The organism is Streptomyces sp. NPDC107654 (genome assembly GCF_055639035.1).
Map to the genome: position 1 here is coordinate 1 of NZ_JBVKBI010000008.1, position 57,671 is coordinate 57,671.

The window sequence follows — 57,671 nt, forward strand, 5'->3', positions numbered from 1 at the left end:
CTGGACTGGTACAACTACCACCGACCCCACACCGGCATCAGCGGCCAACCACCAGCCAGCCGCGTCACCAACCTCTCCGGACAGCACACCTAGGCCGTCCCGCTGATCCGAGGCAGCGACGTGACCGCCGAGGACACGGCCGCCGGCTGCTCCCCGGAGGGTTTGGCGTGGGTGGCCGTGGGGCGGGTGGACCGCAGCCGGTAGCTCACCGCCTCGTCGAGCGTCACGGGCCGCTGCATCTGCGAGGCCAGCCGCCCCGCCTCTTGGCCGAGCCGCGCGACGTCCTCCCAGGGAAGCCGTACCACCAGGGACAGCTCGGCCTCGCCGTCGGGCAGGGCGTGCATCGCCGGGAGCTGCGGAGCGTTCGTCATCGCCTGATCCTCACGTCGGTTGAGGAGGGATACGCACACCCGCCCGGTGGCGTTCACCGATTCGCACGGCCGATCGCGGGCACTACTCCTGTGTGGTCATCCCCGTGCATGACGTGAACCCGGTGCGCCGCACGCCCTGGGTGACGTACGCGCTCATCGCCGCCAACGTGCTGGTGTTCGTCACCACGCCCGGCATAGCCGGTTCCGTGGCCGGCAGCGGTGACCTGGTGCAGCTGTGCCACCTCCAGGCCTTCATGGACCAGTACGCGGCCGTCCCCCGTGAACTGATCCACCATCAGATGCCGCGGATGGTGCCGACCGGAGGCATCGGCGTGGGCCCGCACGGCGCGGGCTGTGTCGTGGCTCCACCCGACTACGACAAGTCCCCGGCGCTGTCGGTGTTCACGGCGATGTTCCTGCACGGCGGCTGGCTGCACCTGCTGGGCAACATGCTCTTCCTGCTGATCTTCGGCAACAACGTCGAGGACCGGATGGGCCACATCCGCTACTTCCTCTTCTACGTCGTCTGCGGCTACGCGGCCGGCTACGGCTTCGCCCTGCTCAACGACACCTCCGGCGACCCCCTGATCGGCGCGTCGGGCGCGATCGCCGGGGTCCTCGGCGCCTACCTGGTGCTGTACCCGAAGGCCAGGGTGTGGGTCCTGGTGCCGTTCCTGGTGTTCCTGCCGCTGCGCCTGCCCGCGTGGCTGGTGCTGGGCTTCTGGTTCGGGCTCCAGGCGGTGTACTCGTCCGGGCACGGGGTGTCCGGCGCGGGCACGGTGGCGTACGCGGCGCACGTGGTCGGCTTCGTGGCGGGCATGCTGCTCGCCTGGCCGCTCAAGCCCGGTACGCCGCCCCCGCCGGAGCCGCCCGGCCTGCTGTTCGGCAGGCGCGCGCGACCCCACTACTCGTGGTGAGCCGGCCCGCGGCTCAGCGCGCGGTGGCGGTGTGGACGTACTCCACGAGCCGGGTCAGCGCGTCCGGGTCGGTGCTCGGCATGACGCCGTGGCCGAGGTTGAAGACGTGGCCCTCCAGGCCGGCGGCGGCGTCGAGCACCTCGCGGGCCTTGGCGGCGACGGTGTCCTTGTCGGTGAACAGGACGGTCGGGTCCAGGTTGCCCTGGAGCGCCTTGCCTGGGCCGACACGGCGGGCGGCCTCGTCCAGCGGGACGCGCCAGTCGACGCCGACGACGTCCGCGCCGGCCTCGCCCATGAGTTTCAGCAGCTCGCCGGTGCCCACGCCGAAGTGGATGCGCGGGACGCCGTACCCGGCGACCGCGTCGAAGACCTTCGCGGAGGCGGGCATGACCGAGTTCCGGTAGTCCGCCGGGGCCAGGGCGCCGGCCCAGGAGTCGAAGAGCTGGACGGCGCTCGCGCCGGCCTCGATCTGGACCTTCAGGAAGGCGGCCGTGATGTCGGCGAGCCGGTCCAGCAGGTCGGCCCACAGCTCGGGGTCGCCGTACATCATCGCCTTGGCGTTCTCGTACGTGCGCGAGGGACCGCCCTCGACCAGGTAGCTCGCGAGGGTGAACGGCGCGCCCGCGAACCCGATCAGCGGGGTGGCGCCCAGCTCGCGGGTGAGCATGCCGATGGCCTCGGTGACGTACGGGACGTCCTCGGGGGTGAGGTCGCGCAGCCGGGCCAGGTCGGCGCGGGTGCGGACGGGCTGCTCGACGACCGGGCCGACGCCGGGCTTGATGTCGAGGTCGAGACCGATGGCCTTCAGCGGGACCACGATGTCGCTGAAGAAGATCGCCGCGTCCACGTCGTGCCGGCGCACCGGCTGGAGCGTGATCTCGGTGACCAGCTCGGGCCGCATGCAGGACTCCAGCATCGGCACGCCCTCGCGCACCTTGCGGTACTCGGGCAGGGAGCGGCCGGCCTGGCGCATGAACCACACGGGGGTGTGCGGCACGGGCTCGCGCCTGCACGCCCTGAGGAAGGCGCTGTCGTACGTCGCTGTCGGCTGCGGGGTCTCGTTGGCGGTCACGAGGCAAGTTTCGCATGCCGCCGAAAGCGGTCCCCGCCCGGCGTGCGGGCGGCCCGCGGAGCGCGACTGCCCGGGGCCGCCGACTGTGTCTTGCCCTGCACCGGGCCCCGCTTCCCCTTACTCTTCCCCGCATGGCTGCGGCTCACGGACGAATGTCGGACAGCGCTGACGGAACGGACGACGTGAAGGACACCGAGGAGGCGGACGGGCACCCCGGTGCCTCGGGTCCGCCGGCTTTCCGCACCGCGGTCGAGGCCCTGCGCGGCTGTCGGCTGAGGCCGCAGGTGGAGGTGGAGCCGACGCCCGCCCCGCAGCGGCTCGCGCCGTACGCGTACGCGCTGGAGGCGGTGGTGGTCGACGGCGAGCAGGAGCTGGCCGACGGGCGGCTGGTGCTGCTGCACGACCCGGCCGGGCACGAGGCCTGGCGGGGCACGTTCCGGCTGGTGACACTGGTGCGCGCGGAGCTGGAGCCGGAGATGGCGGCGGATCCGCTGCTGCCGGAGGTGTGCTGGTCGTGGCTGACCGGGGCGCTGGGGGCGCGCGGGCTGGGCTACGGCGAGCCGAGCGGCACGATCACGCGTGCCAGTTCGCACTACTTCGGGGGGCTCGCCGAGCGGCCGGCCGCCTCGCAGATCGAGATCCGGGCGTCCTGGACGCCGCGGGAGGGGCTGGGCGGGGTACCGGACACGGCGGCGCACCTGGCCGCCTGGTGCGATCTGCTGGCGCAGGTGGCGGGCCTGCCGCCGGCCGGTCCGGGGGACGCGTCGGTGGTGACCCTGCCGCAGCGCCGCGGTCCACAGTCGCGCTGACCGGTCACCCGCGAAACGCCCTGTTGACCATCTCTTTGTCGATACGGCCACTTTCCGCACTCGAATCGCACCCGCTCGAACCGACTTGATCTTCGGATGATCGATCGCGTGTCCGAATTGCACAGATTGTTACTCACTAGATCGTGATCATTCTCTAAAGGCGGACGAGTTTGCTGCCGAAGACGACTGTGACCTTGAAAGCACGGTTCGTCCCGGCTTCCTCCCCACAAGCCGGCCCCGTCCCCCACCCAGGAGGCCTGGTGTCCGTTCTCCTTGAGCAACCCGCAAGCCTGGTCGCCTACCGCCCGAACAAGCCGACCGCCATGGTGGTCGTGGCCGACCCCCGCGTCCGCTCCACCGTCACCCGCCACCTGTGGGCGCTCGGCGTGCGCGACGTCATCGAGGCCTCGTCCATCGCGGAGGCTCGTCCCCGCATCGGCAACCCGCGCGACATCTGCGTCGCCGACGTCCACCTCCCCGACGGCTCCGGCCTCACCCTCCTGTCCGAGACCCGCGCCGCGGGCTGGCCCAACGGACTCGCCCTGTCCGCCGCCGACGACATCGGCGCGGTCCGCAACGCCCTGGCCGGGGGCGTCAAGGGCTACGTCGTCACCGGCACCCGCACCAACATCGGGCTCCCCTCCCGACCCGGTGCCGCGCCCCTCGGCGCCGCCGCCCGCATGCACCGCCGCCCCCCGGGTGCCCCGAGCCACCCGGGCGGCTACCGCGAGCTGTCCGGACGCGAGGTCGAGGTGCTGCGGCTGGTCGCGGAGGGCCAGTCGAACAAGGCGATCGGCGTGTCCATGGGCCTGTCCGCGCTCACCGTGAAGAGCCACCTCGCCCGCATCGCCCGCAAGCTCGGCACGGGCGACCGCGCCGGCATGGTCGCCGTGGCCCTGCGCACCGGGATCATCCACTGAGCCCACCCCATACCCCGTTCGACGGAATCCCGGGTTCACTCACGTGAACCGGCCCGTGCCCCGATCTGACTGGTTTACGACCCTCCAGCGCCCGTCGACGGAACGTTCCGTCGACGGGCGCCGTCCATACACGGATACCCTTGACAGGTGACCGACGCCCAAGACACCGCAGCAGACAGTTCCCTGCGTATCACCGGAGGCACCCCTCCGGACGACGCCGGATCTTCTGTGACGGGGGCGCCGACACCGTTGCTCGAACCCCGCGAGGGCATCCCGCCCGTGGTCGCCGACGAGGCCGGCCTCGCGCGGGTGACCGCCGCGTTCGCCGCCGGCTCCGGCCCCGTCGCCGTGGACGCCGAGCGTGCCTCCGGCTACCGCTACGGCCAGCGCGCCTACCTGGTGCAGCTGCGCCGCGAGGGCGCCGGGACCGCGCTGATCGACCCGGTCGCCTGTCCCGACCTGTCCGGACTCGGCGAGGCCCTGTCCGGCGTCGAGTGGGTGCTGCACGCGGCCACCCAGGACCTGCCGTGCCTGCGCGAGATAGGCATGGTCCCGACCCGCCTGTTCGACACCGAGCTGGCCGGCCGGCTCGCCGGGTTTCCCCGGGTCGGCCTCGGCGCGATGGTGGAGGGCGTGCTCGGCTTCGTCCTGGAGAAGGGCCATTCCGCCGTCGACTGGTCGACCCGGCCGCTGCCCGAGCCCTGGCTGCGGTACGCCGCCCTCGACGTCGAGCTCCTCGTCGACCTGCGGGACGCCCTGGAGAAGGAGCTGGACCGGCAGGGCAAGCTGGAGTGGGCGCTCCAGGAGTTCGACGCGATCGCGAGCGCGCCGCCCGCCGAGCCGAGGAAGGACCCCTGGCGCCGGACGTCCGGGATGCACAAGGTGCGCCGCCGCCGGCAGCTCGCCGTCGTCCGGGAGCTGTGGCTGACGCGGGACCGGATCGCCCAGCGCCGGGACGTGTCGCCGGGCAAGGTGCTCAGCGACGCGGCCATCGTGGAGGCCGCGCTGGCCCTGCCGGGCAATGTGCACGTCCTCGCCGGGCTGAACGGGTTCGGGCACCGGATGGGTCGGCGCCAGCTGGAGCAGTGGCAGGCCGCGGTGGACCGGGCCAAGGCCCTGCCCGACAGCTCCCTGCCGCAGCCGGGTCAGCCGGTGACCGGTCCGCCGCCGCCGCGGGCCTGGGCCGACAAGGACCCCGCCGCCGCGGCCCGGCTGTCCGCCGCGCGGGCGGGGGTGACCGCTCTCGCCGAGCGGCTCAACATGCCCCAGGAGAACGTGATCTCCCCGGACACGGTCCGCAGGATCTGCTGGGAGCCGCCGAAGGTGGCCGACGCCGGCTCCGTGGAGGCGGCGCTGGCCGGCTACGGCGCGCGGGCGTGGCAGGTGGAGCTGGTGACGCCGGTGCTGGTGGACGCGCTGATGGCCAAGGACGCCTAGGTGTGCTGTCCGGAGAGGTTGGTGACGCGGCTGGCTGGTGGTTGGCCGCTGATGCCGGTGTGGGGTCGGTGGTAGTTGTACCAGTCCAGCCAGTCGGGAAACGCTGCCTGCCGTTCGGCGTCTGAGGTGTAGGGCCGGTGGTAGGCCCATTCCTCGAGCAGGGTGCGGTGGAAGCGTTCGACCTTGCCGTTGGTCTGCGGGCGCCAGGGCCGGGTCCAGCGGGGGCTGATGCCCAGGTCGTGGCAGGTGTCGCGCCAGGTGTTCTTGGTGTAGGCCCAGGCGTTGTCGGTCAGAACGCGTTCGACGGTCACGCCGCATTCGGCGAACCAGGCGACCGCTCGCCGCAGGAAGCCGGCGCAGGTGGCGGCCTTCTCGTCGGGCAGGTCTTCGGTGTAGGCGAGGCGGGTGTGGTCGTCCAGGGCGGTGTGCAGGTAGGCGTATCCGGCTCCGTTGCGGCGGTCCTTGTTCGGGCTGCCGGCCGCCCGGCCCAGGACTTTGTGGCCGCCGCCGTCGGGGATGCGGCCGAGTTTCTTGACGTCGATGTGGACCAGTTCGCCGGGCCGAGCGCGTTCGTAGCGGCGGACGGGCTCGCCGGTGGCCCGGTCCGTGGCGGCCAGGGCGGGCAGGCCGTGCCGGACCAGGATGCGGTGGGCGGTGGAAGCGGCGACACCGGCTCGGGCAGCCAGCCGCACCGGCCCGATACGGTGCTGGCGCCGAAGCCGCACGACCTGCAGCTCGACCGCGGCAGGAGTCTGGCGCGGGCTGTGGTGCGGGCGGCTGGAGCGGTCGTGCATTCCGGCCTCGCCCAGCTGCCGGTAGCGGCTCGCCCAGCGGGCGGCGGTGGTGTGGCTGACCTGGAAGCGCTCCGCAGCCCGCCGCAACGGCCAGCCGTCGTCCACGACACACCGGGCCAGACGCAGCCTGCCGGTCGGAGTCAGCGGGGCATTACGGTGGGACACGAGGGCCTCCTGGCGGTCGGCGGTAGATGTCGCAATCCACACCGAACCCAGAAGGCCCTCACCTGTTCAAGCACCCAGCACGCGTGTCACCAACGTCCCGGGACAGCACACCTAGGCGGCGCGAGGAACGCCTCACCGCGTCGCTCCCCGCATGAAGCCGTTGTAGACGAACCGCTGGAGCGCGAGGAAGACGATCAGCGTCGGCAGGATCACCAGGACCGTTCCCGCCGAGATGACCTCCCAGTGGGCGCCGTAGGGGCCGCGGAAGCGGAACAGGGACGTCGAGATCACGCCAAGATCCTGGGAGGGCATGTAGAGGAAGGGGATGTAGAAGTCGTTGTAGACGGCGATCCCCTTCACGATCACCACCGTCGCGATCGCCGGTTTCAGCAGCGGCAGGATGATCCGGCGGTAGACGGTGAACGCGTTGGCGCCGTCCAGCCGGGCCGCCTCGTCCAGGGAGACCGGGATCGAGCGGATGAACTGCAGGAAGATGTAGATCGAGACGATGTCCGTGCCCAGGTAGAGCGCGATCGGCGCCCAGCGGGTGTCGAAGAGGCCGAAGCCGGTCACGATCTGGAAGGTCGCCACCTGGGTGGTCACCCCGGGGACCAGCGCGGCCAGCAGGAACAGCGCCACCACGGCCTTCTTGAAACGGAAGGTGAACCGGTCGATGGCGTAGGCCGTCATCGAGCCGATCAGGACCGTGCCGCCGATGGCGAACACCACGATGAAGAGCGTGTTGCCGAACGCCCGGAGCATCCGGCCGTCCCGGAAGGCGGTCACGTAGTTGTGGAGGTTCAGGAGGTCGTCGGGCGGGGTGAGAGCCCCGCTGCCGTCGGCCATCTCCCGGGAGGACTTCAGGGAGGTGAGCAGGACGACGGCGAGCGGGAGCAGCACGACGAGCGTGGCTGCCACCAGGCTCGTGTAGACCAGGGCACGGGCGACGAGACGGCGCGTCGGGCGGGTCATACGAGGTCCACCCGGTCGTCGGGGACGAGCCGCCGTTGCAGCCAGGTCACCGCCAGGACGATCAGCAGCAGGACGACGGCGGCCGCCGAGGCGAGCCCGGTCTTGTTGTACTGGAAGGCCAGCTTCACCGTCTGGGTCACGAACGTCTCGGTGCCGGTGGCGCCCCCGGTCATGATGTAGGGCACCTCGAAGACCGACAGGGAGCCCGAGACGGAGAGGACGACCGTGAGGGTGACGACCGGCCGGATGCCGGGGGCGATGATGTGGCGGAACTGCTGCCAGCGGTTGGCGCCGTCCAGTTCGGCCGCCTCGTACAGCTCGCCGGGGATGGACTGGATCGCGCCGAGGAAGAGCACGAAGTTCATGCCCAGGTAGCGCCACACCGAGACACCGGCCAGTGAGGTGTTCGCGGACAGCGGGCTGCCCAGCCAGGCGTGGTCGGTGTGCACGCCGAACAGGCCGAGCACGGTGTCGAGGGTGCCGCCGTCCTGGAAGAAGTACAGGAAGACGAAGCCGATCGCCACGCCGTTGATCAGGGACGGGAAGAACAGCACGCCCTTGAAGAAGTTCCGGAAGCGGACGCGGAAGCTGAGGACCGTCGCGAAGTAGAGCGCGGCGACGATCTGCACGGCGGAGGCGGCCAGGTAGTAGCCGCTGACGAAGAAGACCTCGAAGAGGTCCGGCCGGGTGAAGATCTCCGTGTAGTTGTGGGCGCCGGTGTAGTGGAGTTCGGGGCTGACGCCGTCCCAGTCGGTGAAGCTGTACGCGGCCATGTTGACGATCGGCGCGTAGGTGAAGGTGACCAGCAGGGCGAGCGGGGCGATCAGGAACAGCCAGGGGGTGAGCGCGCGCCGCCGCATCAGGACCCCACCCGCTTCGCCGCCCCGGTCCACTTCCTCCCGAGGTCGTCCAGGAAGCCGTCGAGGCTGCCGCCTCGGGCGCCGCGGGCGAGGTCGACGAGCTTCCGGCGGTAGTCGGGGGCGTTGATGCCGACCTCGGACTCGGAGTCGATCCGCTTGACCCGCGCGCCGGCGGTGTCGTCCAGCTCGATGAGCTTCACGCCCGCGTCCTCGTACGGCTTGAGGACGCTCGGCAGGGGCGCGTCCTTGAGCGGGGAGACCGCCAGGTTGTCCCTGTCGTAGCCGGACGTGTCGGTGAACCAGTCGATCCAGGCGCGGGCCGCCTCCTTGTGCGGGGAGTGGATGTTGACGGCCTGGTGGTAGTCGGGGCCGGCCACCGCGCAGAACTCTCCGCCCACCTGGGCGGGGAAGGGCATGAAGCCGATGTCGTCGGGGTTGCGGCCGGCCTTCTTCGCCGCGTCCCGGAACTGGATGACCGCCCAGGTGCCGAGCCACTCCGTGGCGATCTCGCCCTTCGCCAGCCGCCCCTTGGAGGCCTCCCAGTTGGTGGTCGTCGGGTCCTTCTCGGCCAGCCCCTGGTGGACGATGTCGTAGAGGAGGGTGTCGCCGACGCGCAGGTCGGCGCCGTCGGCCCACGGGTCGCCCCCGGCGAGCTTCGTGGTGGCCCCGGTGTCGCAGTGCACGGAGCCGTTGACGAAGGTCCAGGAGGCCAGGGTCCAGCCGGCGGCGAAGTTGGTGTAGTACGGGATCGCGCCGGTCTTCCGCTTGACGGCCTTCAGGTCGGCGAGGAACTCGGCGGGGGTGGTGGGCCACCGGGTGACCCCGGCCCGCTTCCAGACGCGCTTGTTGTAGACGAAGCCGGGGACGACGCCGATGGGGCTCTGGCCGTACACCTTGCCGTCGACGGTGGTGAAGTCGGTGAACCGGTACTTCTCCGCACGCTCGGCCCGGGTGCCGAGGGAGGCGAAGAACCGCGGGTAGTCGCTCTTCTTGACGACTCCGGGGATCATCAGGACGTCACCGTATTTCTCGGTGTTCATCCGGATCTTGACCTCGGACTCGTAGTCGGTGAGGGCCTGGAACTTCACCTTCACCCTGGGGTACGTCCGGTTGAACGCGGCCGCGTACCGGTCCATCGTGCCGTCCTGCACGAGGTCGGTGCGCTGGGTGAGGACCGTGATGGTCCCGCTCACCCGGGCCGGGTCGGTGGGCGCCTCGGCGTCCTCGCCCTTCGTGGCGCCTCCGGTTCCGGTGCAGCCCGCGAGCAGCAGCGCGGCGGCCCCCACGGCCGTGGCAAGGGTCGTACGGCGGTTCATGTGCATCAGCTCCGTTCGGGAAGTGACGGACGAGCACGTGCGCGGTTGGCTGGTTCGGCACTCTGACAGCGCTTTCTCAACCGGTAAAGTCCCAATCCCGCCAAGGATGGGAAAAGCACGTCCAGGACAGGCATCGACCGGTTTAGGGAGTGCGCATGCTGGAGGTCACACCGCTCACCGACGGCTGGACCCTGCGGTACGACGGGGCGGACCTGCCGGCCCGGGTGCCGGGGTGCGTGCACACCGATCTGCTCGCGGCCGGGGTGATCCCGGACCCGTACCTCGGCGCGCACGAGCACGAGGTGGCGTGGGTGGGCCGGCGGGCGTGGACATACGCGACGCGGCTGCGGACCGGCTCCGGGCACGAGCGGACCGACCTGGTCTTCGACGGGCTCGACACCGCCGCCGAGATCACCGTGGACGGCCGGCGGCTCGGCCGGACGCGGAACATGCACCGCTCCCACCGCTTCCCCGTGACCGGCCTGGACGGCCCGCTGGCCGTGCGGTTCGCCTCCGCCTACACCGAGGCCGAGGCGGTGCGGGACCGGCTGGGCGAGCGGCCCGCCGCCTACGCCGAGCCCTACCCGTACCTGCGCAAGATGGCCTGCTCCTTCGGCTGGGACTGGGGTCCGACGCTGGTGACGGCCGGAATCTGGCGTCCGGTGCGGCTGGAGCACTGGTCCACGGCGCGGATCAGCCGGGTGCGCCCGCTCGTCACCGTCGAGGAGGGGGACGGCGTCGTGGAGCTGCGCGTCGAGGTCGAGCGGACCCGGGGGGAGGCGCGGCTCGCCGTCGAGGCCCGGGCGGACGGCCGGGTGGCCCGGGCCGGCCTCGCGGGCTCCGCCGGGACGGTACGGCTGCGAGTGCCGGACGCCCGCCTGTGGTGGCCGCGCGGCTACGGCGAACAGCCGCTGTACGACGTCGAGTTGACCCTGCTGCACGAGGACGTGCCGCTGGACGTGTGGCGGCGCCGGGTCGGCTTCAGGACCGTGGAGCTGGACCGCCGGCCGGACGCGCACGGCACCGGGTTCGCCCTGGCCGTCAACGGGGAGCGGCTGTTCGCCCGGGGCGTCAACTGGATCCCGGACGACGTCTTCCCCTCCCGGATCACCCGCGAGCGCTACCGGCACCGGCTCACGCAGGCCGCCGAGGCGGGCGTGGACCTCGTCCGCGTCTGGGGCGGCGGGATCTACGAGAGCGAGGACTTCTACGACGCCTGCGACGAACTGGGCCTGCTGGTCTGGCAGGACTTCCCGTTCGCGTGCGCGGCCTACCCGGAGGAGCAGCCGCTGCGCTCCGAGGTGGAGGCCGAGGCCCGGGAGAACGTCGTACGGCTGATGCCGCACCCCTCACTGGTGCTGTGGAACGGCAACAACGAGAACCTGTGGGGGTTCCGGGACTGGGACTGGGAGCGACGGCTGGCCGGGGCCTCCTGGGGCGAGGGGTACTACCTGGGCCTGCTGCCACGGGTGGTGGCCGAGCTGGACCCCACGCGGCCGTACACGGCGGGCAGCCCGTGGTCCGGTTCCTGGGACCACCACCCCAACGACCCGGCGCACGGCACCCATCACTCGTGGGAGGTGTGGAACCGCGAGGACTACACGGCCTACCGCGACAGCGTGCCGCGGTTCGTGGCCGAGTTCGGCTGGCAGGCACCGCCCGCGTACGCCACCCTGCGGCGGGCACTGCCCGGGGAGGACCTGGCCCCGGACTCCCCCGGCATGCTGCACCACCAGAAGGCGGACGACGGCAACGGCAAGCTGGAGCGCGGCCTCGCCCGCCGTTTCGCCGCCCCGGTGCGGGACTTCGACCGCTGGCACTACCTCACCCAGGTCAACCAGGCGCGTGCGGTGGCCGCCGGGATCGAGCACTGGCGCTCGCACTGGCCGGTGTGCGCGGGCACCGTCGTCTGGCAGCTCAACGACTGCTGGCCGGTGACCTCGTGGGCGGCGATCGACGGGGACGGGCGGGAGAAGCCGCTGTACCACGAGCTGAAACGACTGTACGCGGACCGGCTGCTGACGGTTCGGGCGCGGCAGTCGGGGCTGGTGCTGGCGGCCGTCAACCAGGCGACGGAGGCGTGGGCGGGCACGGTGGTGCTGCGGCGGATGTCCGTCGGGGGAGCCGTGACCGGGGAGGCGCGGGTGCGGTTCGAGGCGGAGCGGCGTGCCGTGGGCGAGGTGCCGGTTCCCCCCGGGCTGGAGCCGGCGGGCGCCGAGGAGTTCCTGGTCGCGGACGCGGACGGGCTGCGCGCCCTGTACTTCCCGGAACCGGACCGGGAAATCCCCTACCCGCGACCCGAGTTCGCCGTGGAGGTGGCTCCGGGGTCGGTGACCGTGACGGCCCGTACGCTGGTGCGGGACCTGCTGCTCCAGGCCGACCGGCTGGACCCGGCCGCGCGGACCGACCGGGGGCTGGTCACCCTGCTGCCCGGCGAACGCGTCACGTTCCGCGTGCGCGGCTGGCAGACTCCCGATCCGTCCGCCGCGCGGTCCGCGCTGTCCTGCATGGAGCCCTTCTGATGTCCTCGACCCCGACTCCCCGCGTCACCATCAAGGACGTCGCCGCCCGCGCCGGTGTGTCCAAGGGAGCCGTGTCCCTGGCCTTCAACCACAAGCCGGGACTGTCGCAGGCCACCCGCGACCGGATCTTCGCGGCGGCCCGGGACCTGGGCTGGGCCCCGAGCCACACCGCGCGGTCGCTGGCCGGGGCGCGGGTGGACGTGGTGGGCCTGGCGGTCTGCCGGCCGGCCCGGATGCTGGGCCTCGAGCCGTTCTACATGGAGTTCGTCTCGGGCGTGGAGAGCGTGCTGAGCGAGCACTCCTGCTCGCTGCTGCTCCGGCTGGTGCGCAGCCCGGAGGAGGAGGCCGGGCTGCTGGACGCGTGGTGGCGGGGCCGGCACGTCGGCGGCTCGATCCTGGTCGACCTGCGCGCCGACGACCCCCGGGTGCCGGCCGCCCGGCAGCTCGGGCTGCCGGTGGTCGCCGTCGGCCACCCCTCGCTGACCGGGGGGCTCACCTCGGTGTGGACGGACGACGCCACGGCCGTCACCGAGGCGGTGCGGTACCTCGCGGCGCTGGGGCACCGGCGCATCGCGCGGGTCGGCGGGGCGGCGGCCCTGGGGCACACCGGTATCCGCAGTGCCGCGTTCGACGAGGCCGCGGGGGCGCTGGCGCTGACCCGGGCGTGGCAGGTCTCGACCGACTTCTCGGGGGACGCGGGTGCGCGGGCGACGCGGTCCCTGCTCACGGCCGCGCCGTCCGACCGGCCGACGGCGATCGTGTACGACAACGACATCATGGCGGTGGCCGGGCTGTCGGTGGCGGCGGAGATGGGGCTGCGGGTGCCGGCGGACGTGTCGCTGCTGGCCTGGGACGACTCACAGCTGTGCCGGCTGACCCATCCGACGCTGTCGGCGATGAGCCATGACGTGCACGGGTTCGGGGCCCAGGTGGCTCGTACCCTGTTCGGTGTGATCACCGGGGAGGGGCCGGGCTCGCATCCCGTGCCCACTCCGGTCCTGACGCCGAGGGGTTCGACGGCTCCCCCGGCGGTGTGACCTTCACCGCTCCCCCCGGCAGGACTGTGCAGCTACGTTACTCATAAGTAGCATGGGTTCTGAGCGCGCGCTCAGCGCAACGCAGCAGTGCCATCCCGCATCTGGAGGAGAGCCATCGTGCCTCGTACCGTCAGGGACGTCGTCTTCGTCGACGGCGTCCGCACCCCGTTCGGCAAGGCGGGCCCGAAGGGCATCTACCACGAGACCCGCGCCGACGACCTTGTCGTGAAGGCGATCCGGGAGCTGCTGCGCCGCAACCCCGGTCTGGACCCCAAGAAGATCGACGAGGTCGCCATCGCCGCGACCACGCAGATCGGTGACCAGGGCCTGACCCTCGGCCGCACGGCCGGCATCCTCGCCGGTCTGCCGCAGTCCGTGCCCGGCTACTCGATCGACCGCATGTGCGCCGGCGCCCTGACCGCCGTGACGACCACCGCCGGTTCGATCGCCTTCGGTGCCTACGACGCCGTCATCGCCGGTGGTGTCGAGCACATGGGCCGCCACCCGATGGGCGAGGGCGTCGACCCGAACCCGCGGTTCGTGAGCGAGAAGCTGGTGGACGAGTCGGCCCTGTTCATGGGCATGACCGCGGAGAACCTGCACGACCGCTACCCGCAGATCACCAAGCTGCGCGCGGACGAGTACGCGGTGCGCTCGCAGGAGAAGGCCGCCAAGGCGTACGCCAACGGCAAGATCCAGCAGGACCTGGTGCCGATCTCGGTGCGCCGCACCAACGCGGAGGCCGGCGAGACGGGCTGGGGCCTGGTCACCGCCGACGAGCCGATGCGCCCGGGCACGACCCTGGAGAACCTCCAGAGCCTGAAGACGCCGTTCCGCGTCCACGGCCGGGTCACCGCCGGCAACGCGGCCGGTCTGAACGACGGTGCGACCGCCTCGATCATCGCCTCCGAGGACTTCGCCCGCGAGAACGACCTGCCGGTCAGGATGCGCCTCGTCTCCTACGCCTTCGCGGGCGTCGAGCCGGAGGTCATGGGCTACGGCCCGATCCCGGCCACGGAGAAGGCCCTCGCCAAGGCGGGCCTGTCCATCTCCGACATCGGCCTGTTCGAGATCAACGAGGCCTTCGCCGTCCAGGTGCTGGCCTTCCTCGACCACTACGGCATCGCGGACGACGACGAGCGCGTCAACCAGTACGGCGGCGCCATCGCCTTCGGCCACCCGCTGGCCTCCTCCGGCGTCCGTCTGATGACGCAGCTGGCCCGCCAGTTCGAGGAACAGCCGCACGTCCGCTACGGCCTGACCACCATGTGCGTCGGCTTCGGCATGGGCGCGACGGTCATCTGGGAGAACCCGCACTTCGAGGGGGACAAGTGAGCACCACCGCCGAGCTTCTGAAGCAGGCCTCGGACCTGTTCCCCGACGAGGTCGTGACGTCCGCGCACGTACGCCACCTCGACCTCCCGTCCGGCGCCGGCCGCTTCGCGCTGATCACGCTGGACAACGGCCTGGACCACACCAAGCCGACCACCTTCGGCCCGGCGTCGCTGGCGAACCTGAACACCGCCATCGACCAGGTCGAGAAGGAGGCCGCGGACGGCGACATCGTCGGCGTCGGCATCACCGGCAAGCCGTTCATCTTCGCCGTCGGCGCCGACCTCAAGGGCGTCGAGCTGCTGAAGGAGCACGAGCACGCGCTCGCCATCGGCAAGGGCGGCCACGAGGTCTTCAAGCGCCTGGCGAAGCTGGCCGTGCCGACCTTCGCGTACTACAACGGCGCGGCGATGGGCGGCGGTGTCGAGGTCGGCCTGCACTGCACCTACCGGACCGTCTCCAAGGCGATCCCGGCGTTCTCGCTGCCCGAGGTCTTCCTCGGTCTGGTCCCCGGCTGGGGCGGCTGCACCCTGCTGCCGAACCTGATCGGCGCCGACAAGGCCGTCTCGGTCATCATCGAGAACAGCCTGAACCAGAACAAGCAGCTCAAGGGCCGGCAGGTCTTCGAGCTCGGGATCGCGGACGCGCTCTTCGAGGGCGCCGACTTCCTGGAGCAGTCGCTGCTGTGGACCGCCCAGGTGCTCAAGGGCGACGTCACGGTCGAGCGTCCCGTGATCGACCGCGGCGAGGCCTGGGACCAGGCCGTCGCCAGGGGCCGCTTCATCGCGGACGGCAAGGTGCACGGCGCCGCTCCGGCCGCCTACCGCGCCCTGGACATCATCGACGCCGCCCGGAACGAGGACCTCCAGCAGGGCTTCGACGCCGAGGACCAGGCCCTCGCCGACCTGATCATGGGCGGCGAGCTGCGTGCCGGCATCTACGCCTTCAACCTCGTCCAGAAGCGCGGCAAGCGTCCCGCCGGCGCCCCGGACAAGAACCTGGCCCGCCCGGTCACCAAGGTCGGTGTCGTCGGCGCCGGCCTGATGGCCTCCCAGCTGGCACTGCTCTTCCTGCGCCGCCTCGAGGTGCCGGTCGTGCTGACCGACATCGACCAGGAGCGCGTCGACAAGGGTGTGGGCTACGTCCACGCCGAGATCGACAAGCTGCTCGGCAAGGGCCGGATCAACCAGGACAAGGCCAACCGCCTGAAGGCGCTGGTGACCGGTGTCCTGGACAAGGCCGAGGGCTTCGCGGACGCCGACTTCGTCATCGAGGCGGTGTTCGAGGAGATCGGCGTCAAGCAGCAGGTGTTCGCGGAGGTCGAGGCGGTCGCCCCGGCGCACGCGATCCTCGCCACCAACACCTCCTCGCTGTCGGTGTCGGAGATGGCGTCGAAGCTGAAGCACCCCGAGCGGGTCGTCGGCTTCCACTTCTTCAACCCGGTGGCCGTCCTCCCGCTGCTGGAGATCGTCCGCGGCGAGAAGACCGACGACGCGTCCCTCGCGACCGCGTTCGCCGTCGCCAGGAAGCTGAAGAAGACCGCGGTCCTCACCAAGGACGCCCCGGCGTTCGTCGTGAACCGCATCCTGACCCGCTTCATGGGCGAGATCCAGAACGTCATCGACGAGGGCACCCCGGTCGAGGTCGCCGAGAAGGCGATCGAGCCGCTCGGTCTGCCGATGTCCCCGCTGGTGCTGCTGGAGCTGGTCGGCCCGGCGATCGGCCTGCACGTCTCCGAGACGCTGCACGGCGCGTTCCCGGACCGCTTCAAGGTCTCCCCGAACCTCAAGGCGGTCGTGGAGGCGGGCAAGCGCGGCTTCTACGTCTACGACAGCGGCAAGCCGGAGCTGGACCCGGAGGTCGCCGCGCTGCTCAAGCAGGGCGATGCCGTGCTGACCGAGGAGCAGGTCCGCGACCGTGTCCTCGACGCGGTGGCGCAGGAGATCGGGCTCATGCTCGACGAGGGCGTCGTCGCCGAGGCCCAGGACATCGACCTGTGCCTGATCACGGGCGCCGGCTGGCCCTTCCACCTGGGCGGCATCACCCCGTACCTGGACCGTGAGGGCGTCTCGGAGCGTGTGAACGGCAAGAAGTTCCTGGCTCCGGGCGTGGCGAGCGTGCCCGCGTAACACCCGGTGACACCGAGAAGGGCCCCCGCCACCGGCGGGGGCCCTTCCGCGTGCGGGGTCAGGCCTCGCGCCACGCCTCCAGCGCCAGCCCCGGCTCGTCCTTGCGCCGGGCCAGCAGGAGCCGTCCGGTCGACGGGGACAACGTTGCCGCCACCACCCGGCCGTCCGCGTCCGTCGTCAGCGACACCAGCGCGTCCAGGGGGAGTTCGGGGCCCGACTCGGTCCACCAGGCGCCCGCCGACTCCCGTTCGGTCGGGTACGCGGCGAAGGCGACCCGGCGGCTCGCCGACCGCTGGACCAGCAGGGTGCAGTCGTGGCCGTCCAGTTCGCAGCGGACGGCCGACACCGGGCCCGAACCGGCCGCGGGCAGCAGGGTGACCGGCTTGCCGCCCGGGCGCCAGGCGCACAGGCCGCCGGAGGTGTCGGTGTAGAAGACGGTCGTACGGTCCGGGGAGGTGGCCAGCGCGCGCAGGGTGCCCGGGCGGACCGGGGCCTGGAGCGTCTCCTGGAGGACGGGCTGGGCGCCGGGCTGCTCCTGACGCCAGTACAGCAGGCCCTGCGGGACGGCCGCGTACAGCTCGACCCGGCCGGACTCCCCGGTCACGGCGGTGAGTTGGTCCTGGACCTCCTTGCCCTCGAGGTCCCGCCAGGGGTCCCAGCCGCCCTTCTCCTTCTGGGCGAGCATGCTCACCCCGCCGCCCTTGTTGCGGACGAAGACGTGGGCGCGGCCCTGCGCGTCCACCGCGACGGCGGGCGTGCCGGTCCGGTCGCCCCTCTTGTCCGGGTGGCCGACCGGGTTCCAGTCCAGGGCCGCCAGGTGCGGGCGGAAGTGCGTGGAGTGCACCAGTCCGGACTCGCCCTTGACGGTGGGCCGCCAGGAGACCAGATGGGCGTAGCCGTCGGCGCCCTGGCCGACGGCCAGGACGGAGTGGAGCCGCTGCTCGCCGCCCACCCTGCGGGGGGCGGACCAGGGGCCGCCGGGGCCGCGCTCCGCCCGGCACAGGACGGCGTCGCCCGACAGCTGGTAGACACTGAGCCGGCCGTCTCGGCCGCGAAGGAGCCAGTCGCCGTTCACCGGTTCACTTTAAGCCGCCCGGCGGTGGCCCCTGGGCCCGGGCCCCGCCCCCGGGCCGTGGGAACCTTGCCGTATGACGGACCCCCTGGACGCCCCGCTCTCCCCCGCCCCGCTGCTCGTCGTCGTGGACGGCGCGAACGTCGTCGGGTCCCGGCCCGACGGCTGGTGGCGGGACCGCCGGGGCGCGGCCGAGCGGCTGCGGGACCGGCTGGCGAGCGAGGGTCTGCCCGGGCACGCCGGACCGGTGGAGATCGTGCTGGTGGTCGAGGGCGCGGCCCGGGGCGTGGCGTCCGTGCCCGGCGTCCGGGTGGAGTCGGCGCCGGGCAGCGGGGACGACCGGATCGTGGAGCTGGCCGCCCGCAGCCCCGGCCGGGCCCGCCTGGTGGTCACCGCCGACCGGGAGCTGCGCCGCCGGGTGACGGAGCTGGGGGCCGAGGTGGCGGGGCCGCGTACGGTCCTGGGCTGAGCCGGGCCCGCTGTCCGGCCGGCACCCGGGCGTACAGCACCGCGCCGTCGACCCGGCCCACCTCCTCGTAGCCGGCGGCCAGCAGCCGGCGCAGCGTGGGCAGGCGGCCGGGGGTGTACGGCTTGCCCCGGGAGTCGTCGACGATCAGGGCGGGGGCGTGCGCGGCCATCTCCCCGCGGAAGACCGGCCAGGCGCCGGCGACGGCGTACTCCTCGCCGACCCGGGGGCCGTCCCGGCCGCCGCTGTAGTTGGTGAGCAGGCCCGCGGTGAGGTAGCGGGTGGCGGGGGTGCGGCCGGCCAGCCAGTACGTCTCCGGGTGTATGCCCCAGACGAGGACCCGGTCGGCGGGTGCCGTGCGCTGCGCGAGGGCCGCCGCCAGCCGTTCGGCGTGCGCGAGTTCGGGGCGCGGGGCGAGAAGACCCCAGCCGAGGAAGAGGGCGCAGGCGCCGGCCGAGGTGAGGACGGCGGCCGGGTGCCGCTCCCCGGGCAGGACGTGCAGCGCGGCGGTGGCGAGCAGGGCGAGCGGCGGGGTGAGCTGCAGGTAGTAGTGGCCGAAGAAGTGGCAGCCGGCGGCCACCGCGAGCGCAGAGGCGGCCAGCCACAGCCACAGCTCGGCCGCCGCGGTGCGGGTGGTGCGCAGGGCGCCTACGACCGGCGGGAGCAGCCCCGCCGACGCGACCGCCAGGATCACGGTGTTGGTCAGCGCACGGGCCAGGACGTGGAGTTCGGAGCCGGTGACGGAGGCGTAGGCGGCGGAACCGGTCACCGTCCAGAACAGGAAGCCGGCCGGATCCGTCGCCAGGGCCGCGCCGAGCACCGGGACGGCGCATCCGGCCGCGAGCCGCGGCAGGCCCGCGCGGGTGCCGCCCCGCTGGTGCAGCAGCCAGGCCACCGGCAGCAGGACCGCGCCGCCGGTCTGCTTGGTCAGGAACGCGGCGGCGACGGCGGCCCCGGCCGCGCCCCAGCGCCCCCGGTCGGCGCACCACAGGGCGGCGGCCGTCCAGGGCAGCATGAACACCTCGAAGGTGGCGGCCTGCGCGTCCTCCGGGTTGAGCCCGACCGAGACCAGCAGGTACAGCACCCCGGCGGTGCGGCCGGCGCGGTCGCCCCAGCGGCGGCGGGCCAGGGAGGCCAGCAGGACGGCGGTGAGCAGCTGGGCGAGGACGGCGAGGACCCTGAGCGGGGTCAGGGAGCCGGAGCCGCAGAGCGCGAACGCGGCCTGGTACAGCCAGGGCAGCAGCGGCGGCTTGCGGTCCACGACCGTCTCGTACAGCTGTCCGCCCTGGGCGAGCAGCCGGGCCTGGACGGCGAGGAAGCCCTCGTCGGGGTTCCACAGCGGCCGGGCGAAGGAGGGGATCCGGGTGAGGCAGGCCAGGGCGGCCAGGAGGGGCAGCACCCGCACCCAGTACGCCGTCCGGGTGGCCGTGGTCCGTGCGGGGGCGAGCGGGGCGGCGAGCATGGTCCGCACGCTATCCGGCCCCGCGGGCCCGGCCGAAGCGGGACATACGGGGCGGGAGCGGAAGTCCGGGGGCTGCTCGCCGTCCTCGCACGGCTCGGCTACCGCACCCGTTCTCACAGGGCTCGGCCACTGCCCCTGACGGCTCGGACACTCCCCCTTTCCGCGCGGCGCGCTACACCCCCTTCTCGCGCGGCTCGTGCGGGACCCCGCCGGCCGTGGTCTCCTGGCGCCGGGCGAGGCGGCTGTGCGAGCGGCCGTAGAAGAAGTAGACGAAGAAGCCGATGACCATCCAGACGGCGAACCGGATCCAGGTCTCGGCGGGCAGGTTGAGCATCAGCCACAGCGTGGCGCACACGGAGACGATCGGGACGACCGGGACCCAGGGGGTACGGAAGGAGCGGGGCAGGTCGGGGCGGGTCCTGCGCAGGATGATCACGCTGATCGCGACGACGACGAACGCGAAGAGCGTGCCGATGTTCACCAGCTCGGCCAGTTCGCTCAGGCTGGTGAAGCCGGCCACGATCGCGATGACCACACCGAGCAGGATGGTCGACCGGTAGGGGGTGCGGAACTTCGGGTGGGTGTGCGAGAAGAACCGGGGCAGCAGCCCGTCGCGGCTCATGGCGAAGAAGACCCGGGACTGGCCGAGCAGCAGGATCATGCAGACGGTGGTCAGGCCGACGGCCGCGCCGAAGCTGATCAGGCCCGCGAACCAGGGGTGCCCCGTGGTCTTGAACGCGTCGGCGAGCGGCGCGTCCACGGACAGCGCGGTGTACTTCTGCATGCCGGTCACGACGATCGCCACGGCGACGTACAGGGCGGTGCAGATGATCAGGGAGCCCAGGATGCCGCGCGGCACGTCACGCTGCGGGTGCCGGGTCTCCTCGGCGGCGGTGGCGACGACGTCGAAGCCGATGAACGCGAAGAACACCACGGACGCCGCGGTGAAGATGCCCATGACGCCGAAGTTCGAGGGCGCCCAGCCGAACATCAGCTGGATCAGGGGCGCCTTGAGGTTGCCGCCGGCCTCCGCCGACTGCGCCTTCGGGATGAACGGGTCGTAGTTGCCGCCGTGGATGAAGAAGGCACCGGCGATGATCACGACGAGGACCACGGCCACCTTGATCGCGACGACCACGGAGGTGACCCGCGCGGAGAGCTTCATGCCCACGACGAGGATCGCGGTGAGCAGCAGCACGAGGGCCGCGGCGAGGATGTCGAACCCGAAGCCGTGGGCGCCGTCCCGGCCGGAGAGCGCCTCGGGCAGGTGCCAGCCCGCGTTGTCGAGCAGCGAGTGGATGTAGCCGGACCAGCCGACCGCGACCACCGCCGTGCCCAGCGCCAGTTCCAGGACCAGGTCCCAGCCGATGATCCAGGCGGGGAGTTCGCCGAGCGAGGCGTAGGAGAAGGTGTAGGCGGAGCCCGCCACGGGGAGCGTGGAGGCGAATTCGGCGTAGCAGAGGGCGGCGAGCGCGCAGACGACACCGGCCACGACGAAGGACAGGGCGACGGCGGGACCCGCGGTGTTCTTGGCGGCCGTGCCGGTGAGGACGAAGATGCCGGTACCGATGATCACGCCGACGCCGAAGACGGTGAGGTCCAGGGCGGTCAGCGACTTCTTGAGCGAATGCTCGGGTTCCTCGGTGTCCAGGATGGACTGCTCGACGTTCTTCGTGCGGAACAGCGCGTTGCTCACGTTCCTGCCTCCCACGCCTTGTGAGGCCTCGATATGGCTCAACATGATCGAGAGGGTCGGGGAGCGTATTCCCCGGCACAGGCAGGTTCACGCAAACGGGCCGGTTCCGCCACCGGGAGGAGCGGCGTAACCGGCCCGTGGGGGCGTTTTCCGGTCGCGTTCTAGTCGCGCGCGGGCTCCACGGAGTCCACCGCGCCGGCGGCCCGGTCGAACCGGCCGTCGATCCGTGCGACCAGCCCGGTGACCTGGCGGGCGATGTCCGGCGCGGTCAGCCCGATCTCGGCGAGCACCTCGGCGCGGGAGGCGTGGTCGAGGAAGCGCGGCGGGATGCCGAAGTCGCGCAGCGGCACGTCCACCCCCGCGTCCCTGAGGGCCTGGGCGATCGCGGAGCCGACACCGCCGACGCGGCTGTTGTCCTCGACGGTGACGACGACCCGGTGCCGCTCGGCGAGCGGGGCCATGGCCTCGTCGACGGGCTTGACCCAGCGGGGGTCGACGACGGTGGTGGAGATGCCCTGCCGGTCCAGCAGCTCGGCGATCTCCAGGCACATCGGGGCGAGCGCGCCCACGGAGACCAGCAGCACGTCCGGCCGGTCGGTGCCCGGCTCCCGGAGCACGTCCATGCCCCCGACCCGGCCCACGGCGGGTACGGCGGGGCCGACGGCGCCCTTGGAGAAGCGGACCACGGTCGGCGCGTCCTCGACGGCGACGGCCTCGCGCAGCTGGGCCCGCACCTGGTCGGCGTCGCGCGGCGCGGCGAGCCGCAGCCCCGGCACCACCTGGAGGATCGACATGTCCCACATGCCGTTGTGGGAGGCGCCGTCGGTGCCGGTGACGCCGGCCCGGTCCAGGACGAAGGTCACCCCGCACCTGTGCAGGGCCACGTCCATGAGGACCTGGTCGAAGGCGCGGTTGAGGAAGGTGGCGTACACGGCGAAGACGGGGTGCAGCCCGCCGTGGGCGAGGCCCGCCGCGGAGACGGCGCCGTGCTGCTCGGCGATCCCGACGTCGTACACCCGCTCGGGGAACCGCTTGGCGAACTTGTCGAGGCCCACGGGCTGGAGCATGGCCGCGGTGATCGCGACGATGTCCTCGCGCTCCTCGCCGAGCCTGACCATCTCCTCGCCGAAGACGGAGGTCCAGTCGGCGCCGGAGGAGGCGATCGGCAGCCCGGTGTCCGGGTGGATCTTGCCGACGGCGTGGAAGCGGTCGGCCTCGTCCTGGAGGGCGGGCTGGTAGCCGCGGCCCTTCTCGGTCAGGCAGTGCACGATGACGGGCCCGCCGAACCGCTTGGCCCGGGCCAGCGCCGACTCCAGCGCCTCGATGTCGTGCCCGTCGATCGGGCCGACGTACTTCAGCCCCAGGTCCTCGAACATGCCCTGCGGGGCGATGAAGTCCTTCAGCCCCTTCTTGGCGCCGTGCAGCGTCTCGTACAGCGGCTTTCCGACGACCGGGGTGCGGTCGAGGATGTCCTTCGTCCGGGCGAGGAAGCGCTCGTAGCCGTCCGTGGTGCGCAGCGTCGCCAGGTGGTTGGCGAGCCCGCCGATGGTCGGGGCGTAGGAGCGCTCGTTGTCGTTGACGACGATGACCAGCGGCCGGTCCTTGGCCTCGGCGATGTTGTTGAGCGCCTCCCAGGCCATCCCGCCGGTCAGGGCGCCGTCACCGATGACCGCGACCACGTGGCTGTCCTGTTTGCGCAGCTGGTTGGCCTTGGCGATGCCGTCGGCCCAGCCGAGCACGGTGGAGGCGTGGCTGTTCTCGATGACGTCGTGCTCGGACTCGGACTGCGAGGGGTAGCCCGACAGGCCGCCCTTCATCTTCAGCCGCGAGAAGTCCTGCCGGCCGGTGAGCAGCTTGTGCACGTAGGACTGGTGGCCGGTGTCCCACAGCACCTTGTCCTTCGGGGACTCGAAGACCCGGTGCAGGGCGATGGTCAGCTCCACCACACCGAGGTTGGGGCCCAGGTGCCCGCCGGTCTTGGAGACCTCCTGGACGAGGAAGGTCCGGATCTCCTCCGCCAGCTGGTTCAGCTCGTCCAGGCTGAGCCGGTCCAGATCGCGCGGTCCCGTGATGCGGGTCAGCAGCGGCACCCGTGCCTCCTTGCAATAGAGCTGATCGAGCTTTCGCCGGGCTTGGACGAGTCTAATCTTCCGGCGTGGCGCGCAGTGCTCCAGGTCGACGAGCGGGCCGCACCCGATCGGGCGATGCGGGCCCCCCACTCGACAACCAGGAGAATCCCATGACTGGTGGACTCCTCACGCCCGGTCAGCCGTGTGACTGGCCGCACTCACCACGGAAAGCCGCCTGTCGGCCGCGGAGCCGGTGAGGTCCGGCCCCGCGGCGGCCCTCCTATTCCAGGTGCATGCCCAGGATGTGGGCGAAGGCCCGCCACTTATTGGTGGCGAACTCCCTGTTGATCGCATCCGGGATAGTGGGGTGGGTGACGGTCGCGTATACCTTCAGACGCAGGAATCCTTGCTTGTCATTGTAGAAGCGGAACCGGACCATCGAGTCCTTGCCGTCGAAGTGCCCCTTCTGCGCGAGGAAGAACCAGGTGTACTTGTAGCTGTTGCTCTTGTGGTAACGGACCGGGGCGTTCTTGCACCCGAGGTGGCCGATGCCACAGGCCTTGAGCTTGATGTACTGGTTCTCCTTGGGGAACTTCTTCGGTGCGCCGTCCACCGGGAAGCTGCAGTTGAAGCAGCGGTGCAGCTCGTCCCATGCCTTCTTGGGCTTGAGCTTCAACTTCCGTACGTCTTTCGCGCCCACCCGCTCGCCGACGAAAAAGTCGACATCGTACAGGACACGGTCAGTGGCTTGCGGCGTGACCGGCGCCTGCCAGGCGGCCACGGCGGGAGGACCGGCCTCGGAGTCCGCCAGCGCGGGCGCCGTCAAGAACGTGGTCACCATGAGCACGGCAGACCCTGCGGCTGCCAGAATTTGCCTTCATACATTCCTCCCTGTTCATTGCGGGCCGACAGACGTCCCGCACCCGATCACGAAGCAGGTGGATTACCACACCGGACCTGACTCACTGACAGTTCCGTTCGCCGTCACGGGAGATGGGGCCGTACCAGACGGGAGGGTGCGGCACAGTCGCCCGAACCGGCGCCCGCCGATACGGAACGGGACTGCCCCAGCGCCTGGAAGGCACCGGGGCAGTCCCGCTTTCGCTCTGGTTGTCCCACTCAGGCGCGACCAGCGGTCTTCTGCGTCTTGCGGGTGATCGAGTCGATCACGACCGTGGTGAGCAGAACCGCCGCGGTGATCATGTACTTCACCGGCTCCGCGATGGACTGCAGCTGCAGCCCGTACTGGATGGACACGATCACCAGCACACCCAGCAGCGCGTTCCACGTGCGGCCGCGCCCGCCGAACAGCGACGTACCGCCGATGACCGCCGCGGCGATCGCGTTCATCAGCAGGTCACCCGTGCCGGCGCTCTGGTTCGCCGAGGCGATCTTCGAGGCCAGGAAGAGACCGCCGACCGCCGCGAAACCGCCGGAGATCGCGAAGACGGAGATCCGCACCGCCGTGACGTTGATACCCGCACGCCGGGACGCCTCGACGCTGCCGCCGAGCGCGAAGATCTTGCGGCCGTAGGCGGTGCGCCGCAGCAGGAAGTCGGTCGCGACCAAGAAGGCCAGGAAGATCACCGTGGCCAGCGGCAGGCCCTTGTACTGGTTGTACATGTAGGCCGCGGCGAAGGCGATCACGGCCAGCAGCACCGTCCGCAGCACGGTGTCGCTGAGCGGCCGGGACGGCACGCCCGCGGCCTCCCGGCGCTTGTTGCCGAGGAAGGAGGCGAGGAAGAACACGGCGACCACGACCACGGCGAGTCCGTACGCGGCGGCGATGTCCGAGAAGTAGTACGTGGTCAGCTTGGCGACCAGGCCGTCGCCGTCGAGGTTGATCGTGCCGTCCTCGCCCAGCACCTTCAGCATGAAGCCGAGCCAGAACAGCAGGCCGGCCAGCGTGACGGCGAAGGCGGGGGCGCCGAGCACCGCGAAGAAGAAGCCGTGCAGCGCGCCGATGGCGACACCGGCACCGATGGCGAGGAGGACGGCCGCCCACTCCGGCCAGCCCTGGTTGACCGCGAGGACGGCCATGAGGGCGCTGGCGGCACCGCTGACCGAGCCGACCGACAGGTCGATCTCGCCGAGCAGCAGCACGAAGACGATGCCGACCGAGATCATGCCCGTGCCGACCATCGTGACGGTGACGTCGTTGATGTTCTGCGCGGACAGGAAGTTCGAGTTCAGCACCTGGAAGATCACGCAGATGAGCGCGAGGCCCACGACGACCGGCAGGGAGCCCAGCTCGCCGGACTTCATCTTGCGCTTGAACTCGTGCCAATAGCCGAGCAGACCCTCTTGCTGCACCAGCAGGCGGGGGTCGACGGCGGTGACCGCGGAGGCCGCGGCCTCCGGGTTGACGACCGGAGCGTCCTGCGGCTCGTCGGACGTCTTGCCGACGTTCGCGGAGGTCTTGTCGATGCTCACTTGGAAACCTCCCCGGTCGTGCGCGCCGCACGGCGGGTCACGGCGTTGTCGGTGGCGCCGGTGATGGCGGAGATGATCTCCTCCTGCGAGGTCGTCTTGACCTCGAAGACGCCGTTGTTGCGGCCGAGGCGCAGGACGGCGACCTTGTCCGCCACGGCCTTCACGTCCGCCATGTTGTGGCTGATGAGGATGACGGCGTGGCCACGCTCGCGCAGCCGCTCCACGAGGTCGAGGACTTGGGCGGTCTGCTCGACGCCGAGGGCGGCGGTCGGCTCGTCCAGGATGACCAGCTTGGGCTCGCCGAGCATGGAGCGGGCGATGGCCACGGTCTGGCGCTGACCGCCGGAGAGCGAGGCGATCGGGATGCGGACGCTCGGGATGCGGATCGACAGCGTGGTGAGCAGTTCGCGGGAGCGGCGCTCCATCTCGACCTCGTCCAGCACGCCCCACTTCCTCAGCTCACGACCGAGGAACAGGTTGCCGACGACGTCGATGTTGTCGCACAGCGCGAGGTCCTGGTAGACCGTCGCGATGCCCAGCGCCTGGGCGTCGTGCGGGCGGCTGATCGAGACGGGCTTGCCGTCCCACTCGATGACGCCCTCGTCGATGGGGTGGACGCCGGCGATCGTCTTGACCAGCGTGGACTTTCCGGCGCCGTTGTCGCCGACCAGGGCGACCACCTCACCGGCGTGGACCTCAAGCTCTACGTCGGTGAGCGCCTGAACGGCACCGAACCGCTTGGAGACCCCGCGCAACGCCAGCACGGGCGTAGCGGACACGTGAACCATCTCCTTCGCCGCCCGAGCCTGACCCCGGCGGGAGGTTGTGCAGAAGTTTAGGGGGGAGTTTCCGTCCGGCGCCCCGCGCCGAGCTTGCGGGGCTGTCGATTGCGTGGGGCGCCGGAGGAGCCTGGGGCAGCCGGTCACCTCCGCCGCGGGCGTTCAGGCAATGAGCGCCGGCGGGCCGGAGGGGACTGCGGACTGCTTACTTGAGGCCGAGCTTGTCGCAGGCGGCCTTGTACTTGCCGGTGCAGATGTCGGCGACGGTGTAGACGCCGTCCTTGATGACGGTGTCCTTGATGTTGTCCTTGGTCAGCGAGGTGACCGGGACCAGGACCGAGGGCACGTCCTTCTGGGAGCCGCTGGAGACCTTGTCCTTGGCGACGGAGTCCAGCGACTTGCCCTGGGCGAGCGCGACGGCCATCTCGGCGGCGGCGTCGGCCTCCGGGGCGTACGGCTTGTAGACGCTCATGTACTGGTCACCGGCGACGATGCGCTGCACACCGGCCAGCTCGGCATCCTGGCCGGTGACCGGGACGTTCAGACCGGCGGCCTTGAGGGCGGTGATGATACCGCCGGCCATGCCGTCGTTGGCGGAGTAGACGCCCACGATGTTCTTCTTGCCGACTGCGGAGATCGCCGCCTCCATCTCGGAGTTGGCGTTGTCCGGCGACCACTCCTTGGTGTCGAACTCCTTGGCGATGGTGACCTTGCCATCGAGGACGGAGTGCGCGCCCTTCTTGAACTGGGCGGCGTTCGGGTCGGTTACCGAGCCGTTGATCATGACGATTTTGGAGGACTTGGTGGCCTTGCCGCCCAGCGCCTTCAGCAGGGCGTTGCCCTGGGTCCGGCCGACCTCCTCGTTGTCGAACGAGGTGTAGGCGCTGATCGGGCCCTCGGCGAGGCGGTCGTAGGCGACGACCTTGATGCCCTGGTCCACGGCCTTCTGGACGGAGTTCTGGATGGCCTTGGCGTCCACCGCGTCCACGATCAGGACGTCCACCTTGTTGGTGATCATGGTGTCCACCTGCTGGGCCTGGAGGTTCGCGTCCTGGCGGGCGTTGTTGTACTCGACCTTGGCCTTGCCGTTCGTCAGCTCACTGATCTTCTTCTCGATCAGCGGCTTGTCGAACTTCTCGTACCGCGCGGTCTTGTTCTCCGGAAGGAGCAGGCCGACCTTGATGTCGTCGCCCTTCTTGGCCGACGCAGAGGAAGAGTCGTCGTTGCCCTTCGACTCCTTGGCGCTGCCACAGGCGGCCAGCGAGACGGCCATCGCTCCGGCGGCAACGGCAACGGCGGCACGACGCATACGTGCGTTCACTTCGAAAACCTCCCTGACGAGGCCGCGTCGTTGCGGCCGAGGTGGCTGGAAGTCAACTCGGCCACACGTGCGACGTCAAGAAGTAAATCCTTAACGAGATGGCAACGGTGCCATCCGTTCTCTAAGTGAAGGCAGGAGCCGCCACGGAGAGCGCACCCTCCAAAAGGGTCGAATCGCCCATCTCGCTGAGTGCGAGGGCGAGCGCTCCGAGCACCTCCGCGCGGCCGCCGAGCGCCCCGGGAAGAACGGACAGTTGGCGCGCCGCACTGGGGATGGCGTAGCGGCCGACGGACTCCCTGATGGGCCCGAGCACCAGCTCACCGGCCTCGGCGAGATCACCGCCGAGGACCACCCGGCTCGGGTTCAGCAGATTGCAGAGATTGGCCACTCCACTGCCGATGTGGCGGCCGACGTCGGCGATCACCCGACGGCAGCCCGGATCCCCGTCCCTGGCCAGCCGTACGACGCCTTCCATCGTCAGGTCGGCACCGTGGCTGGGCTGGAGCAGCGGGAGCACGTAGCGTGCCGCCGCGAACGTCTCCAGGCAGCCGCGGTTCCCGCAGCGGCAGACCGGGCCGGATTCATCGAGTGTAATATGTCCGATTTCTCCGGCGGTGCCGCCCGGGCCGCGGTAGATCTTCCCGTCGATCACCAGACCGGCACCGACACCGCTCGCGACCTTGATGTACGCCAGGTCCCGCACGCCCTTGCCGCTGCCCCAGACCAGCTCGCCGAGGGCGCCGAGGTTGGCGTCGTTGTCCACGTGCACGGGCACGCCGAGCCGTTCGCGCAGCTCTTCGGCGGGCTTGGTGCCGCCCCAGCCGGGCAGGATCGCGGTGGATCCGAGCGTGCCCGACTCCACGTCGATCGGACCCGGCACGCCGAGCCCCACGCCGGCCACCTTGGACCGGTCCACCCCCGTTGCCGCGATCAGCCGGTTGACCAGCTGTTCGGCCCGGTCGAAGCCCTGGTCGGCGGAGGCGTCCACGTCCAGCGGCTCGGCCTCCTCGGCCAGCACCTGGTGGGCGAGGTTCCCGACCGCGACCCGCAGGTGGGTGTGCCCGAAATCGACACCGATCACGATGCCCGCGTCCCCGCTGAGGCTGACGCTGCGGGCGCGCCGCCCGCCCGCCGAGGTGGGCGTGACCTCGACGGTTCCACCGTCCTTCAGTTCCCGCACGATGTTGGAGACCGTCGCTGCGGACAGCCCGGTCGTCCGCGCGATCTCCGCCTGCGTGAGAGAACCGGCCAGGCGTACGGCCCGGACGACCCGCTCCAGGTTGGCTCGGTGCAGTGATGACTGCGACCCTGGAGTCTCCACGACGACCTCCTGAGCGCGGGGCCGCTTCGGCGAGGCCCCGTGTATGTCCAACTAGTGAACTCTAAGCTGAGCCGTTCGGGGCGACTTACGTCAAGAGGTTGAACCGTTTCGGGGTACCCGGTACACGCGCGCGCACGCCGCCCCCGGGGCCGGGGACGGCGTGCGTACGGACGGTCGGCGGGTGCGGTTACTTCAGGGTGGCCGAGGTCAGGCCCGCCTGCACCTGACGCTGGAAGGACAGGTAGACCACCAGCATCGGGATCATCGCGATCGTCACACCCGCGAAGAGAACAGGCAGGTCGGAGGCGTATCCCTGCTGCTGTTGCAGCTGGATCAGCCCCTGGGTGAGGACGTATCGCTCGGGGTCGTCACCGCTCTGCGGCTGCATCAGCACCGTGGGCAGGATGAACTGGTTCCACTGCCCGAGAGTGTTGAAGATCCCCACGCTGATCAGCCCGGGTTTCGCCATCGGCAGCATCACCTGGAAGAAGGTGCGGGTGTGCGAGGCTCCGTCCAGGACCGCCGCCTCGAAGACCGCCGTGGGCAGGGTCCGGAAGAAGGCGTGCATGAAGAACACCGTGAACGGCATCGAGTAGGCGATGTAGACCAGGATCAGCCCCTGGTAGGTGTTCAGCATGTCCAGCCGTTTGACCATGAAGAACAGCGGGACCAGGGCCAGGAAGACCGGGAACATCGCGCCGGCCACGAAGAAGTAGTAGAGCAGCCGGTTGCCCCAGAACCGGTACCGGGCCAGCACGTACGCGGCCATCGACCCGAACAGCATGGTCAGCGGCACGGAGAAGACCAGGACGATCACGGTGTTGAGGAAGTAGTCCCCGATGCCCTTGTCCCAGGCCCGGCGGAAGACGTCGAGGGTCCAGTTCTCCGGCCAGCCGAAGGCGGAGCCGCCGATCTGGGCGTCGGTCTTGAAGGAGCTGAGCACCAGCCACAGCAGCGGCAGCACGATCAGCAGGGCCCACAGGGCGAGGAACCCGTGGGAGAAGACGTTCAGGACCACGCCCTCGCTGCGGCGGTCGCCCGGCCGGGCGGGGGCCTTGGCCATCGTCCGCCCGGCCGGTGCGGGGGCGGTCTCCTTGATGGGTGCGCTCATCGTCGTCGCTCCGCTCAGAACTCGATGCGCTCGCGGCGGGTGGCGCGCAGCGTGACCACGGACAGGACCAGCGTGAGCAGCAGCATGACCACGCCCATGGCACAGGCGTAGCCGCTCCTGCCGTAGTAGAGGAAGTTCCGCATCATCACCGTCGACATCACGTCGCTGTGGTGGTCCGGGCCGCCGCCGTAGGCGCCCATGTTCTGGGTCATCGAGGAGACCAGTACGAACATGTCCATGGCGACGATGCCGAGGTAGACCCAGGCGGTCTGCACCGAGTCCCACAGCAGTGGCAGGGTGATGCGGAAGAAGGACTGGTTGCGGCTCGCCCCGTCGATCAGGGCGGCCTCGTAGATGTCCCTCGGGATGGACTGCATGGCGGCCGAGAACAGCACCAGGTAGAAGCCGACGCCGTGCCACACCACGACCAGCAGCAGCGCCCACAGGACCATGTTCGGCTCGTTGAGCCACTCCACGGGGTTGTCGGCGTCGACCAGGCCGAGCTTGATCAGGAAGCCGTTGAGCAGACCGCCGCCGTCACTGCGGTACACCGCGTTGAACAGCACGGCGAGGATGGCCAGCGACAGCACCTGCGGAAAGAAGTAGAGGACCTTGTAGAACTTCGCCCCGGCGACCCCCTGCACCCCGCCGGCCCGTCCGCGCCCGCCCGCGTTCAGCATGAAGGCGAAGAACAGGGCGAGCAGGATCGTGATCACCGGGATGAAGATCAGGAAGAGGATGTTGTGCCAGATGGCCTCCAGGAAGACGTCGTCCTGGAACAGCTTCCTGTAATTGTCCAGACCAATGAAGCGGAACGTCTGTGACTGCCCCTTCCAGTCGGTCAGCGAATAGCCGAACGTCTGGATGTACGGCCAGATCACGAAGATCACGTAAAGCGCCACGGGAACGAGGAGAAACCCCGCGACGAACCGGTACTGCCCTTTGCGCATGGCCTTTTCCCTGCCCTGTATCGGAGCGCCCCAAGGGGCGCGGGGCTGTACCCGCGCCCCCGCGACGACCAGGCGAACCTAATCCCGGTGGTTCTTCTTGGACGCGGGGTCCTTGGCCTGCTTGTCCACCGCCGCCTGACACCTCTTCAGCCACTCCTTCGGCTGAATCCGCTTGGCCATCAGCTCGTTGGACGCGGCCTCGATGGCCGTCCCCATCTCGCTGTACCACTCCGTGTACAGGTACCGGAAGGTGTTGTCACCGGCCGCCTTGGACGCCTCCACCGTGGACTGCGTACCCGGCCGCAGGCGGACGCCCGGATCGACGCCGTCCTTCAGGATCGTCAGCGAGTTCGCCTGCTTGGCGAAGAGCGTCGACCACTCCTTGGACAGCATGCGGCGCATGAACTCCTGGGCGGCCGGCAGGTTCTTCGCCTTGGCCGGGATGACGAACGGCTCGCCCGAGCCCGCCCGGATCGCCTCGAACGGCAGCTTGCTGCCGGGCAGCAGCGGCATCGGCAGGAACTTCATGTCGAAGTCGGCCGGCGTCTGCTTGAGCTGCTCGTTCTCCAGCCAGGAACCGGAGGTGATGAACACCGCCTTGTACTGGTTCCAGCGGGTCTGGGACTCGGTGTGGGTCAGACCGTTCGTACCGGGCATCAGATAACCCTTCTCGACCACCTCGTAGACGGCCTCGATGGCCTCCTGCGCGGCGTCGGAGCCGACGAACGCCCTGGGGTCGAGGTTGTCGATCGCCTTCATGGCGTCCAGGCCGCCCTTCTTGGCGATCAGGTCCATGATGGCGACGTTGATGTAGTACGGGTACTTGCCCTGGTGGGCGAGGCCGCCGATGCCCTGGGACTTGGCGTCCTTGCAGATGGCGAGGAGGTCGGCCCAGGTCTTGGGCTCCTGCCAGCCCTTGTCCTTGAAGAGCTTGCCGGAGTACCACAGCCCCCAGACCGTGTAGATGTAGTTCAGCGCGACGACCTTGCCCTCCTGCATGCCCGGGTCGAGCGTGCCGGGGATCAGGGTGTCGCGGACCTTCTTCGCGGGGTCGTCCACCGAGGGCGCGTCCAGCACCTCGGCGAGGTCCAGCAGCTGCCCGTTCTTGTACAGGACGTCGACGTTGATCTTCTGCGCGCCGGAGTCGTCCACGAGGTCCGGCGGATTGCCCGCGTTGAAGCGCGGCTGGAGCTTGCCGGTGATCTCCTGGGTGCCGGTGTGGGTGGAGGTGATGCCGAGCTTCCTGCCGAAGTCGGCCTCCCACGCCTTGGCGTAGTCGTCGCCGTATCCGCCCTTGAAGACGACGACGTCGAGCTTGCTGCCCTTCTTGGCGCCGAACGGGTTGTCCTTGGACGTCTTTCCCTTGGTGTTGCCCTCGTCCGAGTCATCGCTGCCGCCGCCGCTGGCACAGGCGGACAGCAGGCCCATTCCGGGAACCGCGACCAGACCGAGTGCCGTGGACCGCTTGATCAGATCACGACGGCCCACACCTTCAACACCGTGGTGCTCAGTGGATCCCATGCTCAAGTCCTCGCCTTCTCCAGGACTCAGGCGGTGAACCGGATCCTCCCCGGCACCGCTGTCGGGTAGTGCTGGGTCGTGCTGGAAACGCCGACAGGTATAGTCCACTTCCCGTCGGCGGAGCAAGATCGAAAGCAGGGTTCGCTCCGGGTCTTTTCCGAGTTGAGACCTCGCGGAAATATGGCGGCCCCAAGGACGGCCCGACGGAAAAAGTCGCGACATAACTCCCTGAATGCCACGGCCAACGCCCTTGACATCACGGGCCACTTGACCACCTACTGGTTCCTGCGCCCGTAGCTGACAACGTTGTCCGAAGGGGGCGCAGGAGGGGAAATCCTTGAGATGCAGCGGAGAACGCGGCACAGATGGACCCCGGCGGCCGTCCTCACGGCCGCCTTTGTCATGGCCGTCGGCGGGCAGGGCGCCGCGGTGGCCCTGCCCACCGGGGCTCCGGCACCCGACCGGGAGTTCGCATCCTCGTTCGAGGCGGGCGATCCGGCGCCGGACTGGCTGAACACCGTCGACACCGGAGCGGACGGCACCCCGCGCTCCTCCGGCGTCGACGGCGGCTACAGCACCGGTATCCCGGGCAACGTCACCGACCATGTCACCGAGGTCCGGGCGAGCGCCGAGAACACGGGCGCCGGCGAGGTCAAGGAGAACCTCGTGGACGGCGAACCCGGCACCAAGTGGCTGACCTTCGCCCCCACCGGCTGGGTCGAGTTCGATCTGGACAAGCCCATCAAGATAGCGACGTACGCGCTCACCTCGGCCAACGACAACGCCGAGCGCGACCCCAGGGACTGGACCCTGAAGGGCTCCACCGACGGCAAGGACTGGAAGACGGTCGACACCCGCTCGGGCGAGACCTTCTCCGAGCGGTTCCGGACGCAGTCGTACGACCTCGCCGAACCGGCGGAGTACCAGTACTTCCGGCTGGAGGTGACGAGGAACGCCGGCGCCCCGGACATCCTGCAGCTGGCCGATGTGCAGCTGTCCACGGGAGGTGCCGGCGGACCGGTGCCGCAGGACATGCTGACCCTGGTCGACAAGGGCCCGAGCGGTTCTCCGACGGCGAAGGCACGGGCCGGGTTCACCGGAAAGCGTGCCCTGCGCTACGCCGGCCGGCACACGGCGTCCGGCCGGGCCTACTCGTACAACAGGGTCTTCGACGTGAACGTGGAGGTCGGCGGCGACACCCGGCTGTCGTACCGGATCTTCCCGTCGATGGCCGACGGCGACCGCGACTACGACGCCACGAACGTCTCCGTCGACCTGGCGTTCACCGACGGCACCTACCTGAGCGACCTCGGCGCCCTGGACCAGCACGGCTTCCCGCTCTCCCCGCGCGGGCAGGGCGCGTCGAAGGCCCTGTACGTCAACCAGTGGAACAACGTGAGCGCGCGGATCGGCTCGGTCGCGGCCGGCCGGACCGTCGACCGGATCCTGGTGGCGTACGACTCCCCCGACGGCCCGGCGAAGTTCCGCGGCTGGCTGGACGACGTGGCCCTGGGGCCGGTGGCGCCCGAGAAGCCGAAGGCGCACCTGTCGGACTACGCGCTGACCACCCGTGGCACCAACTCCAGCGGCAGCTTCTCGCGCGGCAACAACTTCCCGGCGACCGCCCTGCCGCACGGCTTCAACTTCTGGACGCCGGTGACCAACGCGTCCTCGCTGAGCTGGCTGTACGAGTACGCACGTGCGAACAACGCCGACAACCTGCCGACGATCCAGGCCTTCAGCGCGAGCCATGAGCCGAGCCCCTGGATGGGCGACCGGCAGACCTTCCAGCTGATGCCGTCGGCCGCGTCCGGCACCCCGGACACCGGCCGCGAGGCGCGGGAACTGCCGTTCCGGCACGAGAACGAGACCGCGCGGCCGTACTACTACGGGGTGCGGTTCGAGAACGGTGTCAAGGCGGAGATGACCCCGACCGACCACGCGGCCGTCCTCCGCTTCACCTATCCCGGGGACGACGCGAGCGTGCTGTTCGACAACGTCACCGAACAGGCCGGGCTGACGCTCGACAAGGAGCACGGGGTCGTCACCGGCTACTCGGACGTGAAGTCGGGCCTGTCGACGGGCGCGACCCGGCTGTTCGTGTACGGCGAGTTCGACAGGCCGGTCACCGACGGCGGCTCCAGCGGGGTGAAGGGCTTCCTCCGCTTCGACGCGGGCGCCGACCGCACCGTGACCCTGCGCCTGGCGACCTCGCTGATCGGCCTCGACCAGGCGAAGGAGAACCTGCGCCAGGAGGTCCCGGACGGCACCTCCTTCGACACGGTCAGGGAGCACGCCCAGCGCGCCTGGGACGGCCTGCTCGGCAAGGTCGAGGTGGAGGGCGCGACCCCGGACCAGCTGACCACGCTGTACTCCGGGATGTACCGGCTGTACCTGTACCCCAACTCCGGCTTCGAGCGGGTCGACGGCAAGGACCGCTACGCCTCGCCGTTCTCCCCCATGCCGGGCCCGGACACCCCGACCCGCACCGGCGCGAAGATCGTGGACGGCAGGGTGTACGTCAACAACGGGTTCTGGGACACCTACCGCACCACCTGGCCGGCGTACTCCTTCCTGACGCCGTCCCAGGCGGGCGACATGGTCGACGGGTTCGTGCAGCAGTACAAGGACGGTGGCTGGACCTCCCGCTGGTCCTCCCCCGGCTACGCCGACCTGATGACCGGCACCTCCTCGGACGTGGCGTTCGCCGACGCCTACGTCAAGGGCGTCAGGTTCGACGCGAAGGCGGCGTACGACGCGGCCGTGAAGAACGCGACCGTCGTGCCGCCGGCGTCCGGCGTGGGCCGCAAGGGCATGGCCACCTCCCCCTTCCTCGGCTACACCTCGACCGACACGCACGAGGGCCTGTCGTGGGCGATGGAGGGCTATGTCAACGACTACGGCATCGCGCGGATGGGCGAGGCGCTGTACAAGAAGACGGGCGACAAGCGCTACCAGGAGGAGTCGCAGTACTTCCTCAACCGGGCACGGGACTACGTGAAGCTGTTCGACACCGGGGCCGGCTTCTTCCAGGGCCGGGACGCCAAGGGCGACTGGCGCGTGCCGTCCGCGGCGTACGACCCGCGCGAGTGGGGCTACGACTACACGGAGACCAACGGCTGGGGCTACGCCTTCACCGCCCCGCAGGACAGCCGGGGCCTGGCCAACCTGTACGGCGGCCGGCGGGGCCTCGGAGACAAGCTGGACGAGTACTTCGCCACCCCGGAGACGGCCTCCCCCGACCACGTGGGCTCCTACGGCGGTGTCATCCACGAGATGACCGAGGCGCGGGACGTCCGGATGGGCATGTACGGCCACTCCAACCAGGTCGCGCACCACGTCATCTACATGTACGACGCGGCCGGCGAGCCCTGGAAGGCGCAGGCGTACGTCCGTGAGGCGCTCTCCCGGCTGTACACCGGCAGCGAGATCGGGCAGGGCTACCACGGCGACGAGGACAACGGCGAGCAGTCGGCCTGGTACCTCTTCTCCGCGCTCGGCTTCTACCCGCTGGTCATGGGCAGCGGCGAGTACGCCATCGGCTCCCCGCTGTTCAGGAAGGTCACCGTGCACCTGGAGAACGGCCGGGACCTGGTGATCCGGGCACCGAAGAACAGCGCGAGGAACGTCTACGTCCAGGGCGTGAGGTTCAACGGCCTCCCGTGGACGTCGACCTCCCTGCCCCACTCCCTGCTGTCCAAGGGCGGGGTGCTGGACTTCTCGATGGGCTCCAAGCCGTCGGCGTGGGGCACGGGCGGGAACGCGGCGCCGGTCTCGATCACCCGGGACGACAAGGTGCCGACGCCCCGTGCGGACGTCCTGAAGGGCGCCGGCGCCCTCTTCGACGACACCTCGGCGACGAGCGCCACGGTCACCTCGGCGGACCTCCCGGCCGCGGGTGCCGTCAAGCCGGTCCAGTACACGCTGACCTCGGGCGCCGACCGCACGAAGGCACCGACCGGCTGGACCCTCCAGGGCTCCGCCGACGGCGCGAAGTGGCACACCCTGGACCGACGCTCCGGCGAGACCTTCACCTGGGACCGCCAGACCCGCGCCTTCACCATCGCCGCCCCGGGCACGTACCCGCGGTACCGCCTGCTCCTGGACGGCGAGTCGGTCCTGGCGGAGGTGGAGCTGCTGGCCTGACCCGGGGAGACCGGCAGGAAGGAAGGGGGCGGGCCCCAGCGGGCCCGCCCCCGTGCCGTGCCCGGGCTCAGCCCGTCGCGAGGGTGAAGACGTGCAGGTCCGTGGCGTGCGGGAGGGTGACGCTGCGGATCCGCCGGCCGGGCGGCGCCTGGTACGGCCGGGTGGCGAAGACGTACGTCGCCACCGGGTCCTGGTCCGCGCCGGCGACGTTGCGGTACGCGGTCCTGGCGACGATCTCGTTGCCGTACTGGACGGTGCCCCCTCCGCCGCCCATGGTCCAGTCGGTGAGGGAGAGGTCGACGGTGTCGGTGGTGCCGTCGGTGTAGGTGACGGTTGCCCTGCTCTGCTGGTTGCCGTTGACCGCGCTGCCGACGAAGGACAACCGCTGTGCGGGAGCCGTGAGTCGGATGGTCTGGCCGGACGCGGAGGCGTTGTCGGGGCGGCCGGTGGGCGAGGCGGGCCAGGTGAGGGCCAGGCCGTCGACGGTGGACTGTCCGCCGGGGGTGAGGCCGGCCGCGGCGAGGGCCTGCCGGGAGTAGCTCCAGCCGCCGCCGTCGTAGTCGGCCTCGTCGTGGTCGCCGTCGTCGTCGGAGATGCCCGTGGTGTCGTAGGCGGCGAGCAGGGTGCCCGGGGCGGCGACGGTGAGCGTCACCGGCTGCGCGTACGAGGAGTCGCCCGAGGTGACCTCCACCCGGACGTCGGCGAACCCCTGCTCGGCGTCCCGTGCCGCCGTGAGGGTGATGTCCTGGGCGCCGTCGGTGACCGTGCCCTCGGCGGGCGCGGCCGTCACCCCGGCCGGGGTCCGGACCCGGAAGCGCACCTCGGGGCCGGTGCCGCCGGTGAGTGACAGCGCGCGGACGCCGATCGTCGTGCTGTCGCCGGGGGCGAGGGTGGCCGTGGTGGGCCCGACGCCGATCTGGTACGGCTGCTCGCCCTCCCGGAAGGACGGCGGCGGGCTGCTCGCGCCCCAGTCGCGGTCCGGGACGGCGGACAGGGTGTAGTCGAGCCGGCCGCCGTCCCGGACGAAGGAGGCGGGCAGCCAAGGACGGTCGCTGGAGCGGCCGTCGACCTTCAGGGCGTGGACGTACGGTGCGTCGGCCGCCGCTCCCGTGGCGCGGACGGAGATGTCGTTGCCGTGCGGCCGGTCGATCTCGATCCGCTCGAACAGCGGCGAGGCGAGGACGAGTTCGGCGCGGGAGGGCACCTGCGGGTACATGCCGAGGGCGGAGAAGACGTACCACGCGGACATCGCGCCGAGGTCGTCGTTGCCCGGGATGCCGCCGGGCTCGGCGGACCACAGCCGCCGCATCGCCGCGCGGACGGTCTCCTGTGTCCTGGAGGGGGCGCCCGCGTAGGCGTACAGGTAGGGGACGTTGATCGACGGCTCGTTGTCCAGCTCGGACTTGGTGCCGCCGTGGCCGGTGAAGGCCCAGCCTCCGTCGGCGTCGTGGAAGAAGTCGTCCAGCCGGGCGAGCGCCTTCTCCCGGCCGCCCAGCGCGGCGAAGAGACCCGCCGGGTCGTGCGGGACCATCCAGGTGTACTGGGCGGCCGTGCCCTCCACGAACCCGTTGCCGGTGTCCGGGGCGAAGCCGGTGACCCAGCTGCCGTCGGCCTTGCGGTTCGCGACGTAGCCGCCGGAGGGGTGGGCCGCGATGTCGAAGGTGTTCTGCCACCACTGGGCGCGCCGCGCGAAGGTGTCCGCGGTGCCCTTCTCCCCCGCCGCGCGGGCGAGCTGGGCGATCGAGAAGTCCGCGGTGGACATCTCCAGCGTCTCGGCGGCGCCGCCCCAGGCGTTGGAGACGGACGGCATGTAGTGCAGCGTGAGGTACTTGTCGAGGGACGGCCGCTGGCCCACCGACAGGACGGGTTTCCCGGCGGCGGACAGGTCCTGCGCGGTGGGGACGGTCGCCGCCCGCACCAGGGACCTCAGGGCGCCCCTGAGGTCGAAGTCGGTGCCGCCGAAGGCGTGGATGCCGGCCAGCGCGGTCGGCGCGGGGTCGCCGTTCATGACGTGGGTGCCGCTCGCGCCGTGCAGCCAGCGGTCCCAGACGCCGTCGTTCTGCCGGGCCAGTTCGTACAGGGACTGCGCGATGTCCGAGCCGGTGCGCGGGTCGAGGAGCGTCAGCAGCTGGACCTGGTCGCGGTAGACGTCCCAGCCCGAGAAGGTGCCGTACTGGGCGTGCCGGCGGCGGACCGTGTGGACACGGCCGTCGGCGCCCCGGTACCTGCCGTCGGCGTCGCTGATGACGTTGGGGTGCAGCAGCGCGTGGTAGAGGGCGGTGTAGAAGGTGATGCGCTCGGCCTCCGTGCCGCCGCCGACCCGGACCGCCCCCAGCCGCTCCCGCCAGGCCCGCCGGGCGGCCTCCCGGACCGCGTCGAAGGAGCGTCCCGGCGGGTTCTCGGCGTCCAGGTTGGCCTCGGCGGCCTCCCTGCCGACGTAGGAGATCCCGACCTTGACGTGGACCGGGCCGTCGCCGGGGGCGAACTCGACGTATCCGCCGGCGCCCTTCCCCGCGACCGGCCGCCCGTCGTGCGCGAAGCCGCCGGTGCCACCGGAGGCCTTCCGGGAGCCGGGGTCCAGCCGGTCGTCGTGCCAGGTGCCGGTGGCCTGGAAGGCGCGGTCGAAGCGGGCGGTGAAGTACAGGGTGTAGTAGGAGCGTCGGCCCTCGGGGTCGAGGTAGCCGCAGAAGTTGCCGGAGGTGACCGAGCCGGAGACGGTCCGGGTGTCCGGGTCGATGGTGACCGTCGAATCCTCCGAGCCCACCTCGGAGTTGGCGGTGCGCACGAGCAGCGAGGCGGGCTTTCCGGCCGGGTAGGTGAAGCGGGCCGAGCCGGTGCGCGCGGTGGCGGTGAGGTCGGCGGTGACACCGGAGGCCAGGACGGCCTGGTAGTGGCCGGGCTCGGCGGTCTCGTCGGCGTGGCGGAAGTCGGAGGCGTAGACGGCGTCCTCGGTGTCGCTCGCCGGGGAGGAGGTGACCTCGCCGGCGTACGGGAAGAACGGGATGTCCCCGCTGCCGCCCGCGCAGCCGGTGCCGGACATGTGGGTGAGGCTGAAACCCCGGATGCGGGTGGCGTCGTACTGGTATCCACCGGGCGCGGCGGTTCTCGTGGCGTCGCCGCGGGTGTTCTCCGGGCTCCAGGAGAGCATGCCGAACGGCACGACGGCGCCCGGGAAGACGTCACCGCCGTTCCTGGTGCCGATCAGCGGGTCGACGTACGGGGTGGGGTCCTTGACGAGGCCGGGGGGAGCGGCGGTCGCCGCGAGGGCGGGGACCGCCCAGGTGCCGCCGGTCGCGAGGAGCGCGGCGAGCAGCAGGGACGTGGGTCTCAAACGCATGACGCGGCCCTTCCTCCTAACGGACGGGTCGCGCACCACAGGTCGCACAAGCCGCAGGGACAGTAACGTGTGCCACCGGTACCACGGAAGACCGCGTACGCTCCGGGAGGCGCACGCCGGCATCACCCGGTCGAGGGAGCCAAGTGGCTTGACATCGTTGTCGGTTGAGGCGGTAGAGTCATGTACAGACCATTGACAACGATGTCGCGCGGCCGGAGTGCCGCACAAGCCACGCAATCGCAGGCCATCCCCTCCGGGCAGGGATTCCACCACCCCCCTCCCCTGCCCGGCTCGCGGACCCGGTGCGCACGGCCACCGGGTCCGCCCAGAGCGGGTCGACCGACCCGGCAGGCCAGGGCGGTGGCGCTGCCGCCACCGCCGCCCGGACGACGCAGCCTGCCGGGCCGACGATGTGCCGTCCCGACCCGCCCGCCGGGAGCGTGCCGGCCCAAGAGCGGCTCTCCTCGACCGCACCCGGCGAGGCGCCGGCGACGGTTGCCGCCGCTGCCGTAAACGGCCGGGCACCGGAAACCCGGGGCCGCTCGGAGGCCGGGTCGACCGGAGGCGCCGAAAATCCCGTGCCCCCGTAGCGGGCGGGGGCGCCATGCTGGGAACCCGGAGGGCGGGACATGCGGTGACGGGAGGGGTGGAGACATGGAGGGCGCAGGACGATGGCGCGTCCGGTGGGTGGCGACCCGGCGGTGACGGCCTCGCCGCCGGCGGCAGCGGCCGAGGCCGGAGGAGACCGCGGCGATCCGGCAGGCGGCGGACCGTGCCGCGCGGGCCGTACGGAGGACCGGTACGGCGATGCGGGAACGGTCACGGACCGGGCGGCCCCGGCAGACCCGCCGAACCGGGCAGGACGGCGACGAGGCGGCGGGATCCGGCAGGGACTCCGGCGTGGTGGACGCCGAGATCGTCGACGGCGGCAAGCCGGAGACGGACCGACAATGGACGAGGCGCGGACGCGGAACACCCGGCGCCCGGCGGCAGCCCCCGTGTCCATCTCGTGGACGGACCATAGCCACATGGAAAACACCGGTGCTACAAATACCGCATGTCGGACGCATCTGTTCGATTCAGGCGTCTCGCGTGGCGCACTGTGATCGGAAAGAGCCCCCGCAGCGTCGCCGGGCAGGTGTTCCTGCTCCAGGTCGCGCTGGTCGTGCTGCTCGTGCTCGGCGCCGTCCTCGCACTCTTCCTGCAGTCGAAGCGGGACACCACCACCGAGGCCAAGCGCCGGTCCATAGCCGTCGCGGAGACCTTCGCCCACGCTCCGGGGGTGGTGCAGGCTCTGCGGAGCCCTGATCCGTCCAAGATCCTCCAGCCGCTGACCGAGAGTGCCCGCACATCCTCGGGCGTCGACTTCATCGTCGTCATGGACACCCACGGCATCCGCTACACCCACCCGATTCCCAGCCGGATCGGCAAGCGGTTCGTGGGCACCATCGAGCCCTCGCTGCACGGCAAGGTCTACACCGAGAGCGTGCACGGTCCGCTGGGCCACGAGGTGCAGGCCATCGTGCCGGTCGACGACAGCAGCGGCCGGGTGGTCGGGCTGGTCTCCGCCGGGCTGAAGGTCAAGCACGTCACCAGCGAGCTGAACCGGCAGCTGCCGATCATCCTGGGCGCCGGGTGCGGCGCGCTCCTGCTGTCGACCGGTGGTACGGCCCTGGTGGGGCGCAGGCTGCGGCGGCAGACCCACAGCCTGGCGCCGGACGAGATGACCCGCATGTACGAGCACCACGACACGGTGTTGCACTCGGTGCGGGAGGGCGTCCTCATCGTCGGTGCCGACGGCCGGCTGCTCCTCGTCAACGACGAGGCCCGGCGCCTGCTGGAGCTGCCCGCCGACGCCGAGGGACGCAACGTACGCACGCTGCCGGACCTGGACCCCGCGACGGCGGAACTGCTCGTCTCCGGGCGCCCGGCCAGCGACGAGGTGCACTTCGCCAAGGGCCGGCTGCTGGCGGTCAACCAGCGGCCCACGGACCGCGCGGGCGGCCCCGGCGGAACCGTCGTGACGCTGCGCGACTCCACCGAGCTGCAGGCGGTGTCCGGCCGGGCCGAGGCCGCCCGGGAGCGGCTGGAACTGCTGTACGACGCCGGCCTGGCCGTCGGGACCACCCTGGACGTGGTCCGCACGGCCGACGAGCTGGCCCGGGTCGCCGTACCGCGGTTCGCCGACTTCATCACCGTCGACCTGGCCGACGCCGTGCTGCACGGCGAGGAGCCGGCTCCGACGGCCACGGACATGCGGCGGGTCGCCGTGAGCGGCATCGGGGACGACCACCCGCTCTACGAGCAGGGCCGGCTGATCGACTTCCTGCCGTCCACCCCGCAGGCCCGCGGTTACGGCGCCGGCCGCTCCGAACTGGTGACCGACCTGGCGGGCGCCGAGGGCTGGCGGGCCCAGGACCCCGAGCGGACCCGGCAGATCCTGGAGTACGGCATCCACTCGCTCATCGCGGCGCCCATCCGGGCCCGGGGTGTGGTCCTGGGCATGGCCAACTTCTGGCGCTCCAAACGGGAGCCCTTCGACGACGAGGAGCTGTCCCTGGCGGAGGAGCTGGTGGCCCGGGCCGCGGTCAGCATCGACAACGCCCGCCGCTACACCCGCGAGCACGCCCTCGCGGTCACCCTGCAGCGCAGTCTGCTGCCGCGGGCACTGCCCGAGCAGAGCGCCCTGGACGTCGGCTACCGCTACCTGCCGGCGCAGTCGGGGGTGAGCGGGGACTGGTTCGACGTGATCCCGCTGCCGGGCGGCCGGGTGGCCCTGGCCGTCGGTGACGTGGTGGGGCACGGGCTGCACGCCGCCGCGACGATGGGGCGGCTGCGGACCGCGGTGCACAACTTCTCCACCCTGGACCTGCCGCCCGACGAACTGCTCCAGCACCTGGACGACCTGGTCGGCCGCATCGACCAGGACGAGGCCTGCCCGGAGACGGCCGGGGAGATCGTCGGCGCGACCTGTCTGTACGCGATCTACGATCCGGTGACGCGCCGCTGTGTCATGGCGCGGGCCGGTCATCTGGCGCCCGCGCTGGTCCATCCCGACGGCAGCGCCGCCTTCCCCGACCTGCCGGCCGGCCCTCCGCTGGGGCTGGGCGGCCTGCCGTTCCGGACGGCCGAGCTGGAGCTGGCCGAGGGCAGCCAGCTGGTCCTGTACACCGACGGTCTGATCGAGGACCGCAGACGGGACCTCGACGAGGGCATGGAGCTGCTGCGCCGGGCCCTGGCGGGCCATCCCGGCCGGTCCCCGGAGGAGACCTGCGGGGCGGTGCTGGAGCAGCTGCTGCCCGAGCGTCCCGGGGACGATGTCGCGCTGCTCGTGGCGCGCACCCGGGTGCTGCCCGCCGACCGGGTCGCCGACTGGGACGTGCCGCGCGACCCGGCCGCGGTGTCGGGGATGCGCGGCGCCGTTTCCGCCAAGCTGGACGAGTGGGGGCTGTCCGAGCTGGGCTTCGGCATGGAACTCGTGCTGAGCGAGCTGATCACCAACGCGATCCGCTACGGCTCCGACCCGGTCCATGTGCGGCTCATCCACGACCGCACGCTGATCTGCGAGGTCGCCGACGGCAGCAGCACCTCCCCGCACCTGCGGTACGCCGGGACGACCGACGAGGGCGGGCGCGGCCTGTTCCTCGTCTCCCAGCTGTCCGAACGCTGGGGCACCCGGTACACCCCGCACGGCAAGGTGATCTGGGCCGAGCTGGCGGTGCCGGACCTCGGCGCGCTGCTGGGCGAGTGAGCGGGGCCGCCGCGACGGCCACGCGCCGCCGCCGGGAGCGGCTGGGCGAGAGCCTCGACAGAGGGCGCTCGGAAGACCACTCACCGCTACCGGCGCCATGGCCAGGAGGCACCGGCCCGCTTCTTCCATACCGCGGTGCCACGGCGAGGGCCGCGCCCCCCCGGGTGCCGGGGGACGCGGCCCTGAAGCGCTGTGCGCCGCCGCTTACTTGCGGATCAGGTTGCGCAGCACGTACTGCATGATGCCGCCGTTGCGGTAGTAGTCGGCCTCACCGGGGGTGTCGATGCGGACGACCGCGTCGAACTCGACACCGGTGTCGGTGGTGACCTTGACCGTGCGCGGCGTGGTGCCGTCGTTCAGCTCGGTGACGCCGGAGATGGAGAAGGTCTCCTCGCCGGTCAGGCCGAGGGACTCGGCGGACTGGCCCTCCGGGAACTGCAGCGGCAGGACGCCCATGCCGATGAGGTTCGAGCGGTGGATGCGCTCGTACGACTCGGCGATGACGGCCTTGACGCCGAGGAGCGCGGTGCCCTTGGCCGCCCAGTCGCGGGACGAGCCGGAGCCGTACTCCTTGCCGGCCAGGACGACCAGCGGGATGCCGGCGGCCTGGTAGTTCTGCGAGGCGTCGTAGATGAAGGAGACGGGGGCTTCCCCGTCACCTTCCGCGGCCCGCGTGAAGTCACGCGTGTAGCCACCCTCCGTGCCCGGCGCGATCTGGTTGCGCAGGCGGATGTTGGCGAACGTACCGCGGATCATGACCTCGTGGTTGCCGCGGCGCGAGCCGTAGCTGTTGAAGTCGCGGCGCTCGACGCCGTGCTCCGTGAGGTACTTGCCGGCCGGGGTGTCGGCCTTGATGGCGCCGGCCGGGGAGATGTGGTCGGTGGTGACCGAGTCGCCCAGCTTGGCGAGGACGCGGGCGCCGGCGATGTCCTCGACCGGGGCCGGCTCCATGCCCATGCCCTCGAAGTACGGGGGCTTGCGGACGTAGGTGGACTCGGCGTCCCACTCGAAGGTGTTGCCGGTCGGCACCGGCAGCGACTGCCACTGGGCGTCGCCGGCGAAGACGTCCTGGTAGGACTTGGAGAACATGTCCTCGCCGATGGCGCTGGCGACGACCTCGTTGACCTCGGCCTCGGACGGCCAGATGTCCTTCAGGAAGACCTCGTTGCCGTCCTGGTCGGTGCCCAGGGCGTCCCGGGTGATGTCCACCTTCATGGAACCCGCGAGGGCGTACGCGACGACCAGCGGCGGGGACGCCAGGTAGTTCATCTTGACGTCGGGGTTGATACGGCCCTCGAAGTTCCGGTTGCCGGACAGGACCGAGGTGACGGCGAGGTCGTGGTCGTTGACGGCCTTGGAGACCTCCTCCGGCAGCGGGCCGGAGTTGCCGATGCAGGTGGTGCAGCCGTAGCCGACGAGGTTGAAGCCGACCTTGTCGAGGTACGGGGTGAGGCCCGCCTTCTCGAAGTAGTCGGTGACGACCTTCGAACCCGGGGCGAGGGTGGTCTTGACCCACGGCTTGCGGGTCAGGCCCTTCTCGACCGCCTTCTTGGCCACCAGCGCGGCGGCGACCATGACGTACGGGTTGGAGGTGTTGGTGCAGGAGGTGATGGCGGCGACCGTCACCGCACCGTGGTCCAGCTCGTAGGTGGTGCCGTCGGGGGCCGTCACCTGGACCGGGTTGGACGGTACGGAACCGGTGCCCTGGCCGTGCTGCGGGGCGCCGGCGCCGTTCTCCTGGTGGCCGTAGGCCGGGGCGTCGGAGGCCGGGAAGGACTCGTCGCTCGCCTCGTCCACCGGGGAGGCGGCGGCGTCCGGGGTCTGGGCGGCGGGCGCCTCGACGTAGTTGAGGACGTCCTTGGCGAACTGCTGGGCGGCCTCGGCGAGGACGATGCGGTCCTGCGGGCGCTTCGGGCCGGCGATGGACGGGACGACCGTGGAGAGGTCCAGCTCCAGCTTCTCGGAGAAGTCGGGCTCGGCGGCCGGGTCCAGCCAGAGGCCCTGCTCCTTGGCGTAGGCCTCGACCAGGGCGACCTGCTGCTCGGAGCGGCCGGTCAGGCGCAGGTAGTTCAGGGTCTCGTCGTCGATCGGGAAGATCGCGGCGGTGGAGCCGAACTCCGGGGACATGTTGCCGATGGTGGCGCGGTTGGCCAGGGAGGTGGCGGCGACGCCCTCGCCGTAGAACTCCACGAACTTGCCGACCACACCGTGCTTGCGCAGCATCTCGGTGATGGTGAGCACCAGGTCGGTGGCGGTGGTGCCGGGCTGCAGCTCACCGGTGAGCTTGAAGCCGACGACGCGCGGGATGAGCATGGAGACCGGCTGGCCGAGCATGGCGGCCTCGGCCTCGATGCCGCCGACGCCCCAGCCGAGGACGCCGAGGCCGTTGACCATCGTGGTGTGCGAGTCGGTGCCGACCAGGGTGTCCGGGTAGGCCTTGCCGTCGCGGACCATCACGACACGGGCCAGGTGCTCGATGTTCACCTGGTGGACGATGCCGGTGCCCGGGGGGACGACCTTGAACTCGTCGAAGGCGGTCTGGCCCCAGCGCAGGAACTGGTAGCGCTCCTTGTTGCGGCCGTACTCCAGCTCGACGTTCTGCTTGAAGGCGTCGTTCGTGCCGAACTTGTCGGCGATGACGGAGTGGTCGATGACCAGCTCGGCCGGCGCCAGCGGGTTGATCTTGGCCGGGTCGCCGCCCAGCTCCTTCACGGCCTCACGCATCGTGGCGAGGTCCACGACACAGGGCACGCCGGTGAAGTCCTGCATGATCACGCGGGCCGGCGTGAACTGGATCTCCTGGGAGGGCTGGGCCTGCGAGTCCCAGGTGCCGAGGGCGCGGATGTGGTCGGCGGTGATGTTCGCGCCGTCCTCCGTGCGGAGCAGGTTCTCCAGCAGGACCTTGAGGCTGTACGGCAGGCGAGCGGAGCCCTCCACCTTGTCCAGCCGGAAGATCTCGTACGACTCGTCGCCCACCTGCAGCGTGCTGCGGGCGTCGAAGCTGTTCGCCGACACGACAGTCTCCTTCATTGATGTGCGCGTACCACCGTCAATCGTGCCGCCACGCCGGCTTGGCCGAACCACTAAGGCCAGGCTAAGTTAGGCATGCCTTACCGGGTGTGGCGACCACGGTGCGCCTCGGCAGATATCTCGATGTCGAGATAACACTAGTACATGGGCGCCGACTGGTCATGCCCACCCGGCCCGCCGCGCACTTTGGGCCGGTCGGACGGCGGCCACCAGCCTCGCCCGGACGGCGGCTACCAGCTGCGCTCGGCGGTCATCTTGGCGGGAGCCATGACCGTCACGCTGCCGTGGTCGCCGTAGACGGACCTCCGCCAGCGGGCGAAGACCCGGGCGGTGCGCTCCAGCTCGCCGTCGTCCCACACGCCGTAGTCGACCCACACGTCGGAGACCGTACGGCCGTCGCCGTCGGCGGCGCGGACGCAGACCCCCTCGACATGGGCGGCGACGGCGACGTCCGCCTTCGAGGCGCTCGCCTTCAGATAGGCGCGGAACTCCCGGGCCATCGCGTACCACGGATGCCCGTCCGACGGAACCCGCCCGCCGTCCACGGTCGCACCCTCGGTGTCCTCGGTGCCCTCCGTACCCTCCGTGCCGGCCGCGGGCGGGGCTCCGGCCTCGCTGGTGAGGTCGGGCCCCACCCGGCCGCCCCGGCCGTCGTCGGACGTCGGACCGGACAGCTCCCGACCGTCGCCCGCGGTGTCCTCCGTGGCGCCCGAGGGGCCCTGGCCGACCGACGGGGCGTCCGAGATGTCGTCCCCCGTGTAGTCCGAGGGCGGCTCGACGTCGCACAGCTCCCCGGCCGCGGACGACCGCGACGACGGTCCGCCGCCCGCCGCGCCCGTACGCTCCGCACCGCAGGAGACGAGCGTGCAGCAGCCGGCGAGCAACGCGGCGACGACATACCGACTTGTCCCATTCCTCATGTGCATCCCCCTTTGGCATACATCCCCCTTCGGGGTCTCAGAGGGACACAGGCGGCACGGGGTTGCCTGAGGGGACGAACACTCTGGACATGGGACGATTTGCCCGGATCTTTCCGGGTACCCATGAGCCGTTGCGCACAGCGTCACTGACGAACCGTCACCGACATCACCCGAATGGACCCCCTGAGAGGCACCATCTCATATCTGAGATAACCTCAACCTCATGTCAGACGACTACCTCGTACGCATCGGCAAGCTCATCCGTGACGCCCGGCAGCACCGGGGCTGGACTCAGACACAACTGGCGGAGGCGCTCGGAACCAGTCAGAGCGCGGTCAACCGCATCGAGCGCGGCAACCAGAACATCAGCCTTGAGATGATCGCCCGAATCGGTGAAGCCCTGGACAGCGAGATCGTGTCACTGGGCTACGCGGGTCCGATGCATCTGCGCGTGGTCGGCGGCCGCCGCCTGTCCGGCGCCATCGACGTCAAGACCAGCAAGAACGCGTGCGTGGCCCTGCTGTGCGCCTCCCTGCTGAACAAGGGGCGCACGGTGCTGCGCCGGGTGGCGCGGATCGAGGAGGTGTACCGCCTGCTGGAGGTGCTCAACTCCATCGGCGTGCGCACCCGCTGGATCAACGACGGGGTCGACCTGGAATTGGTCCCGCCCGCCCGGCTGGAGATGGGCGCGATCGACGCGGAGGCCGCCGTCCGCACGCGCTCCATCATCATGTTCCTCGGCCCGCTGCTGCACCGCATGGACCACTTCAAGCTGCCGTACGCCGGCGGCTGCGACCTGGGTACGCGGACCATCGAACCGCACATGATCGCGCTGCGCCGGTTCGGTCTGGACGTCGCGGCCACCGAGGGCCAGTACCACGCCCGGGTGGACCGCTCGGTCCGCCCCGACCGGCCGATCGTGCTGACCGAGCGCGGCGACACCGTGACCGAGAACGCGCTGCTGGCCGCCGCCCGCCACGACGGCGTCACGGTCATCCGCAACGCCTCCTCCAACTACATGGTCCAGGACCTGTGCTTCTTCCTGGAGGCGCTGGGCGTCAAGGTGGAGGGCATCGGCACCACCACGCTCACCGTGCACGGCGTGCCGAACATCGACGCCGACGTGGACTACTCCCCCTCCGAGGACCCGGTCGAGGCGATGAGCCTGCTGGCCGCCGCCGTGGTGACCGAGTCGGAGCTGACGGTCCGCCGGGTGCCCATCGAGTTCCTGGAGATCGAGCTGGCGGTCCTGGAGGAGATGGGCCTCAACCACGACCGCAGCCCCGAGTACTGCGCGGACAACGGCCGTACCCGGCTGGTCGACCTCACGGTCCGCCCCTCCAAGCTCGAAGCACCGATCGACAAGATCCACCCCATGCCCTTCCCGGGCCTGAACATCGACAACGTCCCGTTCTTCGCGGCCATCGCGGCCACCGCGCAGGGCAAGACGCTCATCCACGACTGGGTGTACGACAACCGGGCCATCTACCTGACCGACCTCAACCGCCTCGGCGGCCGGCTCCAACTGCTGGACCCGCACCGGGTGCTGGTCGAGGGCCCGACCCGCTGGCGCGCCGCCGAGATGATGTGCCCGCCGGCCCTGCGTCCCGCGGTGGTCGTCCTGCTGGCGATGATGGCGGCCGAAGGCACCTCGGTGCTGCGCAACGTGTACGTCATCAACCGCGGGTACGAGGACCTCGCCGAGCGCCTGAACTCGATCGGGGCGCAGATCGAGATCTTCCGGGACATCTGACCTCCCCGCCCGGGACGCCGCCGCACCCCGTCCGACCTGTGGTGAAGCGGGCCGGGGAGGGGTGCGGCGGTGGCCGTAGGTGGCCCCGACCACCCGGACGGCCTCGGCGCACCGGTGGTCAGTCGGTGACCGCGGCTCTCTCCGCCGCCCGGCCCGTCACGCCGCCGGGGAAGGCGCGTGCCGCCAGCCCGAACAGCAGGCCGCCGAGTACGAACCAGGGGTTCCACAGGGCGAGCGTCCAGAACCTCTGCGCGGCACTGACGTCACCGACGGCGGGCGCCCCGGCGATGAGCAGCGCCTCCACGAGAAGTCCCCGGACCAGGAGCAGTACGCAGATCGCGACGCCGAGCCACCGCAGCGCACGCCACCGGTGCCCGTGCACACCGCGCCGCCGCAGCCCGAGGGCCACCGCGGCGCCGATCAGGCACAGCAGGCCTACTCCCCAGAGGCCTCCGGCTACGAACCAGGCCGGCCGCTCGGACGCGAGACGCTCACCCGACGAGACGTCCAGTCCCGCGTTTCCGCCCAGGGCCCAGAAGACATGCAAACCGGCGAAGGCCACCGCCCAGCCGGCGGCAAGGTACCCGTAGCAGCGCGACGAACCGAGCCGCAATGCACACCCCCCGTTCTGCCGCAGCACTACAGCGTCGTGCGACATCGCCGATTCTTTTCCAGCGCATCGGTCAGGGCAAGTGCTCCGCGACGGTACAGCAGTCAACCACCTGTGGGCCGCATCAAGCCGCATCGAGCTGGAAGTGGGCCGATGTCGCGCAGGAACGCCCGCACCCGGCCGTGGTCGGGCTCCTCCCCCGCCACCCGCCACAGCTCCGGACAGAGGTCCGCGAGGCCCGCGCACCGGCCGCACGGGACACCGCGCTCCGGGACCGCCCCTGGCCGGCAGCTAGCCTCAACCCTTCGACGGAAGGCTCATCCGATGACAGGCATGTGGAGCCAGGCGATAGTCCCCGGGCTCGCGTTGTTGCTGTTCGTCTCCTGCGGGACGGAGTTGGTCCTGCGGCGCTTCTTCAAGCGCAGCGCCCTCTTCCGGCGCGGCCGCGGTTCACGGCGGCCTTTGACCGGCTCGGCGTTCGACGAGTTCAACCTGATCTTCAACGGCAACAAGCTGGTCGAGATCAAGCAGCAGCAGCGGCAGGAACTGCAGCGCGACGAGGAGGGCGACGGCGCCCCGCCGCGGACGCGCATCGATCTGACCAACGGCACCGCGCGCATCGTTCTGCCCGGCGAGGACGGGGTCTTTGGGACTCCCCGTCGGACCGCCGGCCGCCCGCCGGGGACCGAGGAGGACGCCTCCCGGTGACGCCGCCGGATCGGTGAGCGGCTGGGGTCCACGGCCCCGGGTGCCGTTCGCGCGAGGACCGGCCGGCGCGGTCGCCGGGTGCCGCGACCGCCCGGACCGGTGGAGACCGCTCCGGGACCGGGACGGAGACGGGGGCGAGGGCGGCGGGCCGCCGTTCGGGTGAGGGGTGGGTGGGGCCGGTTCCGGCGGAAATCCGGGGATCGGGGGTCTTCGGACACGCTGAGTGAGCGTGCGGATCGGTGCGAAGTGGCAGCCTGCTGCCCCGCTGGCCACACTGAAACAGGTGGTTCCTGGTCAAAAGGGACCCATCCGGCCGTTGGCGAACCACACGTCCTCAGGAGATCGAATGGTGGAGCAGTCCTCGGAGGTCCCCATATCGGGGCCGGTCGAACCTGCCGTCACCCTGAGCGACACCGGGCCGGCCGTGAAGGACACCGAGAGGAAACTCGCGGCGACGCTGGCCGAGGTGACCGGCGCCGACGACGTTCCGGCCGAGAGCCACTTCTTCACCGACCTGGGTGCCAACTCCCTGGTCATGGCGCAGTTCTGCGCACGGCTCAGGAAGAACCCGGAGCTGCCCTCCCCCTCGATGCGCGACATCTACCGGCATCCCACGATCCGCAGTCTGACGGCGGCGCTGCTGGTGGCCGCCCCGGCGTCCGCCCCCGCCGCGCCCGCCGGTCCGGCCGAGGCACCGGCGGAGTCCGCGCCGGCCACGGCACCGGCCCCGGTGCGCCGCGCCGGCCGGCAGGCGCACCTGCTGTGCGGGGCGTTCCAGATGGCGGTCTTCCTGGTGTACTCCCTGTCCTACGGCTACCTCACCGCCGCGGGGTACGAGTGGATCGCCGCCGGTCCCGACCCGCTCGACATCTACCTGCGGTCCCTGGTGTTCGGCAGTGGCGGCTTCCTGCTCCTGTGCGTCTTCCCGGTCGTGGCGAAGTGGCTGCTCGTGGGCCGCTGGAAACCGGGCGAGTTCCCCGTGTGGGGCCCGGCCTATCTGCGTTTCTGGCTGGTCAAGGTGCTGCTGCACGCGAACCCGATGGTGTTCCTCGTCGGAACCCCGCTGTACGTGCTGTACCTGCGGGCCCTGGGCGCGCGGATCGGCAAGGGCGTCACGATCCTCTCCCGCTCGGTCCCGGTCTGCACCGACCTGCTGACCATCGGCGCCGGGACGGTGATCCGCAAGGACGCGTTCCTCCTGTGCTACCGCGCCCACGCGGGCCGCATCCAGACCGGGCGGGTCACGCTCGGCCGGGACGTGTACGTCGGCGAGAAGACCGTCCTGGACATCGACACCTCGATGGGCGACGGCGCTCAGCTGGGCCACTCGTCGTCGCTGCACCGCGGCCAGGCCGTCCCGGACGGCGAGCGCTGGCACGGCTCGCCGGCGGAGCCGACGCGGGTCGACTACCTCCGGGTGGCGCCGGCCCGGTGCGGTACCGCGCGCCGGACCTGGTTCGGCCTGGTCACGCTGGTGCAGCTGGTCGGCGTGTACGTTCCGATCGCCGTCGGCGGCGTGTACATGGTGTTCACCGGGATACCGGCGATCGGCAAGCGGCTCGACCCGCAGACGGCCGTGCTGAGCCGGCCGGAACTCGTCCCGGACGCGCTGGTCGTGTCGCTCGTCGTGTTCTGCGGCTTCCTCGTCCTGGGGCTCTTCGCCCTGTACGCCGTCCCGCGGCTGCTGAACCTGGTCGTCAAGCCGGACCGGGTGTATCCGCTCTACGGCTTCCACTACACGGTGCACCGGTCCGCCACCCGCCTGACGAACCTCAAGTTCTTCGCGTGGCTGTGCGGGGACAGCTCGTACATCGTGCACTATCTCCGCGGTCTCGGTTACGACCTGTCACGGGTCGAGCAGACCGGTTCGAACTTCGGCACCGAGATGCAGCACGAGACGCCGTTCCTGGTCTCCGTCGGCACCGGGACGATGGTGGCCGACGGGCTCTCCGTCATCAACGCCGACTACTCCAGCACCTCCTTCCGGCTGTCCCGGGTGTCGATCGGACCGCGGAACTTCCTGGGCAACAACATCGCCTATCCGGCGGGCGGCAGGACGGGCGAGAACTGCCTGCTCGCGACGAAGGTGATGGTCCCCCTCGACGGCGAGGTCCGCACCGGGGTGGGTCTGCTGGGCTCACCGTGCTTCGAGATCCCCCGCTCGGTGGAGCGGGACGCCCGGTTCGACCATCTCCGGACGGGTGACGAGCTGCACCGCCATCTCACCGCGAAGAACCGTTACAACCTCCGCTCGATGGCCCTGATGCTCTTCCTGCGCTGGGTGCACGTCTTCGCGCTGACGCTGTTCGCGCTCGCCTCCGTGGATCTGTACGGGGTGCTCGGGCACGTGGTGATCGGCGGGTACCTGGCGCTGCTGCTCGTCTTCTCCACCGCGTACTACGTGTTCCTGGAACGCTGCCTGATGTCGTTCCGCAGGATGCGCCCGATGCTGTGCTCCATCTACGACCGCGACTTCTGGCTGCACGAGCGGATGTGGAAGATTCCCTCGCACTTCCTCAACATCTACAACGGCACCCCCTTCAAGAGCCTCGTCTGGCGCCTGATGGGCGTGCGCATCGGGCGCAGGGTGTTCGACGACGGCTGCTACGTGACCGAGCGGACGCTCGCCACCATCGGCGACGAGTGCACCCTCAACGCCGGGAGCAAGATCCAGTGCCACTCGCAGGAGGACGGCACCTTCAAGTCCGACGGCACCACGCTCGGCGCCGGCTGCACGCTGGGCGTCGGCGCCCATGTGCACTACGGCGTGACCATGGGCGACGGCGCGGTGCTGGCACCCGATTCCTTCCTCATGAAAGGCGAGGAAGTCCCCCCGAACGCGCAGTGGGGCGGCAATCCGGCCGTGGACATGCCCGAGGCCGGCGGCCCGGGCCGGGCCGTGCAGCCGACCGGCGCCCCTGCGGCTGCCACGAGTTGAGGAAGGCCTTCCGATGGACACGCGCGTGGAGACGGACCGGGAGTTCTGGAGCCGGGAGCTGACCGCCGGCGGCGGCACCGCCGTGCCCCGGTGGACGGGCGAGCCGGTTCCCGGAGCGGCCGAGCAGGAGACCGCGGTCCCGGACGAGGTGGCGGCCCGGCTGCGCAGACTGGTGCGCCGCTCGGGGCTGCCGCTCAGCGCGGTGCTGCTCGCGGCGCACGCCAAGGTGCTGTCCGCGCTGTCCGGCGAGCCGGAGGTGGTGACGGGGTATGCCGCGGGGGTGCGCGGTGAGCCGCTGCCGTGCCGCCTGACCGTGCCCCCGGGCTCCTGGCGTGCGCTGGTGTCGGCCGCCGAGCGCGCCGAGGCGGCGGTGCTGGCCCACCGGGAGTTCCCGGTGGCGGAGCTGGCCCGTGAGCTCGGGGTGGCCGAGCCGTCGTACCAGGCCGTGTTCGGGTCCATGGGTGCCGAGGAGGCGCACGCCGGGGACGGTGTGCTGCACGTGCGCTGGTGCGAGCGGGGCGGACGGCTGCTGCTGCGCCTGCGGTACCGCACGGACGTGCTGGACGCCGGGAGCGCGGAGCGGATCGGCGGCTACCACCTGAGGGCGCTGCGGCTGCTGGCGGCCGATCCGGACGCCGGGCACGCGCAGCAGGGTCTGCTGTCGGCCGAGGAGGTGCGCGAGCAGCTGGAGGGGCTGGCGGGTCCCCGCCGGCCGCTGCCGGACGCCCGGGCGCACGAGCTGTTCGAACAACGGGTACGGGAGCGGCCGCAGGCGGTGGCCGCGGTGCACGGCGAGCGGGAGTGGACGTACGCGGAGCTGAACGCGCGCGCCAACCGGCTGGCCCGGGCGCTGCTGGCCCGGGGGCTGGGCCGGGAGGACGTGGTCGCGGTCGTCACCGAGCGGAACCTCGACTGGCTGGCGGCGACGCTGGCGGTGTTCAAGGCGGGCGGGGTGTACCTGCCGGTCGAGCCGCACTTCCCGGCCGGCCGCATCCGGGCCACCTTGTCCCGGTCGGGGTGCCGGCTGGTCCTCACCGAGTCCGGCAGCACCCGGACCCTGGACGAGGCGCTGGCCGCCGTACCGGGCGTCGAGAAGCTGCTGGTCGAGACGGCGTACGCGGAACCGCACGACGACGGCGACCCCGGGGTGCGGGTCGATGCCGGACAGCTGGCCTACATCTACTTCACCTCCGGCTCGACCGGTGAGCCGAAGGGGGCGATGTGCGAGCACGCGGGCCTGCTCAACCACCTCCACGCCAAGATCGACGACCTGGGTGTCGGCGAGGGCTCCGTGGTGGCGCAGACGGCCCCGCAGTGCTTCGACATCTCGCTCTGGCAGCTGGTGTCCGCGCTGCTGGTCGGCGGGCGGACCCTGCTGGTCGGCCAGGACGTGGTCGTGGACGTGGAGCGGTTCCTGGACACGCTGGTGCGCGGGCGGGTCACGGTGACCCAGCTCGTGCCCTCCTACCTGGAGGTGGTGGTGTCGTACCTGGAACGGCACCCGCGTGCCCTGCCGGACCTGCGGTGGGTGTCGGTGACCGGTGAGGCGCTGAAGCGGGAGCTGGTCCAGCGCTGGTTCGCGCTCCAGCCGGACATCCGGCTGCTGAACGCCTACGGACTGACCGAGACCTCCGACGACACCAACCACGAGGTCCTGGACGGCGTGCCCGACCGGGTCCTGCTGGGACGTGCGGTGAACAACGTGCGCGTCTACGTCGTGGACGAGCAGCTGTCCCTGGTGCCGCTGGGCGCCCCGGGGCTGATCGCGTTCTCCGGGGTGTGTGTGGGCCGGGGGTACGTCAACGATCCCGAGCGGACGCGGGAGGCCTACCGGACGGACCCGTACCGGCCCGGGGAGCGGCTCTACCTGGGCGGTGACTGGGGGCGCTGGCACCCCGGCGGGAAGCTGGAGTTCCTCGGCCGCCGGGACAGCCAGGTGAAGATCCGCGGATTCCGGATCGAGATCGGCGAGATCGAGAACACCCTGCTGCGGGTGGACGGGGTGCGCGACGGTGCCGTGGTCGTGGCCGAACGGGGCGGGAACACGCAGCTGATCGCCTTCCACACCGGACGGCGGCACGAGCCGGAGGTGCTGCGCGAGGCGCTCGCGGCGGCGCTGCCCGCCTACATGGTCCCGGCCGCCTTCCACTGGCGGGAGAGCCTCCCGCTGACCGCCAACGGCAAGACCGACCGGAAGGCGCTGACCGCCCAGGCCCTTCAGACGGCGCCGGACACCGGGGCCGAGGGCGGTCGGCGAGAGGAGCTCAGCGCGGCCGAGCGGCGGCTGGCGGCGGCCTGGGCGGAGCTGCTGGGCGTGCCCGAGCACCGGATCGGCCGCACGGACCACTTCTTCGACTCGGGCGGCACCTCGCTGACGGCGGTCAAGCTCAGCATCGCGCTGGACCGGGCGGTCTCGCTCAAGGACATCACCCGGCACCCGGTCCTCGCCGACCTGGCCGCCCTCCTCGACGGCGCGGACCGGCGGCGCCCGGAGCTGCTCCAGCCCCTGTCGGAGGCGGGCGGTGCGGCGGAGTGCGCGCTGGTGTGCTTCCCCTACGCGGGCGGCAACGCGGTGAACTACCGGCCGATGGCGGCGGCGCTGGCGGACAGCGGCCTGGCGGTCCTCGCGGTGGACCTGCCCGGTCACGACCTGGCGGCCCACCGGGAGCCGTTCGCGTCGATCGAGGAGGTGGCCGCACAGGTCGCCGCCGAGGTCGGCGCGCGCGGCCTGACCCGGGTCATGCTGTGGGGCCACTCCTCCGGTACCGCGCCGGCCCTGGAGACGGCCCGCAGGCTCCAGGAGCGGGGGGTCCGGGTGACGCGGGTGTTCCTCGGCGCGCAGCTCCTCGGCACCGCCGCCGAGCGCGATGCCGCCGTCAGCGAGCTGACCGGCCGGAGCGACGCGGAGATCGCGGCGCGGCTCACCGAGGACAGCGGCTACACGGAACTCGCCGAGCTCAACGAGCGGCACGCCGAGCACATCGGTGCCGCCTACCGGCACGACTGCGTGTCCGCGCACCGCTACTTCGCGGCGGCCCTGCACTCGCCGCCACCGGTACGGCTGTCCGTGCCGGTCACGGTGGTCGTCGCCGCCGACGACCCGCACACGGCGGGCCACGCCGACCGCCACCGCGACTGGCTGCTGCTGGCCGACCACGTCGATCTGCACGAACTCGCCGACGGGGGCCACTACTTCCTGCGCACCCGTCCGGCCGAGGCGGCGCAGGCCGTGCTGAGCGCGGCCGTCCCGCTGGCCTCCACCTGAGGTCCGTACGAACCACCGACACGGCGACCGAAAGGAACCCGAGATGCCGTCCTCATCCCTGGCAGCACCGCTCGACGTGGAGCTGCGGCCGGACCGGCCAGCGATGCTGCGCGTCGATCCACCGCAGGACGCCGCGGCGTGGGCGGCCGAGTACCGCGAGGCCCTGCGGGCGCAGGTCGGTGAGCACGGGGCGCTGCTCGTGCGCGGCCTCGGTCTGCAGGACCCGGGCCAGGTCGGTGCCGTGTTCGCGCGGCTGGCCGGTGAACTCCTGCCGGAGCGGGAGGCGTTCGCCCCCCGTGAGGCGCACGGCGCGGGGCTGTACTCCTCCACGCCCTGGCCGGCCAACCAGCCGATGTGCA

General features: G+C 71.1%; 38 protein-coding genes (1 of these 38 running past the window's edge). 16 read left to right on the forward strand and 22 right to left on the reverse strand.

Annotated features, from left to right (window positions below; translation table 11 throughout):
• Positions 1-89: 89 nt before the first annotated feature.
• Complete coding sequence (locus tag ACZ7N4_RS16220) at positions 90-371, reverse strand: hypothetical protein (protein ID WP_467923479.1); 282 nt, start codon at positions 369-371, stop codon at positions 90-92.
• A gap of 92 nt (positions 372-463) precedes the next feature.
• Between ACZ7N4_RS16220 and ACZ7N4_RS16225 the strand changes: the two genes are divergently transcribed.
• Positions 464-1,288 (forward strand): rhomboid family intramembrane serine protease, encoded by an 825-nt coding sequence (locus ACZ7N4_RS16225; protein WP_471358832.1) that lies wholly within the window; start codon positions 464-466, stop codon positions 1,286-1,288.
• A gap of 13 nt (positions 1,289-1,301) precedes the next feature.
• On the opposite strand, the gene hemE is transcribed toward ACZ7N4_RS16225, so the two are convergent.
• On the reverse strand, positions 1,302-2,360 hold the full coding sequence (gene hemE / locus ACZ7N4_RS16230; protein WP_471358834.1) for a uroporphyrinogen decarboxylase: 1,059 nt from the start codon (positions 2,358-2,360) through the stop codon (positions 1,302-1,304).
• A gap of 131 nt (positions 2,361-2,491) precedes the next feature.
• Between hemE and ACZ7N4_RS16235 the strand changes: the two genes are divergently transcribed.
• The 3 genes from ACZ7N4_RS16235 to ACZ7N4_RS16245 all read left to right on the forward strand — a co-directional run bounded on the left by ACZ7N4_RS16235 (position 2,492) and on the right by ACZ7N4_RS16245 (position 5,526).
• Positions 2,492-3,169, forward strand: coding sequence for a DUF3000 domain-containing protein (locus tag ACZ7N4_RS16235; protein WP_467923482.1), 678 nt, complete (start codon positions 2,492-2,494; stop codon positions 3,167-3,169).
• A 260-nt stretch (positions 3,170-3,429) separates the two neighbouring features.
• A complete protein-coding gene (locus ACZ7N4_RS16240) occupies positions 3,430-4,089 on the forward strand; it encodes a LuxR C-terminal-related transcriptional regulator (RefSeq protein WP_161290719.1) in 660 nt (219 codons plus the stop codon).
• A gap of 147 nt (positions 4,090-4,236) precedes the next feature.
• Positions 4,237-5,526, forward strand: coding sequence for a ribonuclease D (locus ACZ7N4_RS16245; protein WP_471358838.1), 1,290 nt, complete (start codon positions 4,237-4,239; stop codon positions 5,524-5,526).
• On the opposite strand, the gene ACZ7N4_RS16250 is transcribed toward ACZ7N4_RS16245, so the two are convergent.
• The 4 genes from ACZ7N4_RS16250 to ACZ7N4_RS16265 form a co-directional block, all read right to left on the reverse strand.
• Complete coding sequence (locus tag ACZ7N4_RS16250; protein WP_471358840.1) at positions 5,523-6,485, reverse strand: IS481 family transposase; 963 nt, start codon at positions 6,483-6,485, stop codon at positions 5,523-5,525. The genes ACZ7N4_RS16245 and ACZ7N4_RS16250 overlap by 4 nt on opposite strands.
• A 132-nt stretch (positions 6,486-6,617) precedes the next feature.
• Positions 6,618-7,457, reverse strand: coding sequence for a carbohydrate ABC transporter permease (locus ACZ7N4_RS16255; protein ID WP_471358843.1), 840 nt, complete (start codon positions 7,455-7,457; stop codon positions 6,618-6,620).
• Positions 7,454-8,317, reverse strand: coding sequence for a carbohydrate ABC transporter permease (locus ACZ7N4_RS16260; RefSeq protein ID WP_471358846.1), 864 nt, complete (start codon positions 8,315-8,317; stop codon positions 7,454-7,456). The genes ACZ7N4_RS16255 and ACZ7N4_RS16260 overlap by 4 nt, the downstream gene beginning before the upstream one ends.
• Positions 8,317-9,633, reverse strand: a complete 1,317-nt coding sequence (locus ACZ7N4_RS16265) for an ABC transporter substrate-binding protein (protein WP_471358849.1) — start codon at positions 9,631-9,633, stop codon at positions 8,317-8,319. The genes ACZ7N4_RS16260 and ACZ7N4_RS16265 overlap by 1 nt, the downstream gene beginning before the upstream one ends.
• A 155-nt stretch (positions 9,634-9,788) precedes the next feature.
• Here ACZ7N4_RS16265 and ACZ7N4_RS16270 point away from each other — a divergent pair, with 155 nt between their 5' ends.
• From ACZ7N4_RS16270 to ACZ7N4_RS16285, 4 genes are all read left to right on the forward strand, one after another.
• Entirely contained in the window at positions 9,789-12,155 is a 2,367-nt protein-coding gene (locus tag ACZ7N4_RS16270) for a glycoside hydrolase family 2 protein (RefSeq protein ID WP_471358851.1), read from the forward strand.
• Entirely contained in the window at positions 12,155-13,192 is a 1,038-nt protein-coding gene (locus ACZ7N4_RS16275) for a LacI family DNA-binding transcriptional regulator (RefSeq protein ID WP_471358854.1), read from the forward strand. Before ACZ7N4_RS16270 ends, ACZ7N4_RS16275 begins: the two co-directional genes overlap by 1 nt.
• Before the next feature lie 117 nt (positions 13,193-13,309).
• The gene (locus tag ACZ7N4_RS16280; protein WP_471358856.1) at positions 13,310-14,527 is read left to right on the forward strand and encodes a thiolase family protein; all 1,218 of its coding nucleotides are present in this window, start codon (positions 13,310-13,312) and stop codon (positions 14,525-14,527) included.
• Entirely contained in the window at positions 14,524-16,653 is a 2,130-nt protein-coding gene (locus ACZ7N4_RS16285; protein ID WP_471358859.1) for a 3-hydroxyacyl-CoA dehydrogenase NAD-binding domain-containing protein, read from the forward strand. Before ACZ7N4_RS16280 ends, ACZ7N4_RS16285 begins: the two co-directional genes overlap by 4 nt.
• Before the next feature lie 58 nt (positions 16,654-16,711).
• Here the strand turns inward: ACZ7N4_RS16285 and ACZ7N4_RS16290 are convergent, their stop codons facing one another.
• Positions 16,712-17,728, reverse strand: coding sequence for a PLL family lectin (locus ACZ7N4_RS16290; RefSeq protein ID WP_471358862.1), 1,017 nt, complete (start codon positions 17,726-17,728; stop codon positions 16,712-16,714).
• A 73-nt stretch (positions 17,729-17,801) separates the two neighbouring features.
• Between ACZ7N4_RS16290 and ACZ7N4_RS16295 the strand changes: the two genes are divergently transcribed.
• Entirely contained in the window at positions 17,802-18,194 is a 393-nt protein-coding gene (locus ACZ7N4_RS16295; RefSeq protein WP_388315536.1) for a PIN domain-containing protein, read from the forward strand.
• On the opposite strand, the gene ACZ7N4_RS16300 is transcribed toward ACZ7N4_RS16295, so the two are convergent.
• The 11 genes from ACZ7N4_RS16300 to ngcE form a co-directional block, all read right to left on the reverse strand.
• Complete coding sequence (locus ACZ7N4_RS16300) at positions 18,115-19,653, reverse strand: ArnT family glycosyltransferase (RefSeq protein ID WP_471358865.1); 1,539 nt, start codon at positions 19,651-19,653, stop codon at positions 18,115-18,117. The genes ACZ7N4_RS16295 and ACZ7N4_RS16300 overlap by 80 nt on opposite strands.
• 172 nt (positions 19,654-19,825) lie before the next feature.
• Positions 19,826-21,349, reverse strand: a complete 1,524-nt coding sequence (locus ACZ7N4_RS16305; protein ID WP_471358868.1) for an amino acid permease — start codon at positions 21,347-21,349, stop codon at positions 19,826-19,828.
• 161 nt (positions 21,350-21,510) lie between these two features.
• A complete protein-coding gene (gene dxs, locus ACZ7N4_RS16310) occupies positions 21,511-23,439 on the reverse strand; it encodes a 1-deoxy-D-xylulose-5-phosphate synthase (protein WP_471358871.1) in 1,929 nt (642 codons plus the stop codon).
• 259 nt (positions 23,440-23,698) lie between these two features.
• A complete protein-coding gene (locus ACZ7N4_RS16315; protein ID WP_471358874.1) occupies positions 23,699-24,259 on the reverse strand; it encodes a hypothetical protein in 561 nt (186 codons plus the stop codon).
• A gap of 278 nt (positions 24,260-24,537) precedes the next feature.
• On the reverse strand, positions 24,538-25,851 hold the full coding sequence (locus ACZ7N4_RS16320) for a sugar ABC transporter permease (RefSeq protein ID WP_471358877.1): 1,314 nt from the start codon (positions 25,849-25,851) through the stop codon (positions 24,538-24,540).
• Positions 25,848-26,639, reverse strand: coding sequence for an ATP-binding cassette domain-containing protein (locus ACZ7N4_RS16325; RefSeq protein WP_471358879.1), 792 nt, complete (start codon positions 26,637-26,639; stop codon positions 25,848-25,850). Before ACZ7N4_RS16325 ends, ACZ7N4_RS16320 begins: the two co-directional genes overlap by 4 nt.
• Before the next feature lie 196 nt (positions 26,640-26,835).
• The gene (locus ACZ7N4_RS16330) at positions 26,836-27,939 is read right to left on the reverse strand and encodes a substrate-binding domain-containing protein (RefSeq protein ID WP_471359166.1); all 1,104 of its coding nucleotides are present in this window, start codon (positions 27,937-27,939) and stop codon (positions 26,836-26,838) included.
• Between the two features lie 133 nt (positions 27,940-28,072).
• A complete protein-coding gene (locus ACZ7N4_RS16335) occupies positions 28,073-29,272 on the reverse strand; it encodes an ROK family transcriptional regulator (RefSeq protein ID WP_471358882.1) in 1,200 nt (399 codons plus the stop codon).
• A gap of 187 nt (positions 29,273-29,459) precedes the next feature.
• Complete coding sequence (locus tag ACZ7N4_RS16340; RefSeq protein WP_471358885.1) at positions 29,460-30,383, reverse strand: carbohydrate ABC transporter permease; 924 nt, start codon at positions 30,381-30,383, stop codon at positions 29,460-29,462.
• A 14-nt stretch (positions 30,384-30,397) separates the two neighbouring features.
• Positions 30,398-31,333, reverse strand: a complete 936-nt coding sequence (locus ACZ7N4_RS16345) for a carbohydrate ABC transporter permease (RefSeq protein WP_471358888.1) — start codon at positions 31,331-31,333, stop codon at positions 30,398-30,400.
• Between the two features lie 78 nt (positions 31,334-31,411).
• A complete protein-coding gene (gene ngcE, locus ACZ7N4_RS16350) occupies positions 31,412-32,854 on the reverse strand; it encodes an N-acetylglucosamine/diacetylchitobiose ABC transporter substrate-binding protein (protein ID WP_471358890.1) in 1,443 nt (480 codons plus the stop codon).
• 342 nt (positions 32,855-33,196) lie between these two features.
• Between ngcE and ACZ7N4_RS16355 the strand changes: the two genes are divergently transcribed.
• A complete protein-coding gene (locus ACZ7N4_RS16355) occupies positions 33,197-37,000 on the forward strand; it encodes a GH92 family glycosyl hydrolase (protein WP_471358892.1) in 3,804 nt (1,267 codons plus the stop codon).
• Positions 37,001-37,067: 67 nt separating this feature from the next.
• On the opposite strand, the gene ACZ7N4_RS16360 is transcribed toward ACZ7N4_RS16355, so the two are convergent.
• The gene (locus ACZ7N4_RS16360) at positions 37,068-40,337 is read right to left on the reverse strand and encodes a GH92 family glycosyl hydrolase (RefSeq protein WP_471358894.1); all 3,270 of its coding nucleotides are present in this window, start codon (positions 40,335-40,337) and stop codon (positions 37,068-37,070) included.
• Positions 40,338-41,394: 1,057 nt separating this feature from the next.
• Between ACZ7N4_RS16360 and ACZ7N4_RS16365 the strand changes: the two genes are divergently transcribed.
• Positions 41,395-44,088 carry a SpoIIE family protein phosphatase gene (locus ACZ7N4_RS16365; RefSeq protein WP_471358897.1) on the forward strand — a complete coding sequence of 898 codons (2,694 nt, stop codon included), beginning with the start codon at positions 41,395-41,397 and terminating at the stop codon, positions 44,086-44,088.
• 204 nt (positions 44,089-44,292) lie between these two features.
• Here the strand turns inward: ACZ7N4_RS16365 and ACZ7N4_RS16370 are convergent, their stop codons facing one another.
• On the reverse strand, positions 44,293-47,118 hold the full coding sequence (locus ACZ7N4_RS16370) for an aconitate hydratase (protein ID WP_471358900.1): 2,826 nt from the start codon (positions 47,116-47,118) through the stop codon (positions 44,293-44,295).
• A gap of 230 nt (positions 47,119-47,348) precedes the next feature.
• The gene (locus ACZ7N4_RS16375; RefSeq protein WP_471358902.1) at positions 47,349-48,038 is read right to left on the reverse strand and encodes a hypothetical protein; all 690 of its coding nucleotides are present in this window, start codon (positions 48,036-48,038) and stop codon (positions 47,349-47,351) included.
• A 223-nt stretch (positions 48,039-48,261) separates the two neighbouring features.
• On the opposite strand from ACZ7N4_RS16375, the gene ACZ7N4_RS16380 reads away from it, so the two are divergent.
• Positions 48,262-49,791: a helix-turn-helix domain-containing protein gene (locus ACZ7N4_RS16380; protein WP_471358905.1), complete on the forward strand. Its 1,530-nt coding sequence runs from the start codon at positions 48,262-48,264 to the stop codon at positions 49,789-49,791.
• Positions 49,792-49,909: 118 nt separating this feature from the next.
• Here ACZ7N4_RS16380 and ACZ7N4_RS16385 read toward each other — a convergent pair whose 3' ends face one another.
• The gene (locus tag ACZ7N4_RS16385; protein ID WP_471358908.1) at positions 49,910-50,449 is read right to left on the reverse strand and encodes a DUF3995 domain-containing protein; all 540 of its coding nucleotides are present in this window, start codon (positions 50,447-50,449) and stop codon (positions 49,910-49,912) included.
• A 276-nt stretch (positions 50,450-50,725) separates the two neighbouring features.
• Here ACZ7N4_RS16385 and ACZ7N4_RS16390 point away from each other — a divergent pair, with 276 nt between their 5' ends.
• The 4 genes from ACZ7N4_RS16390 to ACZ7N4_RS16405 form a co-directional block, all read left to right on the forward strand.
• Entirely contained in the window at positions 50,726-51,109 is a 384-nt protein-coding gene (locus tag ACZ7N4_RS16390) for a DUF6191 domain-containing protein (protein WP_471358910.1), read from the forward strand.
• A gap of 346 nt (positions 51,110-51,455) precedes the next feature.
• A complete protein-coding gene (locus ACZ7N4_RS16395; protein WP_471358912.1) occupies positions 51,456-54,047 on the forward strand; it encodes a Pls/PosA family non-ribosomal peptide synthetase in 2,592 nt (863 codons plus the stop codon).
• Between the two features lie 13 nt (positions 54,048-54,060).
• The gene (locus ACZ7N4_RS16400) at positions 54,061-57,312 is read left to right on the forward strand and encodes a non-ribosomal peptide synthetase (protein WP_471358915.1); all 3,252 of its coding nucleotides are present in this window, start codon (positions 54,061-54,063) and stop codon (positions 57,310-57,312) included.
• A gap of 43 nt (positions 57,313-57,355) precedes the next feature.
• Positions 57,356-57,671, forward strand: the 5' end (the start) of a protein-coding gene (locus tag ACZ7N4_RS16405; protein WP_471358917.1) for a TauD/TfdA family dioxygenase. Its footprint extends 689 nt past the window's final position; 316 of the gene's 1,005 nt are visible here — the first part of the coding sequence; the start codon lies at positions 57,356-57,358; the stop codon falls past the right edge of the window.

What these genes read in the sequence shown, in the direction of transcription:
- ACZ7N4_RS16265 (WP_471358849.1), bottom strand. Translation starts at nt 9,633, where the DNA reads ATGAACCGCCGTACGACCCTTGCCACGGCCGTGGGGGCCGCCGCGCTG.
- ACZ7N4_RS16380 (WP_471358905.1), top strand. Translation starts at nt 48,262, where the DNA reads ATGTCAGACGACTACCTCGTACGCATCGGCAAGCTCATCCGTGACGCC.
- ACZ7N4_RS16355 (WP_471358892.1), top strand. Translation starts at nt 33,197, where the DNA reads ATGCAGCGGAGAACGCGGCACAGATGGACCCCGGCGGCCGTCCTCACG.
- ACZ7N4_RS16385 (WP_471358908.1), bottom strand. Translation starts at nt 50,449, where the DNA reads ATGTCGCACGACGCTGTAGTGCTGCGGCAGAACGGGGGGTGTGCATTG.
- ACZ7N4_RS16235 (WP_467923482.1), top strand. Translation starts at nt 2,492, where the DNA reads ATGGCTGCGGCTCACGGACGAATGTCGGACAGCGCTGACGGAACGGAC.
- ACZ7N4_RS16315 (WP_471358874.1), bottom strand. Translation starts at nt 24,259, where the DNA reads ATGGTGACCACGTTCTTGACGGCGCCCGCGCTGGCGGACTCCGAGGCC.
- ACZ7N4_RS16270 (WP_471358851.1), top strand. Translation starts at nt 9,789, where the DNA reads ATGCTGGAGGTCACACCGCTCACCGACGGCTGGACCCTGCGGTACGAC.
- ACZ7N4_RS16260 (WP_471358846.1), bottom strand. Translation starts at nt 8,317, where the DNA reads ATGCGGCGGCGCGCGCTCACCCCCTGGCTGTTCCTGATCGCCCCGCTC.
- ACZ7N4_RS16325 (WP_471358879.1), bottom strand. Translation starts at nt 26,639, where the DNA reads ATGGTTCACGTGTCCGCTACGCCCGTGCTGGCGTTGCGCGGGGTCTCC.
- ngcE (WP_471358890.1), bottom strand. Translation starts at nt 32,854, where the DNA reads ATGGGATCCACTGAGCACCACGGTGTTGAAGGTGTGGGCCGTCGTGAT.
- ACZ7N4_RS16300 (WP_471358865.1), bottom strand. Translation starts at nt 19,653, where the DNA reads ATGCTCGCCGCCCCGCTCGCCCCCGCACGGACCACGGCCACCCGGACG.
- ACZ7N4_RS16370 (WP_471358900.1), bottom strand. Translation starts at nt 47,118, where the DNA reads ATGAAGGAGACTGTCGTGTCGGCGAACAGCTTCGACGCCCGCAGCACG.
- ACZ7N4_RS16220 (WP_467923479.1), bottom strand. Translation starts at nt 371, where the DNA reads ATGACGAACGCTCCGCAGCTCCCGGCGATGCACGCCCTGCCCGACGGC.
- ACZ7N4_RS16360 (WP_471358894.1), bottom strand. Translation starts at nt 40,337, where the DNA reads ATGCGTTTGAGACCCACGTCCCTGCTGCTCGCCGCGCTCCTCGCGACC.
- ACZ7N4_RS16340 (WP_471358885.1), bottom strand. Translation starts at nt 30,383, where the DNA reads ATGAGCGCACCCATCAAGGAGACCGCCCCCGCACCGGCCGGGCGGACG.
- ACZ7N4_RS16345 (WP_471358888.1), bottom strand. Translation starts at nt 31,333, where the DNA reads ATGCGCAAAGGGCAGTACCGGTTCGTCGCGGGGTTTCTCCTCGTTCCC.
- ACZ7N4_RS16375 (WP_471358902.1), bottom strand. Translation starts at nt 48,038, where the DNA reads ATGAGGAATGGGACAAGTCGGTATGTCGTCGCCGCGTTGCTCGCCGGC.
- ACZ7N4_RS16255 (WP_471358843.1), bottom strand. Translation starts at nt 7,457, where the DNA reads ATGACCCGCCCGACGCGCCGTCTCGTCGCCCGTGCCCTGGTCTACACG.
- ACZ7N4_RS16330 (WP_471359166.1), bottom strand. Translation starts at nt 27,939, where the DNA reads ATGCGTCGTGCCGCCGTTGCCGTTGCCGCCGGAGCGATGGCCGTCTCG.
- ACZ7N4_RS16400 (WP_471358915.1), top strand. Translation starts at nt 54,061, where the DNA reads ATGGACACGCGCGTGGAGACGGACCGGGAGTTCTGGAGCCGGGAGCTG.
- ACZ7N4_RS16395 (WP_471358912.1), top strand. Translation starts at nt 51,456, where the DNA reads ATGGTGGAGCAGTCCTCGGAGGTCCCCATATCGGGGCCGGTCGAACCT.
- ACZ7N4_RS16365 (WP_471358897.1), top strand. Translation starts at nt 41,395, where the DNA reads ATGTCGGACGCATCTGTTCGATTCAGGCGTCTCGCGTGGCGCACTGTG.
- ACZ7N4_RS16390 (WP_471358910.1), top strand. Translation starts at nt 50,726, where the DNA reads ATGACAGGCATGTGGAGCCAGGCGATAGTCCCCGGGCTCGCGTTGTTG.
- ACZ7N4_RS16275 (WP_471358854.1), top strand. Translation starts at nt 12,155, where the DNA reads ATGTCCTCGACCCCGACTCCCCGCGTCACCATCAAGGACGTCGCCGCC.
- ACZ7N4_RS16295 (WP_388315536.1), top strand. Translation starts at nt 17,802, where the DNA reads ATGACGGACCCCCTGGACGCCCCGCTCTCCCCCGCCCCGCTGCTCGTC.